The organism is Stieleria sp. JC731 (assembly GCF_020966635.1).
Classification (GTDB): Bacteria; Planctomycetota; Planctomycetia; order Pirellulales; family Pirellulaceae; genus Stieleria.
Window position 1 is genome coordinate 450,369 of the sequence record NZ_JAJKFQ010000026.1, and the last position, 57,671, is coordinate 508,039.

The window sequence follows — 57,671 nt, forward strand, 5'->3', positions numbered from 1 at the left end:
TCGCCGCAATCGATCGCAATAAATCCCAGATCGGGCCGGACGAGACGTTCGCATCGGAAAGGAAGTCTTGCCAACGGAAAACCGCAGCCCTTCGCAACGCGCCACGTTTGCCTTGATAGGAACCACGGCGTTTCCTTTCCTGTCCGATCGTTTCGGCAAAGTAAACGAGATAGTCCGCGACTCTGCTGCGAAGTTCTTGTTCGGTCGCTACACGTCGGCCTTCAAGCCAATCGTCGACTTCTTTCTGTTTGTCAGCTTTGGCTTGTAAAAAAGCGTCGTATTGCTCCGAAGGAACCGGATCGCCCAGCAGCGGCAACTCATCGGGCTCTTGGGAACTGTCGAAAACTCCATACAGGGAATAGTAGTCAGCTGTCGGTACGGGATCATACTTGTGGTCATGGCAACGAGCACAAGAAACACTCAGCCCCAGAAAACCTCGCGTGACAACATCGATCTGATCGTCGATCACGTCAGGTCGACGATTCATGAACTTCCGCCCGACCGTTAGGTAGCCCATCGCGGCGAGTGCTTTGCGTTGGTCGCCTTCGAGCCCAAGCATGTCGGCAGCGATCTGCTCCACGACAAACTGATTGAAGGGTTTGTCTTCGTTGAAAGCCTCGATCACATAGTCGCGATAAGTAAACGCGAATGGGTAACGAGTTTCCTGATTGCCGGCCAAATACCCTTTTGTGTCTCCGTACCGTGCAATGTCCAGCCAGTGTCGAGCCCAACGTTCACCGTAGTGAGGATTGTCGAGCAGTCGATCGACAAGATGTTCGAACGCTTTGGGATCGGCATCGTTAACAAAGGCTTGCACTTCGTCATAAGTTGGCGGCAGACCTAGCAACGTGAAATACGCCCGCCGAATCAGCGTCTCACGATCAGCCGTGGGGTTGGGCTCCAATCCGCCATCGTTCAGACGTGCACGCACGAACCGATCGATCGAAGTCAACTCCGAAGCATCGCTTGAATTCTTTAGCTGCGGTGGTTCCGGTTTTGTGATTGGCTGAAGCGACCAATGGTTTTCACGTTGAGCTGCGACTTTATCGGCAAACGACATCTCCTTCGTTTCGCCCGCATCATCAGCTTCGTCCTCCGGCCAGTAAGCTCCGTCGGCAACCCACTTTCGGAACAATTCAATTTCCTCCTCCGGCAACTTATTGTCCGGCGGCATCTGGAACTCATTGTCCTTGTAGCCAATTGCGCGAATGAGCAGACTGCGGTCCACGTTGTTCGTATGGACAACCGGTCCGGAATCACCACCCCGTTTGAAATGGTCTTGTCGATCCAAGCGTAGATTGCCCGATTGGTCATCCGGGCCGTGACAGTCCACGCAATGTTGGATCAAAAGAGGCCGGATCTTGGTTTCAAAAAACGCTTCTTTGTCGGGATCGGCTTTATTGGTCTGCTCTTCGGCAATCACCGAATTCCCAATGACACCTGCGAACAAGCCACAGGCGATCATCGACACTCGGATGAGATCGCGAAGACGCAGACAGACCGGCAAGTCCATTAATGACATAGGCAATCGGTCGACATTCATCATGTAATATCGTTGGTCAACGCCAAGGACCCGCGTAAAGCGTTCCCGGTGCAATGACAGATGGAGGTGGGAAAGTTGAATCGAACGAATCCGACGCCTCAGTGGGTGCCATTCGATCAATCAACTCTGGTAGGTGGGTAGGTCGCTAGCCTAAATGGTTTCGGCATCGTTATGACAATGCGATACCACGCAATCTAACCGGCTAACTACCCCTATTCTATCCGATTCAGCGTGATCAGGAAGGGAAACCGCAATTTCAAAGGGTTCAAAAACTGACGACGCACAGAGTTGAAAACGCATGGAGACGTCCGAAGTTACCACGCTTTTGCGGGATCCCAGAGTCAAACGAATCCAGTGTTGTCCAATCAACCCCTTCAGATCACTTTCTTCCCTCAGGAAAGAAGTCGTAGTAGCTATTCCAATCGGCATCCCTAACTGCCATGCATTGGACGTCGTGAGTCGTTGACAGAGACTGTAAGTGTTCGTGAATCGCCCCGATATCGGCGCCTTCAGAGATATAGAAAATCAGCTCCTTCACTGTGGGCGCGGTGAGCGCGAGAACATGTATGCCAGTCGCCTGACTGGTTACCGTCGCGATGATCTTGTCTTCTAATTCACCCAGCGACTCGTTCTCATCCGCATTCGGTACACCGCCCTTGGGTGGCAACTTGAAAGGAATCGCAAACCCAAGTTTGATCCCCAAATCAGGGTGCCCCGCCCATTGGTTGGCCGACTCGTTCAGCCGAACCAACAACGTTCCGTCCTCCATCGCGACGCTTCCAAGTAGCCACATGTGGTCAGATGCGTTTAAGTCATTCTTATCAAGTGGCATCGTAGCGTTCCAATCGAGGGGGGGGTGACCAACCAGTCGCCAATCCGTGGGCGACTCTTCTGATGAGGCTCAATAGTGTACAGCAGACAGCTTCCGCGATGAATTCGAGCACATTCTGCGTTCGAAGCAGCATTTATTCAAAAGGATCACCTCGAACTAATTGACACCTCGCGATATTCCGATATATTTAAGCGTCATCGAGTTCCTCCGATATTCGCATTGCCATGCCAACCGAATCGAAGCTTGCAAAAACCCTTAGCGAAGAAGCATCCCAACCCGCGAAGCCACGCGGAACGGTTGACGATTTCGCGCAAGCGGCCGAATGCCTGAAAACTCTCGCACACCCCGTCCGTCTTCGCATCGTCCAGTTGTTGCTGTTCGGTCGGTATACCGTTGGTGAATTGGCTGCGGACTGCAAAATCCAAGACAATGTTGCCTCGGATCACCTTCGTTTGCTGCAGCGTTGCGGTTTTTTGGTCAGCGAGCGCGAAGGTCGGCGCGTGTATTACCAGATTGCCGAACCACACCTGGAGAATCTGATGGCGTGCATCGAAGGACGATTTCTGCCATCGGACACGCAATAGACAATCGGATGACATTCGGCGGTGCTCAGTACCGCCACATTATTTGCAACTACACCTCGTCGGATCACGAACTGTCGACACAACCGCACATACGAGTTACTAACAGGGCTGTTTGACAGTTCATACAATCCCGCACCTGACGCGTCATCGGTTAAAACCGCGTCTCGTTCAACCAGACCAAGACACAAAGGAGAATCCCATGGCATCTGCACGATCACTCGAAAACCTTCAGAAGGGGCTTTCGATGGAACTGACCGCTTCCCATCAATATCAATTGCACGCCAGCGTGCTCGACGATTGGGGTCTTGATCTGCTAGCCAAGCAGATGAAGGAAGAGATGACGGAGGAACTTGGACACTCGGATCGATTCCTCGAACGGATCATGTTTTTGAAGGGTGATCCGAAGATGGAATTCGACAAGCCGCCACATCGAGCTCCCTCGCTCAAAGAACTCTTCGAATCAGATCTCGCTGATGAGCAAGAGGCTGTAAAGTTCTACACCAGCGCCGCACACCAAGCTTCTGAAGATTCCGACATTGGAACAAAGCGACTGTTTGAAGACATCGCGATCGAAGAAGAGGCACATATCGGGTGGCTCGAACTGCAGCTCGATTTGCTACAGCGAATTGGTGAGCCCGCTTACGTCGCCAAACACATGTCTTCACCTCATGAAGGCGGCGATGCGTAGCCATTGGTGCTGCTGACGAAGCCGCAGCAAGATTCATGCGGCCATACGTATGAGCAAGCATTCGGGCGCACATTTGCATCAAAACTCTTTGCAGCGTCGTTGATGCAGACAATTCACATGAACTGGTTTTAGCCGACGGCACCGAGAGCCGTCGCGCGATTCAATTTCGCACGAGGATTTGTTCCCATGAATGCAATGAAGCTGTGCTGTGTGTTTGCAAATGTATTGCTTGCCTCCACAATGGTGTTAGCGCAAGACAGTGCCCCCCCGGAACCCGGGCCTGGTTTCCGCGGCGGCCGAGGATTTGGGTTTGGTCGTCAGTTCGGCCGTGGTCCCGGGCAAGGGATGATGAGGCATGGCTCGAACGCGTCGGACGCGGAATCGATGCAAGGTCACGGTGGGCACGGGGCTGATGATCGTCATGACGAAGACCACGACGTGTTTCAGTTCTTGCTACAGAATCATTCGAAGATCAAGCGAACGGTTACCGATCTTCCCGACGGTGTCGAAACCTTGACAGAGTCAGACGACGACGAAGTCGCTGACAAAATCAAGGAGCATGTCGAGTGGATGCAATATCGCGTCGAAAAAGTTAATCCGATTCGTATGCGTGATCCACTGTTCGCCGAACTGTTCCGCCACGCGGACAAGATCAAGATGGTTCATACCGATACGGAGCGAGGAGTCAAAGTTGTCGAGACCTCCAGCGATCCCTATGTTGCGAAACTGATCCAAGAGCACGCCAAGGTTGTCTCCGGGTTCGTCGCCCGAGGCTTTGCCGAGGCAATGAAGAACCATGCGATACCGAACAACAACGCCAAGGTCAGCAAAGACCTCGCGTTTCCCGTGATCGAAGGGCATGGCGGTGTGGTTCGGCTTGCCGAAGCCGCACAGCAGCCCAAACCCGGTACAAAGCTAATTGTCGACATCACCAAAGGCGGCGACGCCACGAAGCTGAACCCCGGCATTGAGAAGGTTGCGAAATTCGTCAACTTGTATGCCGGCGGTGGACGAGAACCTGCGGACGCTCAGTTCGCGATTGTCCTTCATGGCGATGCGACCCTAGCGATTTTAAATCCGGACGCCTATTCAGAACATTTCAAAACCGAGGGCAATCCGAATCTACCGCTACTGCAACAACTTCATGAAGCCGGAGTTGAGATCTACGTTTGCGGACAGTCGCTACTGTCACTTGGCAGCCAACCTTCCGACGTCGTTGTGTTCGCGGAGACCGCCGTCTCCGCGCTAACCGCAGTCGTCAACCTTCAAGACGAAGGTTTCTCTTACGTGCCGATGTTGAAGTAGCGTTAGAGTCGATTTAGCTGCATGCCAAACGCTTCAGCAACGCCCTGGTTATTGACGGTGCCGTTGTGAATGTTGATCGTTTGGCATAGCGGCCCATGATCCGCTATCGCCCCATCAATCCCAAGGCCGGCAAGCTTCAGAACCCAAGGCAGTGTTGCGTTGCACAACGCATAGGTGCTGGTGCGCCCGACAGCTCCCGGCATGTTAGCAACGCAGTAATGGACGACATCATCAATGATGTACGTCGGCTCGCCATGGGTTGTTGGACGAGTCGTCTCGATGCATCCGCCCTGGTCGACCGCCACATCGATCACCACACTACCTGGCTTCATTCGTTTCAAGTCTTCACGGCGCACCAACTGTGGTGCCTTTGCCCCTGGAATCAAAACCGACCCGACCACAAGGTCAGCCCTCTCGATCTGCTCAAGGATGTTGTGACGATCGCTGTATAGCGTGTTGACGTTTGCCGGCATGATGTCATCTAGATAGCGTAGGCGATCTAAATCGACATCCAAGATTACCACGTCGGCTTGGAAACCAGCAGCAATTTTCGCGGCGTTGCTACCGACAATGCCACCACCCAAAATCGTGATGTGTGCAGGTGGAACACCTGGAACACCACCAAGAAGTATGCCCCGACCCATTTGCGGTCGCTCAAGGTACTTTGCCCCCTGCTGGATACTCATTCGTCCGGCAACTTCACTCATCGGCGTCAGCAACGGCAGCCTACCTCGCTGATCGCGAAGTGTCTCGTAGGCAAAGCACGTCGATCCGCTAGCGATCATCGCTTGCGTCAGCGTTTCGCTTGCGGCAAAGTGAAAGTAGGTAAACACAGCTTGACCGGGTTTGATCAGACCGTATTCACTCGCTTGCGGCTCCTTGACCTTGACAATCAAGTCGGCTTTTTCGAAGACCTCGGCGCCACTTGTCGCCAACGTCGCACCGGCTCGCACGTAGTCTTCGTCAAGCAAGCCGGACCCAAGACCTGCGGATTCTTCGACGATAACTTTGTGTCCACGGGTGACCAATTCTTCGACGCCGACGGGCAACATCGAGACCCGATACTCATCCGACTTTATTTCTTTGGGAACACCGATAATCATTTTCAATCCTGTAGGTTGGTCGCCGGACGACGCCGAGACAATGCCGCCACAATCCTATGACGCTTTGCGGGGTACGTTGCTGGCCAAAGACAACGGGTTCTGAACCGTGTCTGAGTCCAAGTCGACGAGGCAATCGGTGCGACAGTTGGCACCAAGCCGCATCACTGCTTAGCTTCACTGCATAGCGTTACAGAACAGCAGGATTGTTTGACAACGAAAACCTGAAAAGGGGCCTAAATCGGCTCCGCCAAAACAAACGAAAAGCAAGGTGGCACTTTTACCCATGTCGGCGAAACCATGGTCGTTCAATGGGCATTGAAACCAAATAAATTTGTCAGAAACATTTACGGCCATTGAAGAAGAACGAGCCAACGATGCGTACTATTTTCAATAGCCACGAAACCCATCTCATTCGTGTACAGTAGCGGCTAGGGATCCCCTCCCATTCCCCTGGGACTGTGACGATCTATCATTGGCAATGCAACATGATTGAATTGATTCGCCTGTGTTCGTCGGCGTAGCGCCCTTACTGCCATCACTCGTCTCGTGATTGAACTCACATCATGGAAGACCAATTTCAAATCGATCCGACTTCGAATCTGGACGACTTGTGCGAACGGATTCTCGCCGGATGCAGTTTGATGGAGCAAATCTACGCCAACGGTCACTACGTTCGCGTCACCGTTGTTCGCAGTTGGTCTAAGCACAACCCAGAGATCTCGGGCAAGATCGCACGCCCCAAGGCATTCCGGTGGTACCTGAGACGGGAGCTACTGAAACTGGCGCGTCGCGGTGCGAAAATTACAATCCAAAAGTCCCGCCCTCGCGTCGACTTGAACGCACCGACGCTGCTGAAAACCATCGATGAGTCCGATTTCGACATGACCCGAAAGAAGGTGTTCATGTTCGGACCCGAACGCAGCGAGCTTTCTATTAAGCGGCTGGAACACTACACAGGAACCCTGGCCGAAGACTTTCAACGGTATGTGCTTCTGACCAATTATCACATGCACATGGAGGCCTTCGCCGAAACATTTCCAGGCTGCACCGGATCGACCGGTACCAACGTTCAAATGCCAACCCTTCATCACATCGCCGATGACAATCGAGGTATCAGCATTGTGAACATCGGTGTCGGTCCTTCAAACGCGAAGAATTTGACGGACCACCTTGCCGTTCTTCGCCCCGATGCGATGCTGATGGTTGGCCATTGCGCCGGTGTCCGCAATCACCAGGAAATCGGCGACTTCGTTTTGGCAAGCGGCTACATGAGAGCCGACCACATTCTCGACGAAGCTCTGCCCCCTTCAGTTCCGATCACACCAAGCTTTTTATTGAATCGAGCATTAGCGACTACGCTCGAGGATTCCAACTTGAGGTACCGTATCGGTGCCGTCTATACAACGATGGACCGAAACTGGGAATTGTCAGTCAGCCGCACACAACATCACTTGCGGGCAAGCCGTTCAATTGCCGTCGATATGGAATCGGCGACAGTCGCCGCCAACGGCTTTCGCTACAGAATTCCCTCGGCCACACTTCTATGCGTGTCAGACAAGCCCCTGCATGGGCAGCCCAAACTGCCTTCGGAAGCCAAAGCGTTCTATGGAGAGACCAAGAAGCAGCACTTAAAGGTGGCAACATTGGCAATCGAATCGATCAAAGCCAAATACCCCGACGGTCTGCCCAACAGTGATATCCGGGCTCCTGACGAAGCCCTACTTGAGGGCCCCGATGCTGCCGATTGTTGAAAACCATCGTTGGCACCATTGCGAACTCAGACAATTGACCTCAAGTTACACTGAATCTGATTGGTGCCGAGATCCTGCTGAAAAATGTCCACGCAGAATTCGAGCCTGTCCGATCAAACCGCTATCGACAACTTGCAAATAGTACTGGCCATCCACGTTGCTACTGCCTCAACGACAATTAGTCCCCGAGTTGATGGACGATCCACAATTGGATCCGAAGTTGCATGATGCCGCACTAGCAGGCCTTCGGCGTATCAATCGTTTCAGCGGGACTGCCAGTGTTCTATGGACAGAGCTTAAACGCCTGCATTCGGCCATCGGACATGAGCCACTGCGTATCTTGGATATCGCCTGCGGTAGCGGCGACAATGTGATCGCGATCGGTCGGAAAGCGGCTCGTCATGGCATAAGCCTTTGTATCGATGGCTGTGATATCAGCGAACAGGCATTGCAGAATGCTCGTGAACTTGCGGTCCGAAATGGCAAGCAGCCACATCGCTTCATTCAGTGCGATGCGATCGGCCAAGGTGTTCCCGAAGGATATCACATCGTGATGTGTTCGCTGTTTCTTCACCATCTTTCCGATTCAGATGCGACTGCTCTGATCAGTTCGATGGCCTCCTCCGCGATCAATGGTTTGCTCATTGACGATCTGCGTCGTACCGGGCTGGGTTATGCTCTGGCCTGGGCCGGCTGCCGGCTCCTTTCACGTTCGCCAATTGTGCATTTTGATGGGCCACAATCTGTGCGTGCAGCTTTTAGCGAGTCAGAAGTCCTGCGACTCGTTAGCCAACTCCAGTTACGCGATTGCATTGTGAAGCACCATTGGCCACAGCGATTCACACTGTCATGGATCAAGCCTGCCGAATCGGAACTGCGACGCTAGGATGCCAAACATGCAGTCCCCAAAACCCACCCAACGCACCATTGACGACTGTTGGGACTGTGTCGTCGTCGGTGGGGGGCCCGCCGGCGCAATCGCCGCCAGAGAATCAGCGAAACATGGCCTAAAAACTCTTCTCGTGGAACGTCATCCACTCGGGCGAAATAAAGTCTGCGGCGCCTGCTTAAATCATCACGCACTGCTGACCCTTAAACAGGCAGATTTGCTTGATCCATTGAAAGCACTCGGTGGAACCAACCTTCATTCACTATGGATGAAAGGCTATGGCCGCGAACTCAATCACGCGATCCCAACTGGACTGGCGATATCACGATCACAACTCGATCGGTTCCTTGTCCAAGAAGCGGTCTCGTCTGGTGCTGTCGCGTTATCGAGTGTTTCTGCCAGCATCGAAAGTCGATCTGTCCAAAAGGGAATGCGGCAGCTTGAACTACGTTATGGAACCGAATCATTCCTCGACACAATCGAAGGCGGTCAGGTACTGCGCGCAGAACAGCAATCCATTCTTCCGACGACGGTTTACACTAAATCGATTGTTCTTGCAGATGGGCTCGGTCGTCCTAGTCTGAAAACTGACGAGTTCCATGATCGCGTCGCGCCAGATTCCTACATTGGACTCGGTACCACGATACCGACGACTGCCCACACCGGATGGATGAAACCCAACGCGATCCATATGGCGGCGTCGGATATTGGCTACGTCGGATTGGTCATGCTGGACGACAACACTGTGAACCTTGCAGCTGCGGTCAGTTCTAACGCGATGCGCGACAGTGGCTCCCCCGAAAAGTTGGTCGATCAAATTTTGGGCCTCGCTGGCTTTCCCAAAATTGAGACGACTGGACTTCAGTGGCGTGGCACACGGCCGCTCAGCCGGCGAGTCAACCGAGTGTCAGGCGACCGCATCTTCTTGATCGGTGATGCCTCAGGCTACGTCGAACCCTTTACCGGCGAAGGTATGGCATGGGGAATGCACGCCGGAATGCTTGTCGCAGAAGCAGTTCGATCCTGTGCTGATGGCAACTTTGCGCAAGGCAACTGCGAAGCAGCAGCTCGATTGTGGCAATCGCGATGGAAACAAAGGATCTACCGATCACAAAACAATTGCCGAAGACTCACTTGGATGCTTCGACATCCCAAAGCGGCCAAAATTGGCGTGGCGGTTGCAAGTCGATTCCCGGCGCTAACATCTCGCCTAATCCATCAGGCGAACACCGAATCATTGGTTTAGTCAACGAGAACACAGATGCCTTTTCAAATCTTGGGGCTGGGAACCGCAACGCCTCTCTATGGGATCGCTCAAGAAGACGCGGCTGACATTGCCAAGTCGATTTGCGGACAAAGCGATCAACAGCATCGCGCGTTGGAGGTTCTCTACCGTAAATCCGGAGTTCGCTACCGGCACAGTGTTGCGTTGGACAAGGCGGATGAACAGCCGATTGATCGCCATCGAAATAAACAGCCGCTTCTTACTAAAGCCAACCACGATGCATCCTATTCAGAATCGTCTCAACCATCGGACTTAAATTCAGTTTGCCTGGAATCGCAGTCTCCGCTTTCACGGCAGTCCTTCTTTCCGGCCGCTGTTGGTGCGCAAGATGCTGGGCCATCGACAGACCAACGCATGCAAATGTATCGCGAGCATGCCGGATCGTTGGCGGTCACAGCTGCTGAAGAAGCGATTGCAAATTCTCCCTTTGAATCATCCGAGTTCACTCATCTGATTACCGTCTCCTGTACGGGATTCCAAGCACCTGGTGTTGACTTGGATATCATCAAACAGTGCCAACTTCGCCCGACGGTCGAACGCACACACATTGGTTTTATGGGCTGTCACGGCGCGATCAATGGTCTACGTGTCGCCAAAGCGATTGCCGAAGCTGACCCAAACTCGCGGGTGCTTTTATGCGCTGTTGAACTGTGCACACTGCACCAACAGTATGGATGGCATCCTGAACGTGTCGTTTCGAATGCGTTATTCGCTGATGGCGCCGCCGCATTGGTCGGTGCTTCGACAGAATTGCTTCAATCAACTCCCGCGAGAAAACCGTGTGTCGCCGCTACTGGATCAATGATTCTTCCAGAAACGGAAGGGATGATGGGATGGCAAATCGGTGACCACGGATTCGTGATGTCATTGTCAACAATGGTGCCCTCTATCATTTGTCAAACAATCCGGCAGTGGATGGAGCAATGGCTTCATGACCAAGGGCTCTGCATTGACGAAATCCAAAGCTGGGCTATCCATCCCGGTGGACCCAAGATTCTCAAAGCGTGTCAGGAAGCGATGTCATTGACCGAGTCTCAGCTGCGGCCATCTTTTCAGATTCTTGAATCCTTCGGGAATATGTCATCGCCAACCGTGCTCTTTGTTCTCGATCATATTCTCGATAGTCCCCAGCCCACAAACGCGAGCCCTCTGCCTTGTGTTATGCTTGCGTTCGGGCCCGGACTTGCCATCGAAGCGGCATTGATTCGCTGAAGTATGTTTTTCACCGTACTGTGATACGACAACGAACATGATTATTCACACGCTCGGCCGACCACTTTTCTATTTCCTGACTCTGGTACTGTTGATGTTCAATACCGTCTCAGCCCAAAACGACCGGTCGCAAGCCACTTGGGCCATCGCATTGCACGGCGGCGCGGGCTCCATTCCAAAGTCATTGCCCAAAGAAGCGGTTGCGCAATACAAAAAGAGCCTCAACAACGCGTTGCAAACAGGAATCGCGGTCCTTAAAGATGGCGGGACCTCGCTGGACGCGGTGACTAAAACCGTCGTCGCACTGGAGAACGATCCGCTTTTCAACGCCGCTCGTGGCGCCGTATTCAATTCTGGAGGCTACCATGAACTCGACGCATCCATCATGGACGGCTCGACTCTCGAAGGTGGTGGCGTCGCAGGTCTAAAGAAGATCAAAAACCCGATTCTCGCCGCGCGGTTTGTAATGGACGATAGCCATCATGTGCTACTGGCAGGCGATGACGCCGATTCATTCGCTGAAAGCCATGGCTGCGAAACCGTAGAGCAGCCTTATTACTTCACCGAACGTCGTTGGCTTCAACTGGGCAAGGCGATGAAGCAAATGGACCAGGTCGCTCCTGCCACCCCTGCATATCCGGTCCCTGCCGGATCCCAAATCAACATCGACACGAAAGGTGATACCGGCGAAACGGTTGGCTGCGTCGCGCTGGATATTCATGGCAACGTAGCAGCAGCGACAAGCACGGGCGGCAGAACGGCAAAGCGTTACGGTCGCGTCGGTGACTCACCAATCCTTGGGGCGGGGACTTACGCCAACAACAATACCGCTGCTGTCAGCGGAACGGGAATCGGTGAAGAATATATCAGGCACTCGATCGCCGCCCGTGTCAGCATGCGTATGGAATTGGCCGGCGACAGTCTTGAATCGGCCTGCAAAAACTGTCTGTTCGAAACCCTTCGTCCTGGCGATGGCGGTCTAATCGCGGTCGATGGCGAAGGCAATCTTTACCTCGGCACCAATACACCAGCGATGTCTCGAGCCTGGGCCCACAGTGATGGAACTCGTGCGACCGCGATCTGGGAAACGCCGCTCGGTGATTAGTTCCCTGAACAAGCCAATCGGCCGAACACGACGGGTAATCGCGACAGCAGATTCCTCATCGGCGACCTGTGTTGGTGAAGTAACCCGGTGCGGTCGCAAATGCCTTTCTCCATCCTAGCCGGGTAATCCAATTGCAGTGCTGTGCCAGCAACACCGTTTAAAGTTCAGCGGAGTCGTTCTGGCTAGTATGGGTGACGAAATTCCCATCCTCGCGTAAACTGGTTCGGCCTGAAACGTCGATGCACACTGAAGCTGGGCTAGATCCTACCCGCCCTAACGGTGGTCGCGTCACAGGAATCCGCGTCCCTTTGCGGCGAGCCCATTGCCCGCTCATCCCCAAAAAGCGTATCGAGCATCAAACCACCGCATGACACGCTGCACGAAAGTTTTGAAGAGTTGAACTGCCGATGATGACCCCACGATACCTGGTCTCGTTTGACACTCGGCACGCAGTTCACCGGTTTACGGATGTGCTGATCATTGGTGGTGGTTTAGCAGGCTTGCGAGCGGCGAATGCGGTGCAACCGCATCAACGGGTACTCGTGGTCACTAAAGACGTGCTTCGCGAATCAAACAGCACCTACGCACAAGGTGGTATCGCGAGTGTTCTCGATCCCGAAGACCGCTTTGAAAACCACGTTCGAGATACCTTGGTTGCCGGCGCAAACCTCTGCGATATCGACGTTGTGAATATGGTCGTTCGCGAAGGACCACGCCGCATCGAAGAGCTAGTCCAGTGGGGAACACAATTCGATGCCGATGATGGTGAGCTGGAACTTGGACGTGAAGGTGGGCATTCACATGAGCGAATCGTTCATGCCCAAGGCGACGCGACCGGTGCGGAAATCATGCGAGCCGTGATTCAGCGAACCCGCTCGATGGACCGCGTGCGAATTCTGGAAAAGGCATTCACCATCGACCTGCTCACCCACGACGGCAGATGCCGCGGTGCCATCATTTCACAAAATGGTGGCGAGCCGATGATGGTTTGGGCTAAGGAAACAATCCTTTGCACGGGCGGTGCGGGCCAGGTGTTCCGAGAATCGACCAACCCCGCGGTCGCAACAGGCGATGGTCAAGCCATGGCGTATCGCGCCGGTGCTCAACTGGCGGATATGGAATTCATGCAATTCCATCCGACCGTTCTGTACATTGCCGGTTCTTCCAGATCGCTGATCAGCGAAGCCGTCCGTGGGGAAGGCGCCTACCTTGTCGATGCCAATGGCCATCGCTTCATGCCTGAATATGACTCGCGTGCGGAACTTGCGCCTCGCGATGTCGTCAGTCAATCGATCGTTGCCCAAATGCAAAAGACCGAACACCCATGCGTCTACCTTGACTTATCACACTTGGATCGCACCCATGTGATGAATCGATTTCCCGGAATCGCTCGCGCATGTTCGAAATTTGGTTTGGATATCGCCAGTGATCGTATCCCTGTCCGCCCTGGTGCCCACTACATGCTCGGCGGAGTCACCGTGGATCGGCAGGGCCGGACTAGCTTGCCGGGTCTGTGGGCAGCTGGCGAAGCAACCAGCAGCGGTCTGCACGGTGCGAATCGCTTAGCCAGCAACAGCCTACTGGAAGGCCTCGTGTACGGAGCCGCGGCTGGTGAAGCAGCATCGCGTGCCGCAAGTGAGGGCGGCCACGAAATGCGTGCCCTACCGATTCGGCAATCCGAGTCATCTTCTGCCGAGGCTTTTGACATCGATGACATCCGCGTTTCTTTGAAAAGTCTGATGGGTCGACTAGTCGGTGTCCAACGCGATGGCGAAGGGCTGCAAAAAGCAGCTGACACGATCCGGTCATACACGGCTTATGTGATGAACCATCAATTTGATGGGATCGCGGGTTGGGAACTTCAAAACCTGCTGACGGCAGCAGCCATGATGGTTGACTCTGCACTGGTCAGGACGGAATCACGCGGCGTTCATTTCCGCAGTGACTACCCCGAACGCGACGATCAACATTGGCGTCGACGATTAACCACACAAATCAACGTCGATGGCGGTTATCCACAGAAAGCCGACCTCCTAGCTCCTGAGCCCGCTCGCTAATTTGATTCTTCAGCCGAGAAGCTCGGACGTGGTTTGCCTAAAGCTCGGGGCCACTAAATTCAAATCGTTGACAGCATCGATACCACGCGGCTGTGAATACGCGATCAGCGTGCACACGAGGTAAGTCATTTCCGCAACGCATTGCGTTTCTCATGCGTTAATCGCGTCTTCACCCGCTCTACCTCGCCAATATCGCTCTGCAACTCGAGCGAGACCTCCCAACCAATTTCATATCCCATACGCGACATCACTTCGACGATGTCTTCGGCAAACCGTTTTTCCGCCTTCTCGCCAAAGGCGCGTCTACAGTACGCCAGGATGCGATCGATTGAAGTGCCGTTGATCGAAACCAGTCGCCGCCATTTGCCGTCGACCTCGACTATCGTCCACCCATTCTCCCAACGTAATCCTGTAAACGCGGCAACCTTGGCGTATTGATGATCAACGACCGGTTCGCGGCGCAATAACTTCGCATCGACTCCCGCAACAGATCGCTCCAACAACCAATAGCCGATCGGGTCGACCGACGGGTCACCACAATTCGTAAGAACCGCCACGCCGACTCGGTGCTCAGGCGAGAAACCGATCCACGCCTTGCAGTTGTTCCGCCCGCCATTTTTCTTGATGACCGCGCCAATCGAATCGCGCGAGCGAATTGACCAACCGAGCCCCGTGGTTGCGTACGATCCATCGGAAAGCTTCACCGGCGAATGCATTTGCTCAAGCGATTCGATCGATAGGGCTCCCAGTTCCATCTGTGCCGCGAGAAACTTAGCAAGATCGGTGGCGGTTGAAATGATACCGCCTGAACCCGCTAGCCTTTCCCGATAGGAATGCCCTTCTGCAACTCGTGGACTCAGGCTGCTATATCCCGTCGCAATACGCATCCTTTCCGCCGGGTTGATACAGGTGTGCTCCAAATCCAGCGTTTCACAAACGTAGACACTTACCAACGATTCCAAAGGCTTTCCCGTCGCCCGTTCGAGCACATGGCCTAGCAGGCCAAGTCCAAGATTCGAGTACTCTTCATCAGTCCCCGGCACGAAACCCAATTGGACTTTGGCAAGCTGTTCATAAAGCAAGCTTGGCTCCAATTGATAGCGGCCCTCAATCGACTGCACCGGCCCTGGAATACCCCGCGGCAGTCCTGATGTATGTGACGCAAGCTGTCGAAGCGTAATCGTTTCACCCAGCGCCTTATCAGTCCCGATCGATGTTCCTTCCGGCAAATATCGCGAAACCGGTGCGTCCAAGTCGATCACTTGACGAGCATACAATTGCATCGCAACGAAGGTCGTAAAGACTTTTGATACCGACGCAACATGATATGCCGTCTCAGTTGTGACTTTTGTTCTCGAAGCGACATCTTCAAACCCAAAAGCCCCTTGATAGACAATCTGCCCCTCCTTGACGATCGCGACACTGATACTTGGCAGTGCGGCAAGGTCTATTTGATTTTTCAACCAATCATCGATCTGTTCCATTTCTGGCCGACCGAACGAACTGACATCGTCAAACTCTGGAGGCGTCAGCAATACACGCGTCGTCACCGGTGATCCAAGCTCAGGCTCGGGAATTGGCGCAGCGCCCCGCATTACCGATGACACGACGACGATACCGACACCTAAACCGAACACAAGAACAATAGACGCTCGTGTAACCATCCGATGCCTTCATCGATTGCGTTGATGATCGGTGTAATTGCTCAGGTGTCCAAAGCCGCATGGCCCTCGAACAAACCGTCCGTTCGTGTCTCACCAATGTGTCACAATATTGTACCGAATGGATAGAACTGCGGGCACCGACGCCGATTAGTGTTCTATTGATCCAGATCAGTGTTCCCAAATTCCCAACCACTAATCTTCGAAAATGGAACACTCATGAAGACAACGGAAACTCCTTGTGCATCAACGGGATCCAAAATCGCCCGGATCCGATGCACCGAAGTTTTCCAGCGTCAACTGCATCAACTGGGAATCTGATTTTTGTTCCAGGTCGAGCATTGCCGCATAGGGATCACCAAGCAGATCCAGCGCCGAAGCAAACGCAGGTTCCGTCTTCATCCCAGCCTGCTTTAACTCGATCACTCTTTCTCTTAGCCCAGGGCAAATTTCCAGCAGCCGTTTTTCGACTTGGAAATGCCGCACTCCCCATTGCATCGCCGTTGAAATGGGTTGGCAAAACAATTCGATATCCCAGCCCATCGCCCTAAACTTAACCACGATTGAATGGTGCCCCTGAAGTATCGGTCGCCTCACTTGGAACCCCGCTTGGCCACCGAATTCGGCAGTGACCAACTTTTCAAACTCAGCACCATCATGACTGCAGCAAGCGATATCGATATCACTTGTCTCGATCTGAATTCCCAAAGGCGGCGTTCCGATTAGAACCGGGTCATATGCGCTCAACCTGCTCAGCACTTCGAGTTTTTTGACAACGTATTGGAATTGCGGACGCATCAGTCTTTGACAAACCAGTCGGCAAACGGAAACATGAACAAACCGAATCACTAAACTAATTCGATAACGGCAACATCGCATCCCAGATGCGATGCATTTGCGAGACCAAACTTCAATCCAGGGCCGTTCCGTTCATCGGATCGACGATGAATCCGGAAACGTAGTCCCATTCGATGGCGTATTCGGTGTGGTATTGGCAACGGGAGTCTTGGTAGGAATCGATCATCCGCACACGTAACTTTCGCCCCAACATGACGCCCTGGAAATCCGGATACTCCGCCAACAATGCTGGCAGCAGACGCAGAGTTTCAGCGACGATTAAATTCATCCGCCGCTGCGAATGATCAACCGATGGTGATGCCGCGAACAATTCGGAAGGATTGTCAGGATCGATAAAGAAGGAGATGCCCTCGTAGATAATCGCTTCACCAGCGGCAAAGTTCGGAATCCTGTCTCGCGGTGGACCTGTAAAAAATTTCCAAAGACGCTTCCAAATCGAACCAGGATCGACTTCGTCTAACGTGGGAGAAGCATATGGATTCGGTTCGTTCGTCAATGCACGGACATCTTGCTTACACCGCGATTTGAAAAACAACGATCTCAAATACAGCGATCTGAACAGGGATCCCAAGAGGTCAAAGCATTGTAACAACTTTCGCTGCCAAACCAGCAAGCGGATGATGTCGTTGGTCTAACGTGGTAAAAGTATCCCTAATTGACAGGATTCTTGGATGGCTCAGCGATCAGGAGCTCAATCTTTTTTTCAATCCCGTCAAGGTGGCAACTCTCTCGCAACACGCCGCTCCTATCGATAAGCCAATAAGCTGGCAGCGTCGGCTCCCCGATTGACTTCATCAAAGGAGATTTGTCTCCCAACTCATGGAAGTGTTGTGGCCAAGTCATCTCCCTGGCCTTGATGAATTGCTGAAGCAGCTTCAGATCCGTGTCGCAGTTGATTCCAATGACTTCGAAACCGGAATCCAAGAAGCGGCTGCGTAATTCTTTCACTTTGGGGATTCCGGCAACACAGGGAGGACACCACGTCGCCCAAAATTCCAGCAGCACGACTTTGCCGTGGAAGTCACTTAAATTGACTTCCTTGCCTTCGGGATCATGGAACCGCAGGTCCAACGGTTTGCCCACTCGATCAAGTTGTGATTTCAGCTGACTCGCCTTTTGATACACATAAGAACCTGAGTGAGCCGTTTTCAGAACGTCTTCAACCAATCGCAACGCGTTTTCCGTGTCACTGTACTTCGCGATATTCAGCAGCAGATAGTCGTCACTGAATCGAACCTTCGCGTCTGGCGATTCGGCTCGAATTAACTTGCTTTGCTCGTCCACTTTCGCACGAGTCAAACGAACCAATCGCTCTGCTTCTTTCAAGTCAGACGTCCGATTGATTTGATTGGTACGGATGGTGATTCGTTTTCGAAGACTCAGATTCTCATCGTCCAAAAGATCGCTTTCAGCTTCCTCGAGTTCCTTCATCCTTTCTGCACTGGAACTCGCTGCGTAGTTCAGCAGTTCCATCCATGTTTCCCACGCTTCTTCGCCATGAGCGCTGTCTTGCTTGCCGGTGAATTGTTTAAAACGATCAGCGAGCAATCCTGCTTTTTTCGCTTGTCCATTGAGAAACCGCTCGATCTCAGCTTCACTCGAACCAGCAGGCTCAGCTTCGCGAAGCTCTTCGAACGCCGCGGACAGATTCAACCAATCGTCTTGAACTGGCTCTTGACCGATTGCAACGACGGACACAATGGCAAACCAAACGAACAAGGCTTTAGAAACAAAATCACGAACGTTCATAGAAATCCCTTTCGAACTGGAGTAGCTCTTCATTCAAATCTTCACGACCAAAATACATTGGTAACTGGACGAGCCTGACACATTCGAAAATCAATCGTGGAAGGTCCAACCACAGCTTGAACATGCCTCTTCGTCGGGAAGCATTTCATGCCCGCAGGCCAAACACGCCTCGTCGGCATCCGCTGTATCACAAGCAGAGGCCAAATCGCGCATCAACCGCTTCAGCAACCCGGTAGCGGTAGCCACATGTTGCCTTTCAACTTTCAATTTGATGCCACCCATTGCACCAGAGCGAAGCCAATTCGCTGACACCACGTGGTAGTCATCTAAGACCACCGAAATACCCTGGCTTTCAAGATGTGTTTTAGCTAGATCAGCTTCGACCGATTTGTCAAACGTCCAAACAGTCTGCATACGAACACCCTTTAGGTAATTGCAATTTTCGCGGTGACTGACTGTCAACCGTTCGTCCTGTTTCGCGAGACATCAAACATTCCAGCAGACACGTCAGCCTTTACGACGATATTGATTGATCCGAAAAATCCTTCCTCAGCACATAAGTTAGCAAACCAATTGCTGCAAATGTTTCCAGCAGGATCATCGCATTGATTTTAAATGAGACATTCCAAGGCGGACTAATTAGATAGTGACCTAGCACAAGCAAACTCATTCCCGAATAAATGAGAAGCGAATACCTGCCAAGCGTTTGCCAACGCTGCTCATAGTACCAATAGCCCGCGATAGCAAATGGTGTCATGACAAACCAAAACGCATCAACGATGCATGGGTTTAGCCATGTCGGTTCTGGGTATTCGGCGAAGTAGCAAATGTTGGCGACGTAATGCAAAATCGACGCCACCACGTTGAAGACGACAAGGCAAAACAGAAGTCGCAACTCGGGACGGAACTAACCACCAGGACGCATTTGAATACCATTTGCAGAAAAGTTCCTGATCTGTCTCCCCATACGGCATCGCCCCACGAGGAATCATGCTCCCTTAATTGAACCAGATTTCCCAGCATTGCTCTGCCCTACCCTAAACTGTCCCAAGCGTTGCCCTTCGTTATCAATTCCTTCCAAATCGCAGCAAGAAGCAAAATCAAGAAGAGCACCTCCCGTCCGTACAGCCGACACCCAGCGTCACCGCATCAATCCCGGAGGCAGTCGTCCAGGCCCAAAAAGCTGAATCCTGAATACGAAGACAGAATTACAGAGTGATGACCGTGTCTAGGTGATATGCGAAGTCACATAAAACTCCCCTTGTTCGCTCACCAAGACCTCAACCCAAGGCTCTGAATTCGCGAATGTTCGCAGGACAACGGAACAGCCCTGATGCTCTGGCTCGGGTTCCTCTACCCAAGGAAAATGGCGACCACCAAGTTGCGCAAAAAATCGAGGCGGAGACTCAGGTTTCGCTTTCCCCAACAGTCCCGGGCGCGTCATCAGATTCGACCATGATGCCAACGTTTCGTAAAACGGAATGAAGCGTTCATCGGTGAACTCAATCTCAAATCGCTCATCAAGTTCATCTTCCATTTCCAAAATCGGAAATTCTTCGTGCACCGCAGCATACATGGGAAACCAACCGTCTTTACTTCGATCCGGCAGTGAGTCGAACCACTGCACACTGCCGACCTCGTAGTCATCGAGGCGAAGCTGCATCACACCCCGATCTTGTAAAACTGCATTTGGATGAATACTCATGTTGACGACGAGCCAGTCGGTCTCAAAGTTAGCATCTGGGTTGAAATATCCGACTACTTTGGACTCGTGCGAGTTGGAACCGGGGGATCTCAACACAATCACGGGATCGAGTACAGACCGCACCGCTTCGATCAGCTTTGTGAATTCTGTGTAAGCGTCCCCGAGATCGGCTTGAATCTTCAAATCAATCAAATGACGGTAAATTCGCTCGGCGATTTCATGGTCAGAACCCTCAACTGAGGAACATCCAACTGACGCAGCGAGTCGCTTCAGGTCTTCAGTGTCGAACTCGCCATGCATCAATGCCATGGAAATGACGAAGTCCTTTCTCGCGAGTTGCTCAATTCGTTCCTCGCCCTGTGATTTACAACGAGTCACCTCGGCCATTAGGTCCAGAACCGAATCGGGCAACGCACTGACGAAGCGGAGTTTGTATTGCTGAAAATCTGCCATTTCGAAAAATCACCGGGTGAGAAAAGAAAAAACTGAAGCATCGGCGAAAAAGGTAAATCGATCAATTTACACAACATGCTGCACTTCTGTTCCAAAGCGGAAGACGTAGATATTGATAAATTCGGATCCGGGACGACCTCGCATTTGATATTCGGAATATAGGGTAACGTCACTTTCACGCGTCAACCGATACACCGCCGCCTCAAAGCTCTTTATGGAACGGCTTTCTGATTGCACGCGGCGCGAGCCATGGTGTGACGGAGAACGGCATTAAAAAGAGTCCGAAGAATGCGCCAATGGCGGCCCAACCTGCTGGCTCAATCTCGTTTTCCAGTTTGATCATCGGACCAATGAAATACAGCAGTCCCGCAACAAGCACGGCGCCGAACAACGGCCCAATCCACCAGAAAAACATCCTCCAGAACAACGGGCACTGCTTTCTAAGTCGGCGGACATATGTTTGCACGTTCTCGCCACTGTCATGCCAACAGAAATTCTTAAGCGAGTCCGACTGCCGGCAGTGTGAGCACATCGTGCCTAGCGTCTGAGAGAATGGGTTGCACAGTCCAATCCAATTTCTACCGGTCACCATCGTAGGTTTTCCACACTTTATATGGACGTACGTCCGACCCTCAATCTTCGTCGGGTGATCTTCGGATCTCATCTGCATGCTGCACAGTCTCGTGAGAAGGAATGCATGCTGTCACACGTGAAAATTCCAGATTGTACCTGCATCAAACGGTCGCAATCAGGATTGCCGAGCATTGTACAAATCGGGACACAACCACCTTTCACTAGAACGCTGTGCTCATCCAAACATTTGCTTTCGGTGCCGGCAATGACTTCGCATAGGTGAAAACCGCGATCATGACCGCCACACATGTGACTGAGGCCATCAATGCTCTTAGCGACAGCCTGCCTTTAATCACAACTTGTGAGGCGATCGACAAGAAAACGAACGCAGCAACAAAGAATGCCGCATTGATGACGATCGCTGCTTTTGAACGATGACTTTCACCGACCTCGATGCGAATGTCCCCGAATGCGTGTTCCAGCGGCGAATGTAAAACCCCGAATGGTGATCGGACCCAAAATTGCTCCGTTGTTGTAGCAACCGGCCATCCATAGGTTCTGACGCCTGAGTACCCGGACAGTCTTCCTGACCCTGGAGTAGGTACGAACTGGATACCGTTTTTCACTCTCGGAATGGACAAGCTTAGAACGAACGACAACAGCGACAGCAAAAACACCCCGACAACAAACACACGCATTGACGTGGTCAATCGCATCGATCAGCTGTGATTTGCTTGAGGAAGGAATGGAGAGCAACAAACAGGAGTCGAGCAATTCCAGTGAACCTACAGACTGCAACTTAGCTCCAACTACATGCATCACTCGCAACAGAAAATCGCCGAAGTGCGTTCATCGTAGCCTGCTTCACCGCGACGATTGGCGAGCGCGTAACGAGATCGAACTAACGAAAATTTCTCGATCTACGCGGTATTCGACTCGATCTGAATCGTATTGTGTCTGTCAAAGACGATGCACGCCAACTTTCCGCCACTGATGCCCAGGAATACAGCGATAAACATCTGCCCTGCGATCATATACCCTTTCGGATCGGGAAGCTTCTCCTCTCTCACCGAGCGGTTACGATACCGTGGATCTGAACGATCAAAATCTGGGATCACATCGCCCGTGTTGCGGTCGATCCAAACTGTTCGTACTGCATTTCGATAGCCAAAGCCAATCGCCTGCGTCGAAGGGAAGTCACCGCGATACGCATAGAACTCATCCTCCCCACCGAAACTAAGTGCGCTCGAATACAAAACGACAGGCACCAAAAAGCCGATCGAAAATGCCTTCGCTTTGTCAGCCCCCACGAACGCAACAACAGCGATCCCCGCAACGAAGACGAAATTGCAAACAACGGAGATCGATGCAATCAGTCCACCGTTCCGAAGCGACGCGATCCCCAACGCCAAGAAGAAGATCAAAAAAAGAAGTTCGCGAAGCGTGAGACGAATCGTACCGTTCCCCTAGATGAGAAATGAATCCCAACAAAATACTCGACATAGTCTGGCGATACCGCCGTATTCCTCAGCAGCATACCACCGCCTCTCATTCACGCGAAATACTCTCGCCCTTCGCCCTGGTGGACCACGCGTTTAAAAGGTCGCTGTCAACGGAATTGCTGACAAGCTGTACTGCCCCATCGGCAAACAGGCAGTTTGCCCCCGCACTGTGAAAACTGTAAATCCCGGTCATGTTCTCGTAGTTTACTTTGCCATTGTGCGGCGCAAGCCATGCAAAATGCGTGCTGATTGCCCAGGCGGCTTGATGATTGTCTGACCCTAAGTTGCCTGAATACGGCCAGGCTTCGACAAGTTCTCCGTTGCTGTAGAAGTCAGGCCGCCCCGCTCGCTCCGCTACCAACATCGTATTTGAAAGACCGTCGGTGATATCTCGGAATTTGGCAATGCGGTAAGAGACCGGAACGATCGAATCACGTTCGTAACGATAGGTTGGTTCCCCCCATGCACCAAACGCAACGTTCGACAAATAAGGTGGGCGATCACCAGCAGGCTGGCTTGCAGCAGCGCCACCAACGATTTCGTAGTCGGATCGTGCAGCCGTTCCGACGATTTCGCTCGATGGCTTTCCACCATTGTATCTCAGTATCTCAGGGACTCTTTGACTCGGTGTTGACGTCGATGGGCACAGGAATACTGCAAGCTCGGTGTTGACCCAAGATTGATTCGCATCATCCGTCGCTGCGACTGAAAAATCGATCTTATCTGCCATCCCTGAATGTTCGAGTCGTGAAAGAAGCGTTGCTCGCCATGAATAACAATGAAACTCATCCAACGCCGACGGTGGGTTCGCTCGGAATGCTGCGTTGTACAACGAAGGCAGTTGTCGCATTGACGATTCGTAATTCTGAATCGAAAGCCCAACTTGCCGTAAATGATTTGTACAGGTCGTTCGTCTCATCGATTCTCGCACCCGCTGGATTGCTGGAATCGAGATTGCAAACAGCATACCCAGAATTGCAACAACAACGACCAACTCAATAATCGTTAATGCGGGTCGGCGCTTGACCATGGTCAAATCTCCAGGAGAAGATGAATCGTTCGCATCTGTAAACAGATGCGCAACAAGCGATCATTTGTTTAAAAATGATTCCCCTTTAAAAAATCCAGTTCATGGTCCGTCGCCGTGAAAACAGAGATGAACAGGATCCAATTAAATCAACCGATATCCCGCTAGCCTCGTCAATTTCTGGGACGCTCGCTTTTATCACGGCCAGAGAAAATGCTGCGACTCGCCTCGGATCCCCAGGTCCGCGCGTTGTGCTCCGCTGAAGAGCCCGGTGCAATCGTCAACCATTGCCAATCGCCTCGATGGACGATCCTTGCAATCAAACAAACCTGCCCGACATGATAGGTCAAATGTGCCACGGACCGCATAATCGCTTGTGGGATCGAATGAGCTTCCCCTCGGATGTAGATCGTCGTTCCAACATTGTGTTCGTCAATTGTATCTAGAGCGTTCACCAACGCGTCCCAACCCAAATCGAAATGCTCAAGCAAAGACGCCCGATCGCCTTCCCAATCAACAAACTCCGCTTCCCGATCACGATCAGGCTTTTCACCATCGCTCGTCAAGAAGTCCGTCCATCGGCTCTGAAGGTTGCCTCCTAAATGGCGCAGAATGACTGCAACCGAATTGATCCCTGTCTCAGGACGACAAAACAACTCTTCGTCAGAGAGCTGCTCCACCGTCGCATCAATCATCCGTCGATACGACGCAACGGCTTCACGCACCACATCGATCCAAACAGTTGTTGCTAATTCATCCACGGCACCACCTCAAGAGAATTCAAACCTAAAGAATCGCAAACACCTCATCCACTGCAACAACGCATTTTCGAATCTGTAAAACAACTGTGGGTACCAATCGTTTCCTCGACAGACATTCGTCGTTTCAATTTCTAGGGCGCATGGATTCGTCCTCTCTTTTACCAGAACAGTTCTATCACTGCCCCAAGTGAACCGGCAGACGCAAGTATCCCTTCATCGGTCCAGCCAAGGCCAACTCAAGGACAAATTGACAAACCCTTCATCACATCTCAGTGATCCAGTTATGCCATCCAGACGCGAACTCGAATCACTCCGCTTCCAGGCAAGAGGCCAGCAATTTCGAACCAACGAGATCGATTGTACGAGAACCGAAAGATCTTAACAGCAAGACCTACCACGCGATGAAACTACCAGAGCGATGATCGTAAATCTCTTCATGCCACTCGCTGGTTTCTGCGGCATTTCGTCGATCCATGCCAATTGGAGTCGTCGCCGTGACGGGATTCTCCAACCGAACGACAACATCGTTGCCACGTGGCCCGCCACAGCTAGTATCAAGAATCGAATTTCCTCTCGCAATCTCGGCGTCGACAATGACATTCAACGCAGGACAAAGAAGACAGCGATGATAGACGATCAACAACGAACGCGCAGCCTGCTCGCAACGAGCCAAATGACTTGGTAACCCCAACGACGAACTTTCGATCTTTGACAAGTGCGTGCTAATCGCCTTCTGGTCATCGCCATCGAGTAGCATCTCAATGAGCTTGGGTAGGTAAACGTCGTATTCATCGGATGCCCCTGGGACTTTACCGATGCCAATCGGATCCCAGCAGTGCAGCAATGCATCGCGCACAACTCCTTCAAGCTGGGATCGCATGCTGTTCATCTCCAAATCACGTTCACTCTCAAAAAAGTCATCCCATCCCCGAATACGAACGTCATGAACCGGCACAGGATGCCAAACGACGCAAGCTCCGTGGCAATCGGACGCGATCTCATTCAATCCTTGTCCTTCATCAGATCTAAGCTGCTCCGCCACTTCAACTTCCATTCCCCCTCGTTCTGAACCTCACCAATCATCACACTGGAACCATCTGCATTAAAAGTCTCGGTTATTCTAGTTTCTTCTCCTTGAGGTCCCCGCGTCATCGTTACCAACGTATTCTCATCAACGATTTTCGATTTCCATTTTTGACTTTCGATTTTTTGACTGAACGTCGAGGTGCGCATCACATCAACGTCGTACCCTTCTTCTGTCTTTTTCCAAAGCATCACCTGCTCCATTTCGAATGGAAAGCCGAATACCCTCGCCTTGACGTGATCGGTCACAACAAAGACCCGGCCACCAAATGATGACTTGACTGTTACAGTTTCGGTTCCAACTTTTGCCAAGCCACTACCAATATCGAATTCAAAGTCGCCGGTGAATGTCCCAACTGACTTATTCGGCCGAGCATCTTCTGCAGACGCTATATAACGATTGTTAGCAATGAAGGCTAGCGCCAAAATGATCAACAGTCTCATGCTTGAATTCCCAGTGTGGTTTGCTGGTGAGATGCTCTGCTGTCCGCATCATGTCAAAATCGATCAATTCTCATGATGCTTCAACCAAATGCCCCGGTTTCTTCCGAAACCGTGAATGATCCAGTTGATGTTCTGCTATAGGTTGGCGTCCAATCGATCTTCACGCTTCGTGCTGAACATGCCTAACAAACTAGACTGAGCATACCTACTGAGTTCAGTATTCTAGCGTCATCGAAAACAGTTCACCAATGATCCGGTGTCATCTACTGGGGCAAATCGAGAATCAAAGCAGTCGACTTGGTTGACACGTTCTCAGAAAGAACGAAGTCGCATGCCCAGTACAAATCAAGCAGACTTGGTTGAATTTGTGACAAGTCGTTAGCATTCTCGACACTGTCGCCAATGCGAAACGCATTCAATCGGCCGTGATTTGGCTCCGATCCATCCAAGACGAGAAAGTCTGCGAAAGCCTCATAGCGGCACGATAGCCACAATGGCTCGACATTCCCCTAAAACGACTCCGACTGCTCATACCGAAGCTTGGCGGAGACAATCTTGTCGCAATTCGAACAACGGGCGTCGATCCGTTTTCCATAGGATGCCGCCCCCCAACGAATTCCCCCAACGCTCCAGACGGACCGCTCCATGCCACATTCTGTACACTGAACCATCCACCGCTCAGACGATTCACGGAGGGACTCGAACCAACTAGCAGGCAAGATCGCCTGAGCAAGCCGCTGTATCTTTGACACGTTCATCTCCACAATTTGTGATCGAGCATCTTAGCATGCTAGATAAGGCACACCGCATCAAAATTCGAGGCGCTCGGTGGTGACGGAACTCAGCCACAGGCGCTTCGAGCATTGTCAACCTATTACCGAATCTCCCCGGACCATTCACGAATGCGACAGATCAGGCAACTGATTTAGAACCATCTCGCTAAGCATGGCTCACACGCACCACTTGCTCAATTCTACATCATTCGCAACATCGGTTCCGACTGATTTAGGTGACCGAACTCGCAATAGACCGCTCAGCCCTGAGTTGGGAAGCGGCCCGTTTTCGATCGCGACGATGATCTGTCCGTCGTTATCTTACAGCACCGAGCGTTGGATACATCAGAAACGAAACCCAAACCAAAAGTCCCACCACCGCTCCCGGAATGAATGCTTTCCTTCCTCTGAGCAGTAGACCAATAGGTCCGCCAATCAATGCGCCGGGGAGTAGCAACGCCGGTATGGCAATCACAGCGAGAGGGTCCTCAGGGTTCGCCCAGTTAACCCCGATGACCAGAGCCCATGTGACTGCATAGCTGAACAACTCAAACAAACTGAACTTACGCTGCGACAATCGTAATCTCACAATTTTAGGTGTGAACGCGATTCACGTCAGCAGTGAAAGCTACTGACGAACCACAACAAGCAGACAGCGAAGCAAAACCAATTTTTCGTGCATCGTATTTCCACCTGACTCACTCGCTTTCCGGAACCAGCAATAGCCTTTCCAGTCGGGACCTTCCTTCAGCGCTGTCCCGGAACTCGCCTGCCACGTTTCCTTCTCTGTCAATCAGGATCATCGTAGGATAGCTGTTCACGCCATAGTCCGCAGCGACTTTACACAAAGCGTCCTTTTCAGAATTGCCGCGGAATGGCGTGGGATTCTCTGCGAGCAGGGCGATCGGATACGAAATAGAACTTCCCTTCAGAACCCCCATCTCTAGCGTTTTTTCATACGCCTCGTATTCGGAAAGCGATGTGATTCGATTTCCAACATCGATATGAAGACCAATGATTTTCAATCCACGCTCGCGATAGCGTTTATCGAGCTCGCTCAGCTGCGGCAGCTTAGCGACACACGCGTGACACCAATGTCCCCAGAAGTCCAGTAAGACAACATTGCCCTTCAAGTCTTTTAGCGACTTTGGCCCGTCCCCCTTCCAAGCGATCACATTTGAAATTTCAGGAGCCGGCAGCCCTTCCCTCTGCCTCGATCCCTTCAGCGAAAGCTGTATCACGTGAAGTTTCATCTCCGCGACACCCTCAGGCACTAGAAGCGATCGCTTGGTTGTCAGCGTTCCGCCATTTAAACCAGAAACCGACAGTGAGAATTCCCCGGGCGGTAAGAACAACTCAAACTCAGATGACAGTGAATGATGCTCGACGCACAACATGCCATCAAACGAGACGCTTACCGAATTCCGATCAAGTTCCAGTCCGCGATTTGCAAGCTCTTGGCATACCAGCGTGCCAGTTATTTTGCATTCGGGATAGAGCGTGATCTCGACATCTTCGTTGCCAGCTCGTGATAGATTAGTAATCCCGCAAAGATGCCGACCCTGGTGACGGGCGACAAGACTAACTCGGAAGTTACTCGCGATCTTCTTCCCGTCCTTCAGCCTGACGATGCCATGTTCATCAGACTGCACTTCCCGTGGGAAACGTTCTTGCGAGGCGGGGTTTGGCAAGTACAACCACGACGGAGATTCGAAGGACAAGTCACCGAAACATGCTGAAAATCCGACCTTTGCTCCTTTCACCGGTTGCGACTGGTGATCACGGACAACAACGACTAGATCTCCCGTTGTCTGAGTCGGATCTTCTCGCGATTGCGACCACCCTTGATTCGGCATCAAGATGCCTGTGACCAGAACGACGATGTAAGTCGCAAACGCAAGAAACGGTCGAACCACCAAGCAATCAAGGCGAGTCATACAAACTACCGCGGTGTTTAGAAAACCGTTCAGAAAAGTCAATCGACCGACGTCAATTTACACACACCGACGCATAGCGGTTTTGCAAAATTCGGAAACCGTTGTGCCCAATTCGACAGCACCTAGACCCTCCAAAACGGTCCCTACTGGTCATCTTCCCCAACTACATCAGATTTCCATTTCCAAGTTTCAAGCAGCGATTCCACCATCACATCTCTGTGCTTCAAATCTTCGGTTTCCGCCAGGGACAGCATCGGCATATACAGACGCTCGCCATGCAAACAAACAATGACCGCGCAAGGAACATGGTAGTCCTTCGATTCCGTCAAGAGCAAAGTTGCATCTGCGCCATCGAGCTTAACATCCTTACGCGTCACTTTTGCAAGAGAGCCCTTTGGAACCATAACCTTTTCCATTGAATCGAGAATGGTCGGCAAGTCAGCTGCAGCACCACCCACATCAACGATAAATCGCCCCTTTGCAAACAGTCGTAATTTCGATTTCAAAAAGCAGCGTGCAAAGTTCTTTTCGTCAGGTGACGGAATGGCGAAGTACCATTGATCGGGAATCTCGAATGAAAACAGCTTCGTTGTATACACCAACTCGTCCGCCACAAGCGGTGGGGCTGATGTGCTGAACGCACCCAAAACTAAAACAATCAATAGAAACAATCGGTTGCATGAAAATTCGTGAAGCATCTTGACTGGTTGACCGAGGTTCGCTGTTCTTGTGGAATCACCTGAACTTTTGCGGTTGATCGTAGAAGCTAGAACGCCCTAGGGCAATCAGAGTTCGATCCCGTTTTTATCCTTGCCATACCGAGCACCGACTTTCGGCGTTTTGTATTCAGTGAAGCCGTAGTATTTAGGCTTGGTATCAATTCGAACATGCAACCAAGCCACACCACCACCGGCCGTGCTTAACCACCTCGTTTTGTCACCAACGACCTTTCTAGTCTCGCTGCCTACCACTTGCCACATTCTATCGATCTGTTCAGGCGGCCCATCACGGAGAAAGGATGCGAGGTGTGTGTAGCATTCGTCTCGTCCGGTTGGACATGGGACAATCATTTGTGCATTGCGACCAAGGTTGGGAAAACTGAGCACATCATTTACTTGCTTAGACCCTGAAAAGCGATCACCGAACGCCGACGAGTCTGCTGCTCGCGCAAGCCTCGGTGAGTTAAGCAAAACGAATTCAAAGGGCAGCTTTTCACTGCTGCTGTTGAGCGCCGGAGTCTCCCAGCGAAAAGCCGAAAAGGGTGAGGAAACGAGTAGGTTAGTAAAGAACTGCCGAAACTCAGAATGACGCCGCAGTAATAGCAGAAAGTCGCCAAACGTGATCAACTCACTTTGACGGAGGATCCGGTACTTCATCACACGCGAATCACCAACCGTTTCTGTTTTAGCGTCAAACATTGTTTCCAGTCTCAGGCGGAACGGATGTAACAGTGCACAGTGAAACATGTGCAGTCACCGAAAGGATCAGCGTGATGTCGCGTGGGGCCCTGAACCCAGTCGCTGCATTTCGCGTGGCTCGGTCCATCCCAAAAACGCTGCGTTAACTTCTGACATGAATCCCGACTTCACTTTTGTACTTGCACGGGATGTATCTCGACAGCTTGCGTTGTCACACCTTCAATGCGGAATAACTCGATGACCTCTTCTAAAGACAACGCCGCGTCCTGATTCGCGTCTCCCTTTTCAAAGTTCGCTTGTGCTTGCTCAGGAAGCTCGTTTTTCTCAAGTCGACCATCTTTGTTTTTATCGAAAGCTGTAAACATCGATCTCGCAATTTCGTCAACAGGCGGCATAGCCGTACTGCTTGCTGGAGATGCACCGACCATGGACCGCACCGCGTTTATAGCCCCCTTATGGTCCGTCCCAAGAAATCGAATCACGCCTTCACTATCCAAGACATAGTACGACGGAAGCGACAAGCTTTGCCACCGCTTCTGCAGCACTTCGTCGCTATCAACGATGACATCCCAATCCACAGAATTCTTCTCGACAAAGTCTTTCAATACCGCACGGTCCTTGTCTGCACTGACACCGATGATCGCAAACTTTTCGGCCGGTATTTCGTTGAATAGCTTCGAAAGGTCCGGGACGGCAGCTACACACGGTGCGCACCAAGTCGCCCAAAAATCGACCAGCACAACCATATCCCGATAGCGCTCGATATCGATCATTTGGCCATCAAGATCTTTACCAGAGAGCTGCTCCGCAACTTTACCAAGCCTCAGATGCTGCACAGCGAAGATGGATCCCTCCGCTAGCTCTTTAAGGGTCATTCCTCCGATACTCTGAGCTCCATATTGCTTCCCAATTTCTCGGAACTCCTCGATGACTTGATCTTCCAATGCGCTGCGATCCTCGCCGGACAAACGCTTCACCAGATCATCACCAAGATTCAACCGATACTTCAAGGCTGCGCTCTCATCAAAGGCCAGCTCGTCGGCAATCAACAACAATGATTTCTCGTGGATCGCAGAACTGGCCAAGACAATCCAACGGTACTTCGGATCGGTTGACGTCTCCCCAAAACCCTTGAAAAGCTCCGGTGTACAACCAGTGGGATTAATGGCGAACGACAAGAGTTTTCGAATGCTTGCAGGTGACGTCGAATGATGCTTGATCAACAATGTCGTCGATGAATGCGCGACCTTCGTGTCACCACCGCCTCTGACGATCCAGTGCAAGATCCCTTCGGCTTCCGGCGACGCAATGTCCTCGCGTGCGACCAGAAGCGCTTCGTTCGCAAGCTTCTCACGGGCTTCGACGTACGCTTCATGCGTGCTAGCTTCGATCCTCCGCTCTTGAGCCCTGAAATCCCTTTCCGTTTTCGCTTTCTCTAGGTTTTGCGACGAACCGACCGAAAGCAGCAAACTGCAAAACAAGGCAAAGACAGCCACGTATCGATTCATGCTTGTACCTTAAAGCTCAAGTAACAAAACGAAAGCGGTCACGATCTCGCTGCAGTGGCTTCTAATTATCGCCCAAACCACTCACGACTTCTGTAGACCAGTCGGCCCAAGGAACCCGCGTTGGAGACCCTCACCAACAGCAAAATAGACACAAAGTCTATCCGATACGGTAGCGAATGGCAGCTAGTTTTTTAAAACAGACGTTGCCCTTAAATTTTGGCTTTCTATTTCGATTGAACCATCAGTCGGATCGGCATATTTGAGAATTCGTTGCTATCGCTTCTTTCGAATAAGAGCGAGCTTGGCGGCGCGAATCTTACCCAGTTCGCCCTCAAACGGTGATAGAACCAGAACAACGCGAGCATAGTCTTTGGATCGAAACCACTGCTCGGCTTACTCAGCAGCCGATTCCAAGGCCTGCTTGCGCGGCCATCGAGCAAGGCGGCATCTGACCATTCGGTCACATCCTGGGATTGCTCGTCACGCCAAGCAGGGATTTGCCTACCGCAAAACAGCTGGAACTAACTTTCGCAGAGGCATCGGCACCTCATCTACCTCGGCCTTGAAAACGGGCGGTGCTCAGCATTCATGCCGTAACTATCGCGTAAGACATGAGCAAAATAGACGCCGACGCAATTCAGTGGTTTGCGCAGAGCTTGGTTCATGACTGGGCTGACATTAGAAAGCCCAAAGTTTGTCGTCTCAGATTTGGGCTGATCACTAACCAGCTCTGTTCTCAGTGTGCAACTTGAAGTTATCCAAAATACACTGCCATCCTTGACGCTGCTGCTCGGCGCTGTGTTCATCCTCGGCGTCGAATGTTTCGACGACACGGACCCCCGAATCCGTTTGGACAAATTTAACTTCGACAATCCTTGCGTCAGCGAGCGCATATTTGATTAATGACTGTGGTTCGATCACCGTAAATGTGCCCTCAAAGTTAAACCCTATCGATCCATCCTTTGCCTCCATGCGGTAGCTGAATTGACCGCCAACGACCAACTCAATTTGTGCGGTTGGGCAACACCATTCGTCAGACGCAAAGTTCCACCGAGTGATATCGCTTGGTGTTACCCAGGCCTTCCAGACTTGATCAATAGGCGCATCGACGGTTGTTTCAATCGAGATTTCCATTTTGTCTATTCGTTTGTGTAGTGTGTCGCAGTAGCCGAAGAACGCCGGACACCAGGCAGCTTTGAAACCTGTGCATTGCGCTCGTCATTTTCCAGCAGCATGCCAAAAGCCAAACATTTGTTCGGTCAATCGATAAATCTCACCCCATGGAGCAAGTCGACGGAGAATTCATTGCCGTGCAAAACCGAGATGTCTCCGGTGGTTTCCAAAACGACCGCATGGACGGATGCGAAGTCGCCTACGTTTGCTTCTCGCAGTTTCGCGATCACATCATCCTTCGATACTCGTGTCTGGGCGAGAGCTGCTTCAACGATTCTACCGTCACGCATCAGTACAACTGGCTCATTCTGGACGATCGACTTCAAACGCTTTGAGTAGCGTCGTGCAAGCGCGGTTGAAAATTGAACAATGAACAGCGCCGCCATCGAAACGATCGACTGAAAGAAGGCGTCCCAACTTGTCGACTGACTTGAACTCGCGACCAAAGATCCCATCGCAACCGTCATGACGAAGTCAAAATTCGTCATCTTCGAGAAGGACCGAAGCCCATTGATGCGAACGAGGGCCACAACCCAAATCATCGCAAGCGTTGCGAGAACAAGTCCTCGAATAATCACATCCAATGTCGAGTGCGAAACAAACATTCGGTCCCTAGATAAGCAAGGAAAATTGAGTCACGTGCGTTGCTCAACAAGATCCAGCAACGTGGGCCATCACAGTCGAAACACTCACCACGCCGGACCTTCACCAAGCCGACGTAGCTTCACCAGTTGGCCCGGAAAGAAGCCAAAGAGACCTCGAAACGCAACAGTGGTGGGAAGTTTACTCGATCGGAAAGAACAAAGGCAACGAGTACCTCCGCCTCCAGGACTGATGCGAACTCGAGTTGAGATAACCGTGGCACCTGAAGCAGGTTTGAAATGCAAATGCGAGCGGAATCACGTGGTTGCAAGGCTGGCCAACTCACCGCAACGATTATGTCTCCGGCGTGACCACCCCGTCATGGCACAAATCTTTTCGCTGAGACTCAGATTTCTTCTCAGGAGCAGCGAGTATTTTTAAATCGTTTGGAAACAAGCGATCTCGTAGGCGATATGTCGGTGTCTCCATATCGGGCGATCAAAGCCGACCTCCGTCCCAGGTGGCACGGCATGCTTATGCCGCCTCGATAAACGCTCTTAAACGTCGAATTGTTTCCTCAGCTAAATTCGACACCTGATCCCCGAGCTCGTCCAAGTTCCGTCGCTTTTTCGACGACATTCGCTCCAATTGGCGTACCCGAGTCTCTTGCGATTTGCCTGGCATCCCACGTGGGAACGTCGAGCATGCTGAGTCCAAAATCTCCAGCAGATCAAAAGCTTCAATAAGCTGCAGTGATTCCCGAACGAGTTTCAGTTCGTCACCCGTAGAATTCCCAAAGTACTGGTCGAAGCCGCCGTTTTGCACTTCGGCAAGAAGATTGTAAGTAGTCGCGAACACACGATTCTTGGGATCGGCTATTTGGGGTTTCACCAACGCAGCAGCGTTCGCTTCAAAGTACTCGTCGAACCACAGCTCGTCCTCCGACGCAGGATCATCAATCGAGTCTTGAAAGTCACGCACCATAATTGGGATGCTGTTGCCATCGGAGTCCTCTGAAAGCTCCAAGACCTTCATTGCTGCATCAACGGAGAAACCCGGAATGTTCTTGCTCAACGCTGCGGTCCACAATTGCCATTCTTCATCCGGCCCAAGCTCTGGAACCAGGTAAATCATCCAGGGCAACATTTCGAGCTTCCGGTCAGGTACGATTTCGACGGATACGTAATAGCGGTCATACTCAGGATCAATATTTCGCCATGCGCTTACGCGTTGAATGTCATCCCAACGGCAGGCAAAGAGAACTTCCCCTTGCTCGGAGTATTCGACGCCTACTGAGTCCGATGTTAGTTGCATCCTGTTTCTATCCTCGCGAACGGTAGTGATCACGTCGTCGCCGCGTGTGACCCTCAAGTTGAATCACCACGCCCAGGCGACTCGTCGTGCACGCAATGGTTTGCCAGCCGGTTCGCAACACTAGGTTAGGCAAATCCCCGGTCGCTTTGTCTCGCCAATAAGCGGACGTGTGGTAGCCATTTCGAAGACTCACCATCACTGAACGCCAGTTTTAGCAAATACAACAGGCGAAGGCATCGGGAAACATGCAAGACTCGCAAGCAGACCTGTAACCACGACTCCAATTCTCCCGAGTACAAGCCATAGTTCGGCATCTTTGATGCGATACAGTTGTTGCTAATGCCGTGGTGTCGACGACAGCCTATTCACTTCTGCTGTCTCATCAAAATCAGCACGCGTTTTGAACCTGGAACTGAACTAAAGTCGGCAGGCCGATCAGCATCAGCCACGTTTTCACCACAGATGACAACGCCGTCTTTATCAAACTTCAGCAAACAGCGAAACCGCTCGCGACCTTGCGGCGGAACCGCTACGAGATCAATTCCAACGTGCTTCGGAGAAGACAACAAGTCGTACGTCCACAACAGTTGCCTCTTTTTTGATTTATAGCCCAATGAAAAGCCATTGACGAAAATTGAATCGCCCTCAATGTCGAGAGTGAATTCCCCGAGACTGTTAATTGAGATGGCTTCGCCATCGTTAACAATCTTGGATACCTTCCACGTTCCTTGCAGTCGACGGCGATCGGAATCCAGACTTGCATCTTTTGCATCTGCGTCGACGACGCAAACGAAGGGAAGAGCAAATGATGCGCAACAAAGTGTTGCAAGCATTGGTCTCATGACATTGGTTGCCGAAGGTCAGGAATCAATTCAATAAATTCAACTCCGCGACTCATTTGTATACGCTGGCTCGCCGTTCCTCTCTAGACAGCGTTTTTTGATCGTGGGATTGATAATTTCGATGCCTAAAAGACGATCAAGAATACCACAAAAACAAACATCGCCAGTCCAACAAGCACGGCGATCGCGATCGTAAATCCACACCACGAGAATTCTGAATCGCTACTCAATGCCTCTGCACACGCGTTCTTGTCGGCAATTCGCGTGCGCGCAGCGTCCATCATTCGCTGCTCTTCAGCAGTCGGCATGACCGGTTCGTACCAAATTTCGTCGTATCCCATTCTGTATGGTTTGCAATTGATCGCCCCTTGCGAAAGTGCTGCAGCAACTCTCAGCACATGCATTTGGGCGAAAGATAGTGACAACGGGGGCGCGGCAAACGATTCATCACTTCAAAAAAACTCTTGGGCCATTGACGCGCAACGAATTGTTAACCACCACATCCTGAGTGCCAAAGGTACTACGGAGGCCCACTATCCTGGCGTTGAAAGAGCAGAAGCAACGTGTTCTGTCATTTTGCGATGCCACGATTCGCAAAAATTTGCTGTCAGACATGTTTGCTGAATCATCCCACTCTGATGCTCTGCATCGCTATCCGCAAACACACAGTTAAACGTGTTTCCGCTTTAGATGTAGAACGAGCCTGTAGACGGCCAATCCTGCTCCACTGACGACGATGCCAATGACGAGCCCACAAAAGGCTCCAATCAATGCACCGCCGTACCAAGGAAGAAAGCTATCCGACGGCAGGACAGCGAACACTGCACCGCAGATCGTGCCTAGCACCAACGTGCACGCTGTAAACTTGGCCTGAAATCGGTTATCGCCTGATCGCGTGTTGATGCCGGTGACTATGTCCGTCACCGCGTTATACGTAGGCTTGCCAGGCGTGGCATCCTGATCGGCCGAATGATCGATGAAGGAATTGCCTGATGTTTTGTACGGGTTTGTCGTCACATCTATTTTCGTTCGTATTCGTGAAGAGAGCGTCAGTGGGGATAACGGTATGGTTGAGCGCAGCCGCGAGAATGGTTTACCAGTTCAGAACAGTTAGCTCGCAGCCTCCCTTGCAATCAGTGCCCCACATGATTCTTAGCTATTTGAATGGATCACCTTCAAACGGGTCTCCAATTGTTTCATCAGTAGGAACGGTGTCTCTCGTATCAAACAGTTTACTCCAGTGGCCTGACGCAAGTACGTGCTGCGCATCGGAGCCCCAGAGTGAAACAGCAAAGTCATTCGACAATGCATGGACCACAGCGGACACAAACGAGTTTTCAGCGATCGATGACTTTCGATCGCTCATTTCAGCGATGCGTGCTTTTGACCATCCGGCAACCGATGACGATGTCAACTGAACGAATTTGCGATCGTCAGTCGACGCAAGAACAATAGTTCTGTTGCCCTCACGTTTGATTGAGACCCCCGTTCGTTTTGCCATCGCGTCAACAGAGGAAGGACAGACGATCATTGCAACGTGAGGTCTATCGTTCCGGTTTGACACACCAAACGTGCATCGCAAGGTCCCACCATCAAAAGCGAACGTAACTGAACCCACAAAGGTCTGGTCTGCCGCAGTTGCGTCGTCGACTGCGACAACAGCCGGGGAAAAAGGATTGTCTGCTGACTCGCGTTCTTGCGCACTGAACGACACAATAGAAACTGAGCTGGCGATAATGAACAAAAGAAAACGCATTCAATGTGTCTTTATCAAAGTACGCTACCATCATGTGGTCGCCGCGAACGACCAACGACTTCAAAACTCAACTCGGCGACTCTGTTGCATTCGATGTTCATGCGCGCGTTGTCGAATCAGTCCGATCCAAGTCGATCCCCGCGTGAGGATATTCCTGAAACAATTCGAGATAAATTGGAACAGTTGACAGATTTGTCTTCGCCTCACGCCGTCCCACCTTGTTAGTGGACGAGTCAAGGCAATTGGTGCATAAGTTCAGCGGAACCACCACAAACAATTCACGTCCATGTATCTCGGGAGCCTGGTATCCACGTCGAGGCGTCAACGCGGTTGCAAGCGCAGCAACCCAGCCAAATAACCACACTGCGATCCCTTCATTGTTCGTCGGATCACGCGACCAGGCTTTTTCGCATTGAACCCTAAACCATGCGACCTGGTCCGTTTCTCTGCAGCAACTCGCACAAAGCGAGTCTGCTGGCAGTTCCAGATTCTTGATCATTCCATTTATTCGCTCCACCACCGACAAGCGATGTGCCGTCTGGCCTGCCGCCAAACGCAATTCCGAAAGGCGTGGGACCGATATCTCGTGACCGCAGGCACAGTCTATCGTACTTCCGGCTTGGGATGCGGGCACCTCGTGGGTCCTTCCGCACTGACACGAAATTTTGTAATCCAAATCAACACTCCCCACAAAAAATTTTCGGCGGAAACCACCACAAGAACTCCCTAGCCGCAACCAATGCTATCCAAGGCCACCGAGGTATGTGCTGCGCCTTAGATTTTGATTCTGGGTGAATGCTGTCTTGCGTTCGACCAATCAGATGCCCGTTATCGTCGTAGACGTATGCGTCGGGAAGATAGCGAGTGAAGTCAGGGGACATACCCAAACGTTTGCAGAATCTTCACGCGAGTTGAAGGCTTATCATCAAACTCCGCCCTCGTTTCATACAGCTACTCAGTCGCGAACATCGCACGATACTGATCTGCATCAGCCTCTGGCATAGTCGCCAGGAGCGGGCGCAATGTGTAGTTGCCGTGCATCTTTCCGTCACGGATGAACATCCAATCAGAAATTTCTGTTTTGCCAAGTGAGTACTGTTGACCAATCGTCACGTTTGAGACCATGCCGGGTTCATTGTTGATTGTGCCAGTGAACTCGTTATCAGCGAAAGTGACTTCCGTAAGCCAAAAATGTTCAGTCACGCCGTTGTCCTCAATCGGAGCCTTTACGGCATAGTTCTCCGAGCGTCCGGATTTCAGATCCGCGATGAAGGTATCGACTTCTGCAAGCGCCCGTTCAGTAGCGGCAGCCATTTCGGCTTCGTCGTAGCCACCTTCGACAAGCGTATCTGGTTTGGACGAACAACCGATCGAAAAAACAGTCATCGCGAGAAGCGACCAAAGAGCATATTTTTTCATTGTGTGAATCGAATGTAAGGAGATGTGATCTCAGTCGGATAACGCAATGCGTCAGCGGACAAACGCGAGACACGTTGATTCAAAAAACGCCGCAACCGCCAGGTCAGTTGCTCGCGATGTTTGTGAAGCTCATTCGCAGTCAATTTTTGGGGCGGCTCTTCGCTCTGCCTTTCATATACCTGGTCAACGACAACTCTCAAGACAACGTCACAAATACCACAATCGAATGACCTTTTAGTGATGTTCTTTCTCGCTCACTAGTCTCTGTTCAAACTGTATTGTTTAGAAAAACTGGCTGGCGAGGCTCCGTGTTTGTTGAGTTGGGGCCGGATTCTACCCTCCGCTTCACGCGATTACTAGCTAGCCTCGACGCCAATAAGAGCCATCCCTTTCACGCTGCCGCATGCTACCAGCATTTTCACCGCCCAGTTGGCAACCATGATGCTGTACGGGAACTCGGCAACACGAAAGAACCCGGCGTCAGACGGAATCGCAGTCGACTGGATCACATACTTCGAGACAGCAGTCAGTGCGCCGTCATTGCCTTCACGCACTATCGACCTTTTCAAGTCGAGACATTTGATATGCCGTGTGATGTTCAGGAGTGAGTAAGCCCCCAAGATGCAGCCGTCTCGGTGATCTACGCAGACAGGGATTGCCTGAAGACCAGCGGAATCAATCGACTGCGCGGCTTCAGCGAGAGTCTGTGAGATGAGTTCGGCACCGTAACACTGGTGTCCTCCAACGACATCACAGGGAATGCCCTTGGCAACGAATCTTGCGTTGCTAAATGGAGCGGGATCGACTGCTTCGCCGTGCATTAGCGGCAGTGAATCGTAACTGTCGTGCATATGCGACTCGATCACATGCATCTTGCTTGGGCGACAGCCAACAGCATCCCCAACCCGAAGACAGCCAGAGATCCCGGTTCCGGCACCGCACCGATAGCGGATGGACGAGTTTGAAGCCCACCGGGAGCACCAAGAAGTTGGTTGGAACCGTTGGGACCGAATCCAGCAAGCTCCAGTACTGCGCCACCTCCTTGTTCAAAGAAAACCAGTGATAGGTCATGCCATCCGGCTGCCAGACTAAGACTTCCCGTTCTTAGATCGACCGCGTGAAGTTGATCATCGAAGATCACTGAGGTCCCACCTATATCAAGTGACAAACCATCATCATTAAAAGTACGAAAAGTGTAGAGACCATCGTCGGGAGCAAATACTTGTCCGGATACGCGAACTACAAATCTCTCGTTTCGTTCCGAGAACGGACTGGCACCATCACTATTTGGAAACGGGGAGAAACCTGCGAAATCCCCCGCGCTTGCATCTCCAGGGTTATCTGCAAAGTCAATCACGCCAAACACACCAGAGATGGCTGGCGCATTACTGGTGATAATTGCGTTTGCCGTCACCAAATTTGGAACTGAAGTCGAAACTTCAAATTGCTCTACCAATAACCCGGAAAACGCCGGACTAGAAAACAGCACAACTGCCAGCGTAGCAATAGAAATACGATTCAGGTTCATAGAGCTAGACATCCTTACGGGTGGACCACAGGCACAAACACGGGGTAGGTTGGCGGAGTGTTAGAACGATGCAATACGCAATTTCTACCTGCTAACCAATATTTGTCTGAACGTCTCAGGTCACTACTTCGTCTTACTGAACAGCCATAACACTATTGCAACCTTAAGATCAGAGCCATAGTAGGCGCTGCTCACGCTAAGTTCTGTGAAAATGCTTCTACTTTCTCACTCTGTCGCAACCGATTGTTCACCGCGTTTATGGTCCCTCATCGAGCCAGAAGCGTCGAGTTTGGCCGGCTTCATTAGACTGCCAACAGATGCCAGCGTCGACATCAAGGCATGTGAGCCAACCACGCCCGTAAGCCCAAGTGTCAATGCAAATTGCATGTCCAACCGAAAGAGGAACGCCATCTCGTTGTGCAGTGTGCCCGCACACCATTGTCAGCCCGGATTCATGTGGCGTGGGATTGCCGAACGTTTCCCAATAAAGCATGACGTCCGGCTGTTCATCAATCGGAATATCAGCGCACGCATTCGCATGAACGAAGAAGTGAGTTTCCGTGCAGAAGTGCGATCGAAGAGATTCGGTCAGAAAATGCCAATGGTCATCGGGGATATCATCGAGACGATCTGCATCGTAAGAAGACAGAACAGCATCACCACCGCAAGCAAGCCATTCATCACGAAGGCCATCTGATTGGCGAGCTTCAAGCATCATTACTTCGTGGTTGCCTCGAAGCGGAATCAGACCTCCAGTTGCGTGGCGTTCGATCAGCCATTCAATGACTCGTCGTGAATCTGGACCGCGGTCAACGTAATCTCCAAGCGTGATGATTCGATCGTCAGATTCAAACGCTGCAAACGATGCCAACTCCTCGAGCGAACGGAAGCAGCCATGAATGTCGCCAATCGCAATCGTTCGCACCACGTTGCGGTCTCCAATGGTTTTTAAGCCGGAAAACAGATGCCGCTACCGAGCAGCGAGAATTGACTTTCCACTTCATGACCGGAACGCTTCACCGCTTCGGTTCACGGCTTGGTTATTTGGCGGTCTCCGTTGCAGTGTATACCACATCCGCTTCCTCTTCAGTCAGTTCGACGAGTCCAAAAGCGTCGAAAATTTCGTCAGGGAGCCTGTACATTGCAGTATCACCAATAGCCATGCATTTTCGGCAAAGATCTAGAATGTCAGTGCCGGGAGGAATTCGATAGCCGACGGGAGCCCAGGTGAACAAGCACCAGTATCCAGTCGCTACAGTAATCCAAAAGGAGTTTCCAGAGTCGGGCCAGATCTCGCGATCCTGAACGGAGACCGTCACCTGGTGTCGTCCGCTGATACCGCACTTGATTCCACTCTTTGCAAGTGCTTTGCGAATTTCGGTATAGGGTGTGGTGTCAAAGTCCATCAGCCAATCACCGCGCCCGTGAAATCGAATCTTCAATCAACGCACCACACCAACCGTGCTTCGATGCAATTCACGCACCATCGACACGTCAAGCGACTCTGCGTCTTCTAAAGACACCTGCGATGAACACGGACCCTACAAACATCAATGATGACGGTTCGGGAATGGCAGTCCCTTCAACAACTAGGCGTGTACCACTACGAAGAATCACGTCATTGTTATCCCATTCCAGATCACTTGACAATGGAAGATAGTACTGACTGAAATAATCTACGTCTGGAAAATCAATTCCATTTCTTGGCATCACAGGTGTGCTGTTCGTCCCAAACAGGCCTCGCCCACCCAGCAAGATTGCGTATTCGCCGGGGCCGAGTAACGCATCAACATCAACCCGAAGGTCGGAACTATCTCCATGCATCCCGTCTTGAACACCAATCACCCCCGACACTAAAGAATTTGCTTCGATGTCGAAACCATTCGTTGGCATCACGCCCGCTGAAATTTCGATAATCGATGCCCAAACACTGTCGACAGTAGCTGGACCGTTAGAGATCGATAGGTGACCTCCAATTGCGGTGATCCGGGTTGTCTCACTCAGCGAAAACCACGAACCGGTAACGGGAACTCGGGTGCCGCCACCATGAGGCGGACCGAGAGTTGCTGATTCGTAGACAATGTCTGCCCTCGCAACAAAAGGTGAAACGAAACAGGAAGCAATAGCGATGCACGCAACAAACAAAGCCCTGATTAAATAAAAGCGTGACAAAGCCCCACCTCGTTTTGGAAGATTAACGGAATTAGGTTTTTGCGATGAACGCCGGCGATCACACCGCCGCCAAGAAACTTGGATTTCGAAACCGGCGGCTCCCGTTCACCGCATTGTTATGCCTTATCTGTTGCCAGTTGAGTGACCAATTTAGCGAACTGTGCAAGATCGCCGCTTTGTCGATTAAGTTCAGTACGGAGTTCGAGATGCCATTGCTGATCGTTGGGGAACACCCAGCAATAAACAGGAATCCAGCCGGATGTTTGTACCAGTGTTGATTGTAAGTGATCGGGCAGATCAAGTGCGCCACGGGTTACCTGAATAGGTGATTTTCGCGGCAACTCAGTACGGGAATACCACATTGCGGACCAGTAATCATCAGACATCTGGTCACCCGGCACCAGCGGCGACTCCACAATTGTGATCACACAGCCGCCTTTTTTGCCCATTTGAATCTTGAGGGGCTCATTGGCCGCGTACAGGTTGGCGATGCGCCATGGTTGAGGTAAACCAGCAAAATCCCAGTTCGTGAGCGTGGTTAGATCTCACGCAACTTGCTTCGTTTTTGGTTTTGGTTTCGGCGGGATTGGTCGTTCGCGGAATGATTCAGCGAGGTCTTCAAGGTTGTAGAGTACCTCGCAATCGCAGCAGCCGCCGTGATCGGCAAGCCACGGCAGCACACCGTCTTTGTCGAGTTTTTCGACCTGCAGGAAACAGCGAGTGAGTTTAGTCGAGTGATCGCAGGACTTGAGATTTGCGTCGAGGTAATCTAGAAGCAAGTTCAACTGTTGTGGCGAAAGCGGCATCGAAGCGACAAGGTCAGTTCGCTCAGCGGCCTGCCATTTTTGAAGGCGTGCCTTTCGTTGTTTTTTGCTGAGCTTCGCCATGGTGCTGAATAAAGAGGCAAAACAGCGGACGATTTACCACTCCAAAATCTCCGACTCCGTCTCTTCGGTTGATGTCTTGGTTCTGTCGTTTCTTATTCAAAAGCGACGGGATCAGCCGCGATTGCCAATACGGGAATCGCCCCCTACTTTACTCGAATACAATTCTTTAAGCACTGCATCCAACAGATCTTCGTGCGTAATTTCGCGGTCCATGGTGAAACTCGCAATTCCTGTCGGCAAGTGACGCACACAAATATAGTCACCACTTGTGGACCTTCCAGTATCAAATACGACATCCTTCGGTCCGAACTGCAGCCCACGAAGGTCGGTAATCATGGACTCTCAAAGGCGTCCGATACTACCCTCTGTTACCGAATATTGAAAACGCTCGTTGCCGGTCGGCCTGTGTTTTACGCGAACGAATGCGCCCCGATCGCTGTACCCGATTTCAATTTCGAAGTCATCGCTGCGAATCATGTCAGTGTCGGTTCATCACGATTACGACAGAACGGTTATGATCATCGAGGCAGCGCTGATAATTCTCCTTCGGAAAACGCACTGTCGGAGACTTGGCCTGCAGCACTTTGTTATGCCTCAATTCACCCATTCGTCGAAGTAGTCAATGGCAAGCAATTCGCCAACCAAATCGTTAAATCGCTGCTTGCCGCCGAACGCGGTGACTAACGCCCCAATCGTGACGCAGGACGTATTCGGCGAGAAATCGGGGCGAGCGTCACCGATCCATTTATTGAGTATAGACTGACGGGTCACCACAAACCATTCACGGGACAATTCAATGTTTCCATCCCCAATTTCGACATTCAAACCTTCTTCCGGTGCGATGCCTCCAAACCGGCGGTCGAGGATCGCCATCATATTGCCAGCGATTCGTGTGCCCTTGTGACTGGTTCGGCAGTCGAGCAAGAACTCGTTATCGATTCGAGTCTTCGTAAGGCGTGTTGCACCAAGTTTTAGCTCAAGTGCGACGGCAATAGTCGGATGAATCCACAATACGACATCAACGCGGTTTGCACCGTCGAAGATGTACCCATGATGTCGTGCAAGCTTGCATTCGTGATATGCAAACGTTTTAACGGATTCAACATGGTCGAGGTCGGCGATAGCAGTGAGACCAAGGGCTTCAATCGTCGCCATACGTTGACGATCGGCCATTTCTGAAACGATTACTTCGGCGAGATGAGATAGCGAAACTGGCATAACAATCCGCTGGCAGAAAGGCGAGCACAACCGAGTAGCAGTGATTAACGAACCACTCTAAAGACGTCAACTCTGCACTTCGATTCATGCCTTGGTCCTGCGATAGTGCTACGGATGAATCGCGCTGAGGTCAGCATTTCCTCTAACGTCGACACGATAAGGGAAAGAAAATCGAGTTGCCGCTCCTTCTTTGCTGAAGACCCGGACATGTAACGAATAGTCCCCGGGGACAACGTCTCCAACAATAAGCCGAAACTCACCATTGCCCTGAATTCTTGTTGGCCAACCAACGGCGTCGTAGTCGGAAGGGTCCGTACTTGGATCATTGTAAGCTACGAGAATAGCGGGAACAGCGTCACCAACAACGCGTCCGCGGAGCACGAGGCCATTACGAGTCAAGGCAGAATCAAGCGATTCAAATTGGAAATTGGCAGGGTCGCTTGACCCTGAGTTCTCGCTAAATAAGGGATGGACCGAAAGCGGAAGCGCGGAAGCCGCTGACAAGAACGCACCTCTTGATTTACCGCGAAGCTCTTCACCGAAGTCATGGTTACCGCGTCCCATCAGAGTCCGTCCGATGCGGGCCGTCAAACTCGGACGCTCAGCATCATGACCAATACCGAACGCGTGACCAAGTTCATGAGCAGTGCCACCGATATACCCAGAATTGAAATCTCCGAGCGTAATCCCCGGCTTTGAGAATGGATCTGGACGATTGGACGACAGCAATGCAGCATCTAATCGAACATCATCATAGACCAGTGCGGAACCCTTGAATCCGTTACCTCCACCTGTGAATGGGCCGATCTCGATTGTTTCTCCCGGCTTGCGGTGCAGGAGCGCTTGAAAAATGACAACAACCTCTCGGTCGAAATCTAATCCGTTGTTGGCGAAGGTTTGTCGTACATTGCCGTTCCGATTGATCCAGCTAAAAAAGTACTCGGAAATGACCTTCTCGCCATCCTTGTTCAAGGCGTGAGCTTCGATCGGCTCAAGGTCGTAAGTTGCACTGCCGTGGGATAGTTTACGCATGAGGCGTCGGTTGCGATTGCATACTTCGTTTCAATCCCAACCAGAATGATCAGCCAAAAAAACTGTTAGCGTCGTTCGGCAGTCCGTTGCAATGGCCGCGTTGGAATATTAAATCGTCGGCAATCGATAGGTCAAAAAAACGCATCAATCCACAATAGCTGCATCAATTGATACGCGAATGACACTTGCACGCAGGGAACACTGATCACCGCCAACCAGCACTAAGCAATTAGTGTGTATTAGTGACGATTAGTGTTTCCAAATTTGTAGTCCCCAACCGCCAGCGATGAACGGTTTGACAACCAGTTGCCATCGTTCAAGCTCTGTCGCCAGCAATCGATATTCAACTGCGGAACGACCGGCATCACCGAGTCGGGAGTACAGATTGTCTACTTCATTAACCGCGCATATCCGACCTCGGCAGACCCCACAATTACCCACTCGTTTCGTTTACCGCTGGACCAGCAACTGAGGAGTCGGGCCATTCGCGAGACGCATCAATCTCGCACAGTACATCACGCACACGGTCGGCATCTACAAGCCCCGTGACAGCCAGCGGTTGCGTAGTGCCACGTCCAAGCACACGAAAGCAAAGTGATTTAAGGCCATGTCGCCGCAATAGCGGACCCTCCACCGTGCTGTACGACGACACTTCGCGAAAATGAAACCGTTGATCAACGAGAACAAAGCCGCCTGAGACAAGCCGCAGGTATGGTCCCTCCACCATTAGACGTCGGTTCGCGGCCTTCAACCGAGCCGATGGTCGGAAATATACAAAGTAGAGGATTGCCCCAAAGATGACGCACGCAACGAGACCACCGATGGTGTAAATACTAAACCAACCAAGCCGGAACCAAACGTCCGAATCACGGTACGGTGCCATTCCAGCATTGTAGAATGCCAATGCAAAGAGCATGGCAAAAGGAAACGCTATCCCAAAGCATCCGAACCTTGCCTGCGTCAGCAGGTGATGCAAGAGGCGTTCGCGTTCGATCTCGAATTCAATTTCGAGCGGGAAACGGTCTTTAAACGTCAACAGCGTGCTCGATGGTGGGCGATTGGACATTTATCTCAGCCGCGTAACGGCACGCGTCACCCGGCACGGGTGATGGATTCTCAACTTCAAAACCACCGACTCGCGTACTCCGGTGCACGATGGTTATCTGCCATTTTCCGTGTGTATTGATTCGGCCGCGCTGATAACAACTTCGTTATCTGGGCATTCGTCAAGTATAGCGGTTGCAATCGACGACAGAGCAACAAGATGGCGTGCCATTAAATTGCCGTCTTTGCGACAGGCATTTACGCAAGCAACAAACAGATCGCCTGGATAAAAATCACCGGCGGTAAGTGGTTTGCAGTTAAGCCGCTCTACAGCTATCGGGAGCAACACGTTCGGGCAAATCTGTTGTCCAATCGTCACACGCAAATCTTCGGTTGTAAAATCCTCCAATGGTTTGCGGCGCAACCGATGGCATTTCGCGATCAAGCCTGATTGCGTTTCAGTCTCCGGCCAAGCGGGAGGATCAAGATCGTCGAGCGTGGTCATGATTCACTCGGGTAACGGTTGCGATGAACGAGCCGCCGAGATCCAATATCGCTTTGCATAGCTATCCGTGACACTTGTCATTCGCCGCTCACCATAGTCGGTGCTCCTGAGCCCGCCAAAAACCTGCAAACCTCACCTGAGTACTCCGCAATAAATGCCTGCTTGTTTTGCAATGGCTCCAAGCTTTGCGGCGGCGGCTGGTCCATGAACGAGAAATGTCCAGCGCCTTTGGTAATGCGAACATCGATCGTTTGCCGGTGACACATGGCATGAGCCAACCATTCAGCTTGTGCAGGAGGAGTAATGCTATCTTCGGTACCCACCCATGCCAGAATTGGAACCGTTACCGCATCGAGCGCACCAGGAACCTGGAAAAAGCGGATGGGTGGCGCCAATAAAGCGAGCCGGTTTAACCGGCTATCTGGAGTAACGTTGACGAGCAAGCCAGGCCCTAACCACATTTGCCCTCCGGCCAGAGCAATAAGTGTCGTTGCGCCGATTGAGTGCCCAACACCAACCGCTGTTTCATCGGGGTGAACGAAAGCCTCGAGCGAAAGAGTTAAACGCCTTGCCCGTAGAATCAAGTCTGTTTCGCTGGGTCTCGGAGAGGTAAGCCGTTCGAAGTGTGGTGCGACAACGGTGAAACCCGACTTAGCAAGCCGCTCCAAGAGCGAGGAGTGACGTTCCGGATGGCCACCCGCACCTACTGCGAAAAGCGCCACCGGGGAAACACTTGCGGCTTCATAAACCGAGACTTCGAATGACTCGGCTCCATCATGCAATCTTCTCGTCTGCATCAAGAACTTTCTCCTCGCGTTAATCCATGCCGATACGGATAGCGACCGCGGTACCCAAGGTGCTGCTAAAAACCATGATTTCAAATAAAGGGTGATCGGCGGCTTTGGTTCACCGCTTGGATATCCGATCTTCTGCGTTCATATCTCGATCGATTCGCTACTATCTGTTCCGCGTTCGACCATCTTCAGAGCAACAGGACACCAGTATGATTCAATCCAATCGTCTCCGATCGGCGCAATTCGATCAACAGTCCAACCGGCGTCACGCATCGAAAACATCATTGAGTCAGCGGCATTGGCGTTTGTTGAATGTATTAGTGCAGGACATTTTGCCAGTCGTGTAATCAGGAATGCAGAAACATCGCGGCCATCACCGGGATCAGGATCGTCCGGTGAGTCGGTGAATAAGTCATGATCGAGACAGATCAGGTCAGGCGTGTCATTCAGTGACCAATATTCAGTTTCAAAGTCAGGTGCAGTTCTTGCGATCTTGAGGACTGCGTTTGGGTGTTGGCGGGCAACGACGGCTCTGAATCGACGGATGCGATCATGATCATCTTCGAGCATCAGAAGCGGCTTCATCGTGGTACCAGCTGTGATACTACATGATCGGGTAGCCGCAGATATCACGCGGGTCGGGCGAAAGACGTGCAAGCGAACCACGCGACTCCCGTCCTCAAGTGCACGGCATTGTTCGCGTGGTACACACGACCACGGTCCTCAGTACAACGCGATCGACAAGTCTACCCGATCCGAATATTCAAGGGGAACCAGCAGAGATAGTTCGGCTGACGCATAAGGCCTTTGATCAGCTATCTCGCAGCAGAAATCAAACCGTGATATCAAGTGCAATGAACATGCAACTGCTGTCCCATGAATTCGCATGGGAGTTGCCCAAGCTACACCATCAAACCGGGAATTATATTGCGATCAATAGGAAAACGCTGTCGCGCTAAATCTAGTGGGCCGCAATCAGCAACAACTATCAAACCGCATTTTAAATTGCAGTGATCAGCGTTGATGTTGATTCGGGTATGGGTAGTCGAGTGTTGAAGTCAGGTATGGACTGGATTGTACTCGACATATCGCTTCGGTGACATCGAATCCAGCACCAATCGCATCCTGAATCGTTACAACTTCACGAAACGGCCCATCTTGCGTCTCCGCGATTCCGGTCGACATGAATTCGGCAAGAAAATATGCAGTGCGAGCGGCGAGATATTCCTTTTGCGATTCGACGAGCAGAATTGATGGGGCTTCTGATACTGGGAAGATGTCAACGGTTTCTGAATCGTCTTGCCGATTTCGAATGAAGAGTTGAGTCCAAGTACGGCTGGCTGGGTTGCAAGAATTTCCGTCGGTATCGACGTTGTACAAGTCGTGCCACAAGTACGTGACTACGAGCCGGAAGTCTGGCCGCTCGCTTTCAGCGTTGACGAAAAACTGTTTCATTCATTCTTAGCCAGATAACGACAACGATCACCGAGCCGCCGGAGTGATCCAACCATTAAAACCACGCGTTTTCGGCGGCATCGTATTGTTGTCCCACCATTAATCAGTGTAAACGGCTAAGACTTTTTTCTCTTGCCAGTACGATTCTAATGTCATCTTGGGTTTGACGCAGCATCGGATTGTCAGTGGGCTGAGCCTGACGCTGATTGGATGAGAACACTCGCCGTCGTAAGTACCGATATCCACGACAGAGTCGCCACAAAGCTCGAGATCGTGCCGATTTAGGTAGTCCATAATTGCCGGTACCTGCAGATCAACGCCAGTTGTCGCAACAGCGTGTGGATTGCGAAGGATCTTGGCCAAGGTAATGAGCTCTTCAAGGTCGTCAGGATTGTTGGAAAAGTGCTCGGCGTAGCTCTGGTAGTAGATCGTGTCGATCGCGTCATCCTGTAATGTGAATTCGCCATTTAGAACGTACCCGATCGCCCAATCACCATATTTGCGATTCCATTCTTCCTGTTTGGCGGTGCGACGTTTAATGCTACCGGCGCGACCGATCTTTCGCTCGACGACTGTCCAAGGCATGTGCAAATCGATAGGGATGTGGGGAACTGCCGCCCCATGGACACCGCTGCGGCTAGAAGGTTCGCTTTTGGGAAAACATCGGACATAATCGAGGCCCCGCGAGAGCCTCACCATTGCCAAACCGCTCGGCTCGCTTCCTTCGGTGGATGTCATGGTTATGTCTTGTTTTCCACTGGAGTGAGTCGCCAATCGCCAATCTTCTTTGGAAGCTTCTTTAGCACCTTGTCCTCGAATGCGGACGACATCACCAAATGCATCACCTGCGTGCCACGAGGAGCCTTGATCTTCGGTAGTTTCAAGTTTGCGTAATGGGTCGATGGGATGTGATCATTGTCAACGAGAAAAATGGTCGTATCAAGGAACGACTTGTCTCGCAGCAAATCCCAATCACAGCTAGCGTATCTGCCTCGGTCGTCGTCATATTGCACCCACTTGAGTCCCAATGGCTTGGTGGAGCGTTTTATTGCTGCAAATGAAACATCATCTGGAACGACATATGAATAGATTGAATAGAATGAGTAATACGGACGTAGCGTCGCAAGGAATTCGGGAATGGAGTCAGAAACCTTGGCGATAGCTCCTTTCGTCTCAACATACGGATCGCTGTCTGGATCGTCATGTATCCATATGAAGTACCAAACACCATCTTGGTACGGGCCGGCCTCAAAGATCAAGATGAAAGAATCTTCGTCCACGCGTGCGATTGGGATGGACCAGCGTGGGAGATCGTTTCGATGCCCGAGCAATCCGTGGTCAATCAAGTTGTCGTAGGGATATCGGTCTGACCGCGACCGAACCGCGTAGAAAAAGTCGATGGTGGAAATAGTCTCCATCCCTGAAAACGGATACCGAAAGGCATTGTCAACCGGAGTGCCGCCGTTATGGATCAGTAGAAAGTCCTGGTATTCCTCAGGTAGCCAAACGGGAAGTAACGCAAGTTTCTCGCGAGTCAGCTTTGGACCTCGTCCGCGAAACGCGATCTTCTCAATGTCGATGGAATTTAATTTCCGCTTTGCCATCAATCAGACTTCCTGGATATAACGTCTAAAATCACCCGGTCGCGACGAGAGACTCACCATTGTCAATACGCCCGACTTCGCGACTCGGGTACATTTTTTTGTTATGCATCTTTTTGCTGCAGCCGTTTAGCTTCATGGTCAAACCAAGCGACAAATTCTCGTGCCGCACGACAAAAACCATCTCGCGAACAACTCGCCGCCAAAAAATCGTCAGGGAGACGCCGAGGCGAATCCAATTGGACGTACGGGCGATGTAGTACCATCACAGTTTCTGGGGCTGGTGCCACAATTACGGAGCTGTATCCGTCAAACTGCTCGCCCCAGTTTGTGAGGAAATCAAATGGGCTAAATCGGCGAGAATCACGCTGAATCTCATCCATCGTTCGGTCATCGTCGCCGTAGATCGCGTGACGAACCGTGTCATGGATTTCTTCAGGAGTCATGCCATTAAAGACGGTGTCCCAAAGCCGATCAACACGTTTGGCGTGCCAGTCGAAATTTCCGTACGCAGGATACAAAGCACAGTATTGGTCGCTGAAATCACCCAGCGTAGTTCCGCCAACGTGTACGCACATCCGCCCCCACACGGCTGATGGAACTTTCAAGGCAGGTTCGACCATCACTTCGATCGCGAAGTCAGTTGAGTCACCGATCAGCATGTCTTGTCGCGTATCTTTTCTCTTAAGGCATAACGGTAACGATCACGTAGTCACCGCGAACGACCAACCACTTCAAAAACCTCATTTCGGCGACACGTCGTGCATCGGATTGCTACACGCTTTGTTCTTTTGCAGCGCGGAGCTTTCGCCGCTTATCACGCAAGTATTCGCGACGTTGCTCCGATGTCGGCACGAGCCACCAGTATACCAGCAGGACAGTGACCAGAACCGCTATGGGAATGCCGACAAAGACCGCAATCATCGCAGTTGTACCACCAATCCAATACAACACACCGACGAAAAAATAGAACGCAATATTGGCGAACCAGAGAATGCCGTGTATCGCGATTTGCATCAGGAATCCTGGTTCATCCTCGGATTTGTCAGCTTGGGGATCTGAGTTTGGCGATTCGTATGGGTTCAATATCTGTAGACACCAAAGTCAGGCATCGGATTAACGAAGTGAGGTCATGTCGGGTAACGTCCAGGATCACCCGGTCCGAGGAGTTGAGCAACCACTGCCCAGGATACACTCAAAGACTCGGGTGTATCCGTTGGTTATCCGCCATCTGGTATCTCGGGCAGCGGTTCGCAATAAGTGGTGTTGCGAATCAAGTCAGCGAACTCACGAACAGCGTCACGAACACCTTGTGTCGCGTCGACAAGGTCGTCGTCGGTCAGGTATCCATCGTAATGCGCGCGGTACACGGAAGCACCTGGGTCGGACTGCGTGTAGCGTCGCCATAGTTCTCGAGAGATTCCATCGTGGAACTCGTGAATTTGGTCGTTGACATCGTGTGGCGACAAATCACCCGCATCCATGGCGCAGATGGCATCGGCAAGCTTGTGAATCTCGGCACTAAGCTCGCGTTTCCAAGCGATTGCACCAAGTTTCCGTCGGCATTTGCGATCGGCTTTGGAGTTGTCGTTGGCCATGAGTGAAGGTTGGAATGTAATGGAATATGGAATTCAGCGGATAACGGTAGCCGTCACCAAGGTCTAGCGATGAACTGACCACTTCAATGGAACACGCTCACCGACCTTCGCGTGCAAGGCATGGTTCGACGCGATCTGAACCACCACGTGGCCTATGCCAAGGTGACGGCACAGCTCGATTGCCATGGTACCCAGCACAGTGGCATGACTCAATTCGACGTGCTTTTGCGAGGCTCTCCAAACAAAAGTTGTGCAATTGCCGTTGCAAAAATCGATCCGCAAAGCCAGACAATCAATAATAACAAAAGATCAGCGCCGGGGAGAAAGTAGCCCGTCAGAGCGATGCTTCCAAAAGCAACGATGAAATACGTAGCGTCGTATCGATTCGACGTCTTAGCAGGGGCACGGCCGCTTTGTCGTTCGACCAACCACTGCACAACCCCAATGCTACGTGAGATGCCGAAGATAAGAATGAGCGTGATGGCTATCGTGAGTTGAGAGTAACCCGCAAAAAAGAGAAAACACGCGATGGCGATCAATGAAACGACAGATATCATTTTTCCAGCCGCCAAACCGCCATGGTCACCGAGTCGGCGCGAGTGAGGTGAAACTAAAACGCGAAAGTCGTCAACTCGCCGAATTCGGTGGACCAACTGGTTCGCCGCTTTCTTACATCTAACTAGACCGTGACGAACGAGCTTCTTCGCTCCCCTCGTACACGGCCAGTTCTTCATTCAACCTTGCGATTAGCTTGCGGATCCCAGCCTTGGTGAACCCTTTTTCGCCGACCGGGTGTGCTCGCTGGAGCGCCTCCAGACGAGATTGAAGATCGCGCAGCTCAGCCTGTGCGTGTTCGTATTCTGTATTCGTTGTAATCAAAGTTCGACCTCCACAACGCCTTTGCGTCTGCCATCAGTCTCACGAGTTCGACTGAAGAATTCTAGCCAAAAATCCCAGTCACGGCGATCTTCTGCGGCAAAAATCTCTTCTGGGTGTCGGGTCAAAAGCATTGCTTCCAACTCCAGAGCCTCGACACTTCCGTTGGCAACGAGATTCGCAAAATCTTCAGGAAGCCAAACAACAGCATCTACATCATCCGGATTTGGCTTGGCCGTTACGAAACTGCCTCCGACGAATAAGCGGCGAGCCGCAATACAGCGTGAAAGGTCGATCCATCGTCGCAACCGTAGGGCGAGCCGCTTTCGCTGAGGTGTTTGCGAACCGAACCGAAAGGTCACCTCGCCCTCGCTAGCGATATGTAGCCCCTCAGGCAAATATCCATCGGCGCGCAATTGAGGAATCATTGCTGCGTTTTAACCTATTCCATGCAGCGAACGGTAGCGATCACGTGGTCGCCGCAAACGACTAACCACTTCAATAATCTCAACTCGGCGACTCACGTGCGTCGCCGGGTTCGCCGCCCATTGAAATAGCGGAGACATATTGTAGCAAAGGACATCCGGAATCAGTTTCGGCGGCCAAGTGCGCATCGATTTCTTCTTTTAGCATCACGGGACGACCTAAATGTTCGTCGAGGACGGTCACGCAATCCTCGAAATTGACGCCATCGCAAAATACGTCATCGACAAAATCATTGTCCGGAAAACAACGAAATTCTTTGGTGCGAAAGGCCGTTGCGATCGCGGTTAAGGCCTCAATATGAATCGTCCGTAACGGCTGAATACCAACGAACCCGCGCCAGCGTCCGCCGGTGCGAACGCGTACAGTCGAGGGATTGACGCAAACGAAAAGTGGGCCGGGACCGGTGTATCGATGGTAGTGCTTAGTCTCTGGAGGCGGAAATGGACGTTCGGCTACCCATCGTTCATTGTCAGGCGAGTCATTGAGGATTCCATCCGTCCAATACTCCGCAAGTTTCTGTGCGATGCTCAATGTTGAAGAAAGCATGCGCATCGTCACATCGCGGTCCAGCCAATTAATCTCGTGACGGAAAAGAATGTTGATGCGAGTTCCCACGTCACATAAATCTCTGTCGGCGAACCTCACGCATCACTGGGTACGCGCGAAAGATTTTCAACTTCAAAACCGCCGACTCGCGTACTCCGATACACGCGATTGTTACCCAATTCTAGAGTCGGTGCGGGTGTTATGTTGTCATTCGTCAGCTGGCAGCGGTTCGCAAGCATATTCCCCTGAATCAGCGAAGTCGTCCCAGCACCAATGAAAGTCAGTGCAACCAGCCGAGTTCAAGATTTCATGGGTGACAATTGCTATCTCGTAGATCTGTTTGGGTGTGGCAAGCACCGCGGAACCGAAGAATCGGCGAATCACACCGGGGAATTGCGAGGGTGCAACCGATAGTTTCCATCGCCGTGGTATCGCGTAATGACAATTTCGATGTGTGCGTTCTCGTGGACGATCGGGATCAGGAATCCGGCATCGTGCCAATCGTCGAGTTCGTCAATCGTCCAACCGATTGAAGACAAGCCATCGGCGATGGACCGAGCAAACGATTCGCCACGTACGCAGTCACCGACTGAGGCGGGCTCGTCTCCGCGAAAAGTGGCGTTTTGTGATCGAGCCATTCGCTCAGCAGAACTTCATTCGGGTAACAGTAGCCATAACCGAGTTACGGCGAGTGAGTTGAAACTAATACCCACACCAAGCCACCTCCGTAACTTAGGTTCATCGCTTCCTTTGATCAGAGTTGGATGCGGGCGATGGATAATCTACTGGAGTCAATACCGACCGATCCACTTACGCGGTGACGTTCGAATGCAGACTGTTGTATTCTGGTGAAGGATTACGGTCCAATCAACAGCGAACACATTCCCATTGTGATCGTTTACAGACTCCAGGTGGCACAACTGTGCATCTATTGGTAGGCGTCCGGTGTCCAAGATCCGCCGCCAAACACCATTCAACTTGCAGGTCTGCATCTCAAATTCGACTGCGATCCGGAGTTCATTCACGGAGATTGGGTTGTAATCAGGTGAATCTCTCTGCGCCCGATTGTTGAAATCGTCGACCACAAGAGCCAACGGGACGCTAGAGCTCAACCACATGAGGTGGCGGGCGCCCCAAAAAACAATCGCAAATGATGCTATGGCGATAAGAAGGGTTCGTAATCCATATCGTAAACGTTTGAGGTTTCTCAAATTATTCGTATCGATGAACGTCCAGGATCACCGGGTCGGCGATGATCGCATTGGTTTCCAAATTGCCTCGACCGCCGACTCCGTGCACATCCGTTGGTTATATGCCCCAGTCGTCGGGTAATCGTCGACGTTCCTTTTGTGGGTTGTGCGGGGCAACAAATACGGTTCGGTGCCGTTCGTAGCTACGACCGTTGTCCATCACTGCAATCGCTGTGAATTCTACCATATGTCCATCGCTACGATAATCACCTTGCCATCCCTTGACGGTTTCGGAATGCATTTTGATTCTTAGATCTGCGGATCGAATGGAGGCGGCGTCGACGCCAGATTTTGCAAGTTGTTCCTCGAATCGGCGAGTTGCCAGCCGTTGTGCGACGGCCACTGGCGCATCTGTATCTGATGGCGTGGCGAGCAAATCGATGTGATACTCCGATGTGTCAAACGGCAGTTGTCCGTACAACCAATAGCCACGAAGGTCTGAATAGCGGCTTGTGTAGGTTCCGATAAAACCTTCGAGTACGCTCTTCATGATTCGACGAGAAGGCAATAGGGGCACCTAACGGTAAAGATCACGTGGTCGCCGCGGACGACTTACCACTTCAAAAACCTCAACTCGGCGACTCACATGCATCGTCGGGTTCGCGAGGTACAAACGACCACGGTCTGCAGGACATCGCTTGTGATAAGTCTACTCGATCGGAATCCCAAGGGGAATCAGCGTTCATCTTGCGGCCGGCACCCTACGCGTTGGATCTGCTGTTTCGCTACAGAAATCAAATCATTACTTCGAAAGCGATAAACAGGAAACTGCCGTCACTTAAATTCAAATAGACGCTATTCAAGCGACACGATCAAACCGTGAATTCGATTGCGGCGATCAGCTAACAGTTGCCACGTGAAATCAGATGGACCGAATCCAAACGCTTGGAACTGCAATGGGCGGTGACCATGTTGATAAGAGATGAGTCATCAAGCAGCACAACCACCCGCGCGAACGTCACGCGTCACCCGGTACGCGCGATAGATTCTTAGCTTCAAAACCGCCCGACTCGCTTACTCGGGTGCACGCGATTGTTACCCGCTATCCGTGCGACCGAAACGTCGCTATGTGTCAGCAAGAAGCAAGCCGCCGCAACGCTATTGCGGGCCGGTATACGCAGATCAGCACTTCGGTGGCGATGCCGCATCAATCCGTGATGACCGTATTGCGCGGACGATGATCGTCGCGAACGCCGAAATCAACGTTAACACGAACATTATGTAGCCTAAAGCGAATACTCCAGACCCCGCGTACATTGTCGGGTACGCCCACACCTGAACGGCTGTCGAATTCGCTGCATTGGCCCCCACCCACAGTATCGGTCCGCCAATCGTCAGAAGCAGTAACGAACTAAATGCAAAGACAATCGTCGGTGAATTCGGTTTGAAGTCAGTATTCATTGGAGACTCCGTTGTGAAGAGCGACATGATTGTAACGCGACAAGTGGTTGGTTGCGATTCATTTCAGTCGGGTAACGACGGCGGTAACGGGGCCACCGCTGAGATACGATGATTTCAAAACCCGCGTCACCGGCGGCTCCCGTTCACGGCGTTGTTCTGCGTAATCGTCAGTCAGCGTCGCGGTCCACGTGCTGGCACGCTTGATTCCATACGACACAGTTCGCGTCGGCAGCGAGCCGACAAAACTCCGGCTCCAAGGCCAAAATTCGGCTACCGTCGTTACGTCCAAACATCGTGCAGAATTCAATGATGTTTCTCGACTCACGACTTGCCAACTGAACAGCACGAGATTTTAGCCAAGCGGAAGCAAGATCGATCGCCTCACT

62 protein-coding genes (2 of these 62 cut by a window edge) are annotated in these 57,671 nt (G+C 51.7%); 9 read left to right on the plus strand and 53 right to left on the minus strand.

From position 1 onward, the window contains the following. Together LOC67_RS24400 and LOC67_RS24405 are read right to left on the minus strand one after the other, a co-directional pair. Positions 1-1,546 carry the 5' portion of a PSD1 and planctomycete cytochrome C domain-containing protein gene (locus LOC67_RS24400; RefSeq protein ID WP_230265458.1) on the minus strand. Its footprint begins 1,382 nt before the window's first position, so 1,546 of the gene's 2,928 nt are visible here — the first part of the coding sequence; it begins with the start codon at positions 1,544-1,546; the stop codon falls past the left edge of the window. A gap of 376 nt (positions 1,547-1,922) precedes the next feature. Next, positions 1,923-2,375 carry a DUF695 domain-containing protein gene (locus LOC67_RS24405; RefSeq protein ID WP_230265459.1) on the minus strand — a complete coding sequence of 151 codons (453 nt, stop codon included), beginning with the start codon at positions 2,373-2,375 and terminating at the stop codon, positions 1,923-1,925. Between the two features lie 224 nt (positions 2,376-2,599). Between LOC67_RS24405 and LOC67_RS24410 the strand changes: the two genes are divergently transcribed. The 3 genes from LOC67_RS24410 to LOC67_RS24420 all read left to right on the plus strand — a co-directional run bounded on the left by LOC67_RS24410 (position 2,600) and on the right by LOC67_RS24420 (position 4,952). Next, positions 2,600-2,959 carry an ArsR/SmtB family transcription factor gene (locus LOC67_RS24410; protein ID WP_230265460.1) on the plus strand — a complete coding sequence of 120 codons (360 nt, stop codon included), beginning with the start codon at positions 2,600-2,602 and terminating at the stop codon, positions 2,957-2,959. 199 nt (positions 2,960-3,158) lie between these two features. Further along, positions 3,159-3,647: a bacterioferritin gene (locus LOC67_RS24415; protein WP_230265461.1), complete on the plus strand. Its 489-nt coding sequence runs from the start codon at positions 3,159-3,161 to the stop codon at positions 3,645-3,647. Between the two features lie 186 nt (positions 3,648-3,833). Further along, positions 3,834-4,952 carry a DsrE family protein gene (locus tag LOC67_RS24420; protein ID WP_230265462.1) on the plus strand — a complete coding sequence of 373 codons (1,119 nt, stop codon included), beginning with the start codon at positions 3,834-3,836 and terminating at the stop codon, positions 4,950-4,952. A gap of 2 nt (positions 4,953-4,954) precedes the next feature. Here LOC67_RS24420 and ald read toward each other — a convergent pair whose 3' ends face one another. Continuing rightward, positions 4,955-6,055: an alanine dehydrogenase gene (gene ald, locus LOC67_RS24425; protein WP_230265463.1), complete on the minus strand. Its 1,101-nt coding sequence runs from the start codon at positions 6,053-6,055 to the stop codon at positions 4,955-4,957. A 563-nt stretch (positions 6,056-6,618) separates the two neighbouring features. Here ald and LOC67_RS24430 point away from each other — a divergent pair. The 6 genes from LOC67_RS24430 (at position 6,619) to nadB (ending at position 14,354) form a co-directional block, all read left to right on the plus strand. Further along, positions 6,619-7,806 (plus strand): AMP nucleosidase, encoded by a 1,188-nt coding sequence (locus tag LOC67_RS24430; protein WP_230265464.1) that lies wholly within the window; start codon positions 6,619-6,621, stop codon positions 7,804-7,806. 193 nt (positions 7,807-7,999) lie between these two features. Beyond that, complete coding sequence (locus tag LOC67_RS24435; protein ID WP_230265465.1) at positions 8,000-8,692, plus strand: methyltransferase domain-containing protein; 693 nt, start codon at positions 8,000-8,002, stop codon at positions 8,690-8,692. A gap of 10 nt (positions 8,693-8,702) precedes the next feature. After that, positions 8,703-9,941, plus strand: a complete 1,239-nt coding sequence (locus LOC67_RS24440) for an NAD(P)/FAD-dependent oxidoreductase (RefSeq protein WP_230265466.1) — start codon at positions 8,703-8,705, stop codon at positions 9,939-9,941. A 15-nt stretch (positions 9,942-9,956) separates the two neighbouring features. Further along, positions 9,957-11,192 (plus strand): type III polyketide synthase, encoded by a 1,236-nt coding sequence (locus LOC67_RS24445; protein WP_230265467.1) that lies wholly within the window; start codon positions 9,957-9,959, stop codon positions 11,190-11,192. Between the two features lie 37 nt (positions 11,193-11,229). Then, complete coding sequence (locus LOC67_RS24450) at positions 11,230-12,297, plus strand: isoaspartyl peptidase/L-asparaginase family protein (protein ID WP_230265468.1); 1,068 nt, start codon at positions 11,230-11,232, stop codon at positions 12,295-12,297. Between the two features lie 407 nt (positions 12,298-12,704). Further along, positions 12,705-14,354, plus strand: a complete 1,650-nt coding sequence (gene nadB / locus LOC67_RS24455; RefSeq protein WP_230265469.1) for an L-aspartate oxidase — start codon at positions 12,705-12,707, stop codon at positions 14,352-14,354. A 125-nt stretch (positions 14,355-14,479) separates the two neighbouring features. Here the strand turns inward: nadB and LOC67_RS24460 are convergent, their stop codons facing one another. The 50 genes from LOC67_RS24460 to LOC67_RS24700 all read right to left on the minus strand — a co-directional run. After that, positions 14,480-16,018 carry a serine hydrolase domain-containing protein gene (locus LOC67_RS24460; RefSeq protein ID WP_230265470.1) on the minus strand — a complete coding sequence of 513 codons (1,539 nt, stop codon included), beginning with the start codon at positions 16,016-16,018 and terminating at the stop codon, positions 14,480-14,482. Positions 16,019-16,261: 243 nt separating this feature from the next. Next, positions 16,262-16,813, minus strand: a complete 552-nt coding sequence (locus tag LOC67_RS24465; protein ID WP_230265471.1) for a DUF4269 domain-containing protein — start codon at positions 16,811-16,813, stop codon at positions 16,262-16,264. A 112-nt stretch (positions 16,814-16,925) separates the two neighbouring features. Then, the gene (locus LOC67_RS24470; RefSeq protein WP_230265472.1) at positions 16,926-17,369 is read right to left on the minus strand and encodes a hypothetical protein; all 444 of its coding nucleotides are present in this window, start codon (positions 17,367-17,369) and stop codon (positions 16,926-16,928) included. Positions 17,370-17,524: 155 nt separating this feature from the next. Continuing rightward, complete coding sequence (locus tag LOC67_RS24475) at positions 17,525-18,622, minus strand: TlpA family protein disulfide reductase (protein WP_230265473.1); 1,098 nt, start codon at positions 18,620-18,622, stop codon at positions 17,525-17,527. A gap of 514 nt (positions 18,623-19,136) precedes the next feature. Continuing rightward, complete coding sequence (locus LOC67_RS24480; protein ID WP_230265474.1) at positions 19,137-19,517, minus strand: hypothetical protein; 381 nt, start codon at positions 19,515-19,517, stop codon at positions 19,137-19,139. A gap of 333 nt (positions 19,518-19,850) precedes the next feature. Further along, complete coding sequence (locus LOC67_RS24485; RefSeq protein ID WP_230265475.1) at positions 19,851-20,780, minus strand: hypothetical protein; 930 nt, start codon at positions 20,778-20,780, stop codon at positions 19,851-19,853. A 202-nt stretch (positions 20,781-20,982) separates the two neighbouring features. Then, entirely contained in the window at positions 20,983-21,195 is a 213-nt protein-coding gene (locus LOC67_RS24490; protein ID WP_230265476.1) for a hypothetical protein, read from the minus strand. A gap of 379 nt (positions 21,196-21,574) precedes the next feature. Next, positions 21,575-22,051, minus strand: coding sequence for a hypothetical protein (locus LOC67_RS24495; RefSeq protein ID WP_230265477.1), 477 nt, complete (start codon positions 22,049-22,051; stop codon positions 21,575-21,577). Positions 22,052-22,273: 222 nt separating this feature from the next. Then, positions 22,274-22,777, minus strand: a complete 504-nt coding sequence (locus tag LOC67_RS24500) for a hypothetical protein (RefSeq protein ID WP_230265478.1) — start codon at positions 22,775-22,777, stop codon at positions 22,274-22,276. Positions 22,778-22,901: 124 nt separating this feature from the next. After that, the gene (locus LOC67_RS24505; protein ID WP_315861086.1) at positions 22,902-23,885 is read right to left on the minus strand and encodes a DUF1559 domain-containing protein; all 984 of its coding nucleotides are present in this window, start codon (positions 23,883-23,885) and stop codon (positions 22,902-22,904) included. A 170-nt stretch (positions 23,886-24,055) separates the two neighbouring features. Continuing rightward, positions 24,056-24,643, minus strand: a complete 588-nt coding sequence (locus tag LOC67_RS24510; protein ID WP_230265479.1) for a DUF1572 family protein — start codon at positions 24,641-24,643, stop codon at positions 24,056-24,058. A 391-nt stretch (positions 24,644-25,034) separates the two neighbouring features. After that, entirely contained in the window at positions 25,035-25,697 is a 663-nt protein-coding gene (locus LOC67_RS24515) for a DUF1871 family protein (protein WP_230265480.1), read from the minus strand. Continuing rightward, on the minus strand, positions 25,646-26,170 hold the full coding sequence (locus LOC67_RS24520; protein ID WP_230265481.1) for a hypothetical protein: 525 nt from the start codon (positions 26,168-26,170) through the stop codon (positions 25,646-25,648). The genes LOC67_RS24515 and LOC67_RS24520 overlap by 52 nt, the downstream gene beginning before the upstream one ends. 1,471 nt (positions 26,171-27,641) lie before the next feature. After that, entirely contained in the window at positions 27,642-28,880 is a 1,239-nt protein-coding gene (locus LOC67_RS24525) for a TlpA family protein disulfide reductase (protein WP_230265482.1), read from the minus strand. 143 nt (positions 28,881-29,023) lie between these two features. Beyond that, entirely contained in the window at positions 29,024-29,578 is a 555-nt protein-coding gene (locus LOC67_RS24530; protein ID WP_230265483.1) for a hypothetical protein, read from the minus strand. 87 nt (positions 29,579-29,665) lie between these two features. Continuing rightward, entirely contained in the window at positions 29,666-30,298 is a 633-nt protein-coding gene (locus tag LOC67_RS24535) for a DUF6940 family protein (protein WP_230265484.1), read from the minus strand. Between the two features lie 167 nt (positions 30,299-30,465). Continuing rightward, a complete protein-coding gene (locus LOC67_RS24540) occupies positions 30,466-31,806 on the minus strand; it encodes a TlpA disulfide reductase family protein (RefSeq protein ID WP_230265485.1) in 1,341 nt (446 codons plus the stop codon). 720 nt (positions 31,807-32,526) lie between these two features. Beyond that, complete coding sequence (locus tag LOC67_RS24545) at positions 32,527-32,940, minus strand: SRPBCC family protein (RefSeq protein WP_230265486.1); 414 nt, start codon at positions 32,938-32,940, stop codon at positions 32,527-32,529. 125 nt (positions 32,941-33,065) lie between these two features. After that, positions 33,066-33,467 carry a DUF421 domain-containing protein gene (locus LOC67_RS24550; RefSeq protein WP_230265487.1) on the minus strand — a complete coding sequence of 134 codons (402 nt, stop codon included), beginning with the start codon at positions 33,465-33,467 and terminating at the stop codon, positions 33,066-33,068. Between the two features lie 628 nt (positions 33,468-34,095). Beyond that, positions 34,096-34,875: a DUF4375 domain-containing protein gene (locus LOC67_RS24555; protein WP_230265488.1), complete on the minus strand. Its 780-nt coding sequence runs from the start codon at positions 34,873-34,875 to the stop codon at positions 34,096-34,098. Between the two features lie 365 nt (positions 34,876-35,240). Next, entirely contained in the window at positions 35,241-35,717 is a 477-nt protein-coding gene (locus LOC67_RS24560; protein WP_230265489.1) for a TIGR03067 domain-containing protein, read from the minus strand. Positions 35,718-35,842: 125 nt separating this feature from the next. Next, positions 35,843-36,058 (minus strand): hypothetical protein, encoded by a 216-nt coding sequence (locus LOC67_RS24565; protein WP_230265490.1) that lies wholly within the window; start codon positions 36,056-36,058, stop codon positions 35,843-35,845. A gap of 328 nt (positions 36,059-36,386) precedes the next feature. Next, positions 36,387-36,734, minus strand: coding sequence for a hypothetical protein (locus LOC67_RS24570; RefSeq protein WP_230265491.1), 348 nt, complete (start codon positions 36,732-36,734; stop codon positions 36,387-36,389). Between the two features lie 139 nt (positions 36,735-36,873). Continuing rightward, positions 36,874-37,083, minus strand: a complete 210-nt coding sequence (locus LOC67_RS24575) for a hypothetical protein (protein WP_230265492.1) — start codon at positions 37,081-37,083, stop codon at positions 36,874-36,876. Between the two features lie 1,341 nt (positions 37,084-38,424). Next, positions 38,425-38,892, minus strand: a complete 468-nt coding sequence (locus tag LOC67_RS24580) for a YegJ family protein (RefSeq protein WP_230265493.1) — start codon at positions 38,890-38,892, stop codon at positions 38,425-38,427. Between the two features lie 356 nt (positions 38,893-39,248). Continuing rightward, positions 39,249-39,743 carry an imm11 family protein gene (locus LOC67_RS24585; protein ID WP_230265494.1) on the minus strand — a complete coding sequence of 165 codons (495 nt, stop codon included), beginning with the start codon at positions 39,741-39,743 and terminating at the stop codon, positions 39,249-39,251. A gap of 11 nt (positions 39,744-39,754) precedes the next feature. Further along, complete coding sequence (locus tag LOC67_RS24590; RefSeq protein WP_230265495.1) at positions 39,755-40,420, minus strand: PA14 domain-containing protein; 666 nt, start codon at positions 40,418-40,420, stop codon at positions 39,755-39,757. A gap of 256 nt (positions 40,421-40,676) precedes the next feature. After that, on the minus strand, positions 40,677-41,348 hold the full coding sequence (locus LOC67_RS24595; RefSeq protein ID WP_230265496.1) for a metallophosphoesterase family protein: 672 nt from the start codon (positions 41,346-41,348) through the stop codon (positions 40,677-40,679). A 112-nt stretch (positions 41,349-41,460) separates the two neighbouring features. Further along, complete coding sequence (locus tag LOC67_RS24600) at positions 41,461-41,826, minus strand: hypothetical protein (protein ID WP_230265497.1); 366 nt, start codon at positions 41,824-41,826, stop codon at positions 41,461-41,463. Positions 41,827-41,914: 88 nt separating this feature from the next. Further along, entirely contained in the window at positions 41,915-42,592 is a 678-nt protein-coding gene (locus LOC67_RS24605; protein WP_230265498.1) for a PEP-CTERM sorting domain-containing protein, read from the minus strand. A gap of 116 nt (positions 42,593-42,708) precedes the next feature. Next, positions 42,709-43,041, minus strand: a complete 333-nt coding sequence (locus tag LOC67_RS24610) for a hypothetical protein (RefSeq protein WP_230265499.1) — start codon at positions 43,039-43,041, stop codon at positions 42,709-42,711. A 96-nt stretch (positions 43,042-43,137) separates the two neighbouring features. Then, on the minus strand, positions 43,138-43,479 hold the full coding sequence (locus LOC67_RS27825) for a DUF2695 domain-containing protein (protein ID WP_410001173.1): 342 nt from the start codon (positions 43,477-43,479) through the stop codon (positions 43,138-43,140). Between the two features lie 594 nt (positions 43,480-44,073). Then, positions 44,074-44,697 (minus strand): hypothetical protein, encoded by a 624-nt coding sequence (locus tag LOC67_RS24615; RefSeq protein WP_230265500.1) that lies wholly within the window; start codon positions 44,695-44,697, stop codon positions 44,074-44,076. Positions 44,698-44,805: 108 nt separating this feature from the next. Next, a complete protein-coding gene (locus LOC67_RS24620) occupies positions 44,806-45,729 on the minus strand; it encodes a hypothetical protein (RefSeq protein ID WP_230265501.1) in 924 nt (307 codons plus the stop codon). A 433-nt stretch (positions 45,730-46,162) separates the two neighbouring features. Then, positions 46,163-46,795: a hypothetical protein gene (locus tag LOC67_RS24625; RefSeq protein ID WP_230265502.1), complete on the minus strand. Its 633-nt coding sequence runs from the start codon at positions 46,793-46,795 to the stop codon at positions 46,163-46,165. A gap of 93 nt (positions 46,796-46,888) precedes the next feature. Next, positions 46,889-47,278, minus strand: coding sequence for a contact-dependent growth inhibition system immunity protein (locus tag LOC67_RS24630; RefSeq protein ID WP_230265503.1), 390 nt, complete (start codon positions 47,276-47,278; stop codon positions 46,889-46,891). 77 nt (positions 47,279-47,355) lie between these two features. Then, a complete protein-coding gene (locus LOC67_RS24635) occupies positions 47,356-48,159 on the minus strand; it encodes an alpha/beta hydrolase family protein (RefSeq protein ID WP_230265504.1) in 804 nt (267 codons plus the stop codon). 54 nt (positions 48,160-48,213) lie between these two features. Beyond that, the gene (locus LOC67_RS24640; RefSeq protein WP_230265505.1) at positions 48,214-48,657 is read right to left on the minus strand and encodes a cyclic-phosphate processing receiver domain-containing protein; all 444 of its coding nucleotides are present in this window, start codon (positions 48,655-48,657) and stop codon (positions 48,214-48,216) included. A gap of 429 nt (positions 48,658-49,086) precedes the next feature. Then, positions 49,087-49,527, minus strand: coding sequence for a hypothetical protein (locus LOC67_RS24645; RefSeq protein ID WP_230265506.1), 441 nt, complete (start codon positions 49,525-49,527; stop codon positions 49,087-49,089). A gap of 99 nt (positions 49,528-49,626) precedes the next feature. Then, the gene (locus LOC67_RS24650) at positions 49,627-50,265 is read right to left on the minus strand and encodes a hypothetical protein (RefSeq protein WP_230265507.1); all 639 of its coding nucleotides are present in this window, start codon (positions 50,263-50,265) and stop codon (positions 49,627-49,629) included. 2 nt (positions 50,266-50,267) lie between these two features. Beyond that, the gene (locus LOC67_RS24655) at positions 50,268-51,131 is read right to left on the minus strand and encodes an SMI1/KNR4 family protein (RefSeq protein WP_230265508.1); all 864 of its coding nucleotides are present in this window, start codon (positions 51,129-51,131) and stop codon (positions 50,268-50,270) included. Between the two features lie 101 nt (positions 51,132-51,232). Next, the gene (locus LOC67_RS24660) at positions 51,233-51,790 is read right to left on the minus strand and encodes a hypothetical protein (protein ID WP_230265509.1); all 558 of its coding nucleotides are present in this window, start codon (positions 51,788-51,790) and stop codon (positions 51,233-51,235) included. 112 nt (positions 51,791-51,902) lie between these two features. Continuing rightward, the gene (locus tag LOC67_RS24665; RefSeq protein WP_230265510.1) at positions 51,903-52,145 is read right to left on the minus strand and encodes a hypothetical protein; all 243 of its coding nucleotides are present in this window, start codon (positions 52,143-52,145) and stop codon (positions 51,903-51,905) included. 203 nt (positions 52,146-52,348) lie between these two features. Continuing rightward, positions 52,349-52,726 carry a hypothetical protein gene (locus LOC67_RS24670; protein ID WP_230265511.1) on the minus strand — a complete coding sequence of 126 codons (378 nt, stop codon included), beginning with the start codon at positions 52,724-52,726 and terminating at the stop codon, positions 52,349-52,351. Positions 52,727-52,935: 209 nt separating this feature from the next. Further along, complete coding sequence (locus LOC67_RS24675) at positions 52,936-53,283, minus strand: hypothetical protein (RefSeq protein ID WP_230265512.1); 348 nt, start codon at positions 53,281-53,283, stop codon at positions 52,936-52,938. Between the two features lie 318 nt (positions 53,284-53,601). Continuing rightward, positions 53,602-54,030 (minus strand): DUF6932 family protein, encoded by a 429-nt coding sequence (locus LOC67_RS24680; protein WP_230265513.1) that lies wholly within the window; start codon positions 54,028-54,030, stop codon positions 53,602-53,604. A 79-nt stretch (positions 54,031-54,109) separates the two neighbouring features. Then, positions 54,110-54,634 (minus strand): hypothetical protein, encoded by a 525-nt coding sequence (locus LOC67_RS24685; RefSeq protein ID WP_230265514.1) that lies wholly within the window; start codon positions 54,632-54,634, stop codon positions 54,110-54,112. 380 nt (positions 54,635-55,014) lie between these two features. Beyond that, on the minus strand, positions 55,015-55,272 hold the full coding sequence (locus tag LOC67_RS24690) for a hypothetical protein (protein WP_230265515.1): 258 nt from the start codon (positions 55,270-55,272) through the stop codon (positions 55,015-55,017). 670 nt (positions 55,273-55,942) lie between these two features. Beyond that, entirely contained in the window at positions 55,943-56,374 is a 432-nt protein-coding gene (locus LOC67_RS24695; protein WP_230265516.1) for a hypothetical protein, read from the minus strand. 1,078 nt (positions 56,375-57,452) lie between these two features. Beyond that, positions 57,453-57,671, minus strand: partial view of a hypothetical protein gene (locus LOC67_RS24700; RefSeq protein WP_230265517.1) — the 3' portion only. Its footprint extends 171 nt past the window's final position; 219 of the gene's 390 nt are visible here — the last part of the coding sequence; the start codon falls outside the window, past its right edge; it ends in the stop codon at positions 57,453-57,455.

What these genes read in the sequence shown, in the direction of transcription:
- LOC67_RS24405 (WP_230265459.1), bottom strand. Translation starts at nt 2,375, where the DNA reads ATGCCACTTGATAAGAATGACTTAAACGCATCTGACCACATGTGGCTA.
- LOC67_RS24410 (WP_230265460.1), top strand. Translation starts at nt 2,600, where the DNA reads ATGCCAACCGAATCGAAGCTTGCAAAAACCCTTAGCGAAGAAGCATCC.
- LOC67_RS24415 (WP_230265461.1), top strand. Translation starts at nt 3,159, where the DNA reads ATGGCATCTGCACGATCACTCGAAAACCTTCAGAAGGGGCTTTCGATG.
- LOC67_RS24420 (WP_230265462.1), top strand. Translation starts at nt 3,834, where the DNA reads ATGAATGCAATGAAGCTGTGCTGTGTGTTTGCAAATGTATTGCTTGCC.
- ald (WP_230265463.1), bottom strand. Translation starts at nt 6,055, where the DNA reads ATGATTATCGGTGTTCCCAAAGAAATAAAGTCGGATGAGTATCGGGTC.
- LOC67_RS24430 (WP_230265464.1), top strand. Translation starts at nt 6,619, where the DNA reads ATGGAAGACCAATTTCAAATCGATCCGACTTCGAATCTGGACGACTTG.
- LOC67_RS24435 (WP_230265465.1), top strand. Translation starts at nt 8,000, where the DNA reads ATGGACGATCCACAATTGGATCCGAAGTTGCATGATGCCGCACTAGCA.
- LOC67_RS24440 (WP_230265466.1), top strand. Translation starts at nt 8,703, where the DNA reads ATGCAGTCCCCAAAACCCACCCAACGCACCATTGACGACTGTTGGGAC.
- LOC67_RS24445 (WP_230265467.1), top strand. Translation starts at nt 9,957, where the DNA reads ATGCCTTTTCAAATCTTGGGGCTGGGAACCGCAACGCCTCTCTATGGG.
- LOC67_RS24450 (WP_230265468.1), top strand. Translation starts at nt 11,230, where the DNA reads ATGATTATTCACACGCTCGGCCGACCACTTTTCTATTTCCTGACTCTG.
- nadB (WP_230265469.1), top strand. Translation starts at nt 12,705, where the DNA reads ATGATGACCCCACGATACCTGGTCTCGTTTGACACTCGGCACGCAGTT.
- LOC67_RS24460 (WP_230265470.1), bottom strand. Translation starts at nt 16,018, where the DNA reads ATGGTTACACGAGCGTCTATTGTTCTTGTGTTCGGTTTAGGTGTCGGT.
- LOC67_RS24465 (WP_230265471.1), bottom strand. Translation starts at nt 16,813, where the DNA reads ATGCGTCCGCAATTCCAATACGTTGTCAAAAAACTCGAAGTGCTGAGC.
- LOC67_RS24475 (WP_230265473.1), bottom strand. Translation starts at nt 18,622, where the DNA reads ATGAACGTTCGTGATTTTGTTTCTAAAGCCTTGTTCGTTTGGTTTGCC.
- LOC67_RS24485 (WP_230265475.1), bottom strand. Translation starts at nt 20,780, where the DNA reads ATGGCAGATTTTCAGCAATACAAACTCCGCTTCGTCAGTGCGTTGCCC.
- LOC67_RS24490 (WP_230265476.1), bottom strand. Translation starts at nt 21,195, where the DNA reads ATGTTTTTCTGGTGGATTGGGCCGTTGTTCGGCGCCGTGCTTGTTGCG.
- LOC67_RS24495 (WP_230265477.1), bottom strand. Translation starts at nt 22,051, where the DNA reads ATGCGTGTGTTTGTTGTCGGGGTGTTTTTGCTGTCGCTGTTGTCGTTC.
- LOC67_RS24505 (WP_315861086.1), bottom strand. Translation starts at nt 23,885, where the DNA reads ATGGTCAAGCGCCGACCCGCATTAACGATTATTGAGTTGGTCGTTGTT.
- LOC67_RS24515 (WP_230265480.1), bottom strand. Translation starts at nt 25,697, where the DNA reads ATGGAAGTTGAAGTGGCGGAGCAGCTTAGATCTGATGAAGGACAAGGA.
- LOC67_RS24520 (WP_230265481.1), bottom strand. Translation starts at nt 26,170, where the DNA reads ATGAGACTGTTGATCATTTTGGCGCTAGCCTTCATTGCTAACAATCGT.
- LOC67_RS24525 (WP_230265482.1), bottom strand. Translation starts at nt 28,880, where the DNA reads ATGACTCGCCTTGATTGCTTGGTGGTTCGACCGTTTCTTGCGTTTGCG.
- LOC67_RS24530 (WP_230265483.1), bottom strand. Translation starts at nt 29,578, where the DNA reads ATGCTTCACGAATTTTCATGCAACCGATTGTTTCTATTGATTGTTTTA.
- LOC67_RS24535 (WP_230265484.1), bottom strand. Translation starts at nt 30,298, where the DNA reads ATGTTTGACGCTAAAACAGAAACGGTTGGTGATTCGCGTGTGATGAAG.
- LOC67_RS24540 (WP_230265485.1), bottom strand. Translation starts at nt 31,806, where the DNA reads ATGAATCGATACGTGGCTGTCTTTGCCTTGTTTTGCAGTTTGCTGCTT.
- LOC67_RS24545 (WP_230265486.1), bottom strand. Translation starts at nt 32,940, where the DNA reads ATGGAAATCTCGATTGAAACAACCGTCGATGCGCCTATTGATCAAGTC.
- LOC67_RS24550 (WP_230265487.1), bottom strand. Translation starts at nt 33,467, where the DNA reads ATGACGAATTTTGACTTCGTCATGACGGTTGCGATGGGATCTTTGGTC.
- LOC67_RS24555 (WP_230265488.1), bottom strand. Translation starts at nt 34,875, where the DNA reads ATGCAACTAACATCGGACTCAGTAGGCGTCGAATACTCCGAGCAAGGG.
- LOC67_RS24560 (WP_230265489.1), bottom strand. Translation starts at nt 35,717, where the DNA reads ATGAGACCAATGCTTGCAACACTTTGTTGCGCATCATTTGCTCTTCCC.
- LOC67_RS24565 (WP_230265490.1), bottom strand. Translation starts at nt 36,058, where the DNA reads ATGGGATACGACGAAATTTGGTACGAACCGGTCATGCCGACTGCTGAA.
- LOC67_RS24575 (WP_230265492.1), bottom strand. Translation starts at nt 37,083, where the DNA reads ATGAGCGATCGAAAGTCATCGATCGCTGAAAACTCGTTTGTGTCCGCT.
- LOC67_RS24580 (WP_230265493.1), bottom strand. Translation starts at nt 38,892, where the DNA reads ATGAAAAAATATGCTCTTTGGTCGCTTCTCGCGATGACTGTTTTTTCG.
- LOC67_RS24585 (WP_230265494.1), bottom strand. Translation starts at nt 39,743, where the DNA reads ATGCACGACAGTTACGATTCACTGCCGCTAATGCACGGCGAAGCAGTC.
- LOC67_RS24590 (WP_230265495.1), bottom strand. Translation starts at nt 40,420, where the DNA reads ATGAACCTGAATCGTATTTCTATTGCTACGCTGGCAGTTGTGCTGTTT.
- LOC67_RS24600 (WP_230265497.1), bottom strand. Translation starts at nt 41,826, where the DNA reads ATGGACTTTGACACCACACCCTATACCGAAATTCGCAAAGCACTTGCA.
- LOC67_RS24610 (WP_230265499.1), bottom strand. Translation starts at nt 43,041, where the DNA reads ATGGGCAAAAAAGGCGGCTGTGTGATCACAATTGTGGAGTCGCCGCTG.
- LOC67_RS27825 (WP_410001173.1), bottom strand. Translation starts at nt 43,479, where the DNA reads ATGGCGAAGCTCAGCAAAAAACAACGAAAGGCACGCCTTCAAAAATGG.
- LOC67_RS24615 (WP_230265500.1), bottom strand. Translation starts at nt 44,697, where the DNA reads ATGCCAGTTTCGCTATCTCATCTCGCCGAAGTAATCGTTTCAGAAATG.
- LOC67_RS24620 (WP_230265501.1), bottom strand. Translation starts at nt 45,729, where the DNA reads ATGCGTAAACTATCCCACGGCAGTGCAACTTACGACCTTGAGCCGATC.
- LOC67_RS24625 (WP_230265502.1), bottom strand. Translation starts at nt 46,795, where the DNA reads ATGTCCAATCGCCCACCATCGAGCACGCTGTTGACGTTTAAAGACCGT.
- LOC67_RS24630 (WP_230265503.1), bottom strand. Translation starts at nt 47,278, where the DNA reads ATGACCACGCTCGACGATCTTGATCCTCCCGCTTGGCCGGAGACTGAA.
- LOC67_RS24640 (WP_230265505.1), bottom strand. Translation starts at nt 48,657, where the DNA reads ATGAAGCCGCTTCTGATGCTCGAAGATGATCATGATCGCATCCGTCGA.
- LOC67_RS24645 (WP_230265506.1), bottom strand. Translation starts at nt 49,527, where the DNA reads ATGAAACAGTTTTTCGTCAACGCTGAAAGCGAGCGGCCAGACTTCCGG.
- LOC67_RS24650 (WP_230265507.1), bottom strand. Translation starts at nt 50,265, where the DNA reads ATGACATCCACCGAAGGAAGCGAGCCGAGCGGTTTGGCAATGGTGAGG.
- LOC67_RS24655 (WP_230265508.1), bottom strand. Translation starts at nt 51,131, where the DNA reads ATGGCAAAGCGGAAATTAAATTCCATCGACATTGAGAAGATCGCGTTT.
- LOC67_RS24660 (WP_230265509.1), bottom strand. Translation starts at nt 51,790, where the DNA reads ATGCTGATCGGTGACTCAACTGACTTCGCGATCGAAGTGATGGTCGAA.
- LOC67_RS24665 (WP_230265510.1), bottom strand. Translation starts at nt 52,145, where the DNA reads ATGCAAATCGCGATACACGGCATTCTCTGGTTCGCCAATATTGCGTTC.
- LOC67_RS24670 (WP_230265511.1), bottom strand. Translation starts at nt 52,726, where the DNA reads ATGGCCAACGACAACTCCAAAGCCGATCGCAAATGCCGACGGAAACTT.
- LOC67_RS24675 (WP_230265512.1), bottom strand. Translation starts at nt 53,283, where the DNA reads ATGATATCTGTCGTTTCATTGATCGCCATCGCGTGTTTTCTCTTTTTT.
- LOC67_RS24680 (WP_230265513.1), bottom strand. Translation starts at nt 54,030, where the DNA reads ATGATTCCTCAATTGCGCGCCGATGGATATTTGCCTGAGGGGCTACAT.
- LOC67_RS24685 (WP_230265514.1), bottom strand. Translation starts at nt 54,634, where the DNA reads ATGCTTTCTTCAACATTGAGCATCGCACAGAAACTTGCGGAGTATTGG.
- LOC67_RS24690 (WP_230265515.1), bottom strand. Translation starts at nt 55,272, where the DNA reads ATGGCTCGATCACAAAACGCCACTTTTCGCGGAGACGAGCCCGCCTCA.
- LOC67_RS24695 (WP_230265516.1), bottom strand. Translation starts at nt 56,374, where the DNA reads ATGAAGAGCGTACTCGAAGGTTTTATCGGAACCTACACAAGCCGCTAT.